The organism is Mesorhizobium sp. WSM3859 (assembly GCF_002295065.1).
Lineage (GTDB): Bacteria > Pseudomonadota > Alphaproteobacteria > Rhizobiales > Rhizobiaceae > Mesorhizobium.
The window spans coordinates 1-57,671 of sequence record NZ_NSGG01000021.1; the positions used below are offsets into that span (position 1 = coordinate 1).

Here is a 57,671-nt window from a genome sequence, read left to right on the forward strand (position 1 = left end):
GGCCTGGACGCCCGCGGTCTCGTCATGCGCCACCGTGGGAGCGCCCTGGACGATACCCGCCGTCGGGCCGTCGTCCTCGATCACGATCTGCTGACCGACGAACGTCGAGGAGCCGCTGGTCGTCACGATGCCGAAGCCGCCGATATCGAAAGTGTTGTTGTCGTTGCCGGCAATGCCATCCACGTTGCTGATGTTTTCGATCAGCACGCGGTTGTGGTTTGCGCCCGTCGTCCACGACACTTTGTCGCCGGTGCTCAGGCCGGTGATGATCAAATCACCATTGGCGTCGATCGAGGCATCTGGAGTAAATTGCGTATTGCCTGTCTTGACGACGAAGTCGGTTAGCGAGAACGAGGTGATGGCGACGTGTGTGTCGCCGGTGAGCCCGTCAATGAAATTCACCCCCGGTTCCGAAGCCGTGTTGAAGGCCGTGATCTTGACGGTGACGGGTCCGACGCCCGGATTGGTCTGGTTGACGGTGAAGGACGCTCCAGTCGCGTTGACGACGTTCTGGAAGTCGATGTTGGCTTCGACATCGGCCTCGTTCTGGTCCAAATTCGGCACCAGGAAGTTCGTGTTTGTGCCGGTGACGTAGGTGATGAACGCGCCCTCGGTGGGGTTGATCGCGTTGCCGTTGACGCCGAACGAAGTGGTGCTGCCGGCCTGGCTGATATTGAGCACGTCCCCGGTCGTGATGTTCCCGCCCTGGGATTGATTCAACGGGTGGTGACCAACCACCACGATCTGGGTGGAGTTTGGATCACCGAAGGTCATGAACAGGTTGCTGCCGGAAGGCGCCCCGGCAAAGCCGAAATTAAGCGTCTCGGTCGCCGCGAGCTTGAGGGTGTTGCCAAGATTGACCGCATCATCCGGGTCGGTGCTGCTGCTGTGGAAAATCGGAACGTAGGTGACGACGTTGAAGGTCACCTGGTCGCTGGTCGCGTTGGCGTTGATCGAGTCCTGCTTGAAGATGACGAAGGCGATCGCGTCGGCACTGCCGTTGCCATCGCTGTCATATTTGCCGATTACGGTGTTGCTTCCATCTGCATAAAGCAGGATGTCCTTGCCCCCGACGGTATTGAGACCGCTGTCGTCGCCGTCGAGGGTGCCGCCACTGCCGTCGGTGAACGTGGTGCCAGCGAGTTGTGATCCGGCGGTGGCGTTGACAGTAACTGAGTTCGCCTTGGTCGCGACGCCAATGCTGGTCGGGAAAGCGTTGCTTAACCCGAGGGTCGTCTCGAGATAGGTTCGGAACGTTGCCGGCAGCGACGAATATGCAACATCGGTGTCGGTGAAGACATCGTCAATGTTGTCGCCTGTTTGCAACCCGTTGGTCTGGTCGTTGACGGCCTGAGCGTTCAGAATGAAGCTGATTGTCATTGCGATTCTCCCTGGTTTCAATGCGGCTGGCGCTGTAATCGGCCCAACGCCCGGCAACCGGCCGCACGGACGCACATCCGCCGGCCGGAGCCGGCGCTGCGCGCCATCGTTAAGAGGAAACTGGAGTTCTTGATTTACTCAGGGGGTAGAGGGTGTTGGGAGGCGCCGCCGCTGATCCTCCGCTCCTTGCCCCGTCAGGCAAGTCTAGGCGGATGCGTCCTATGCGCATCGGTGACCCACCAACGGCGGGCACCAAGGATCGACAATGAGGGCATACTCAACCCCGCCCCTCTACAACAGGCATTTGCTGCCTGTACGCCTCCCGCTCAACTTGAGCACGAAAACTTTACGCTTATTTGTGGAAATTTCAAATCGGACTATTGCCTTTTAACAAAAAGTGTGAACCAGGAAATGGTCCCTTCACGTGAGGGACTTTTGTCCTCCCTCCCGAACTATTTGAAATTTAACGGGAATACGATAGATCCCGCTAAAGGATTTGACTGTGACACCTGCGGCAGCGATGAAATAGGCCCATGAAGAAGACGATCGCCGTGGCACCTATGATGGATTGGACGGACAGGTAAGTAACATCAGATAGTTGCGCGAGACGGTGTGCAAAAATCGCACACGACAGTTCTGCTTCTCTTCCTTTTTCGTTCCGCGAAAGGGCCGCCGACAGCCCTATTCGGACGCTCTTTTGCCGACGAGATTGAGCGCTCTGTTCCGGATGTTCGCTGCGATATCCGCGCCCCCCTTTTGTCCGATCCGCCGCTCCAATTTTCCCGGGGTTTCTGGAAGCTTTTCGAACCTCTGCGCCTCGCCTCAAGCCGAATTGCGGATGCTTATGATAAGGCGAGCCACTATGGTCGGCGTTAGGATAGGACGAGAGGCATCCAGTATGGCGGCTGCTTTGCGCCGCATTACAGTCATTGGATGAGCCCTCCGGGGCGGTAACAGCCGCTTCCGGGCACGGCGGGTGAGGTCAGTCACCACATTTGGCGGCGACCCGCAGATGCTTTTTCGTGTTATGATAGGCTTGCAACGCGCGTAATCTCGACCTCAACAATATGGCAGAGGTCGAAAGCTATTGCCTTGGCACAGGAAGCTTTCGCGCCCAGCACTTGATCGCCTCCGAAACGCTGGGTGTGCTGCTTTCCCTGACTGACCCGGGGCGAGGAGGTTGTCCATGTCCACGAGTAATGTTGACCGCCCGCTGCAGCCGGGCGACCGGGCACCGAATGTTGTGCTCAATGCGATCTCGCGCGAAGGCAAGATCGCGCTCGACGATTTTCGAGGCCGTAGCCCGTTATTGATCGGTCTGTTTCGAGGCCTGCACTGTCCGTTCTGCCGGCGCCATGTCGCGGCGATGGCACGGCTCAAACCGGCCCTGCGCGAGCAGGGCGTCGAATGCCTGGCGGTGGTCAATACGCCCGTCGAGCGGGCGCGGCTCTATTTCCGTTATCATCCGGCTCCCGATCTTCTCGCGGCATCCGACCCGGAGCGGACTTCGCACCGTGCTTTCGGCTTGCGCGAGGTCGGGATGGATAAGGTCATGGCGATACGGATCCATCTCCCGGGCGAATTGCCCGAGCCTATGGACATCATGGCAATGGACGAGTTTCTCAACAAGAAAGAAGGATATGAGATTACGAAAGCCGATCAGCAGACGATTGCTTCCGACCAGGCGCAGCTTGTCGGTCAGTTCCTAATCGACCGGGGGGGCATCGTACGCTGGAACTTCACTGAAGTTCTGGAGGACGGCCTCAATACCTTCAGGGCGCCGAATCTCGAGGAATTGTTGTCAGCGGCTTCCCAAGTTGCAAATTAATAGGCTGCTGAAAACTCGCTCGACGACCAACGTCGTGTGGTGATTCTGTGGATTTAACCATCATCGAGATGCTCAGGCGCGGGAGGCTAAGGTCTGCCCGTGGGCTTAGTTGCGATTTCGATTCAACGGTCTGCGGACCGCCCCGACGCTAGAGTGAGCAAGCCGCAGAGGCGGGGCGACGTCCGCTCCTTGCCGCAATCACGTCGTTACAGACGCGCATACGGCAAGTTTCCACCCAACGTAGTCCTCCAACGGCTTCTTCCGCGTGCAGAGAGGTTAAAAGCACCGGTCGCCTCGATTGCGCCACTACTGGTCACATCGCTAGTGGACATGTCAGAGGCAGCTTTGCGCCTCAAACCCGTCATTCGCCTGGCCCGCTCGAAGCCCTGAAAGCTGCCGGTCAGGCAGTCGCCGCAAGAGCCTCTTTCGTCGTGGTTCGTCGCCGCGCGACGGGAAAGGGCGAGGGCAGAAACAGGTAACAAGCTCGAATTACGGAGCACTCGCACCATTGCGCGCCCGGCGGTGCGCGATCGTCATGGCGCGGCGCTAATCGTGTCGCACGTGGCGGAGTGGTTTAGACGCGAGCGGAGCGGCGGCCATTGGAATTGGATTCGTCCGCTCCGAGCCATCGGTCTGGACTGCGGACCTTATGCACGGATCCAATATCGAGACGTCGAAAGCTTGGTGAGCCTCGGATTGCGAGTTTGGCGCCGTCCCGAGCCGACAGGAGGCGAGCGGCTCCTTGCCATAGTACGCGAGGCAGGCTTTCCGGTCGCATCGGTCCGCGAGGACCCGCGAATTTCGTCCAGGCTGAAGAATTCGCAACTTGGTCATTCGCGGTTAGCCCGCCGCTGGTGTGCCCCCACACCTTGCGGCGAGCTAACGTGGCCGACGTCTTCTCGTGGTAGAATTTGCCTGAGCTGGCGCCGGCCAGGCGAACCGTGGTTCGCCACATATGCAAAATAGCTAAAGCACGAGCGACCGACATGGTGCGATCGCGTAAGCAGCATCGTGGCGCCAACCGTGAATGACGCTTGGCTGTGCCAGCCGCCGGTCTTCCGTCGGCGCAAGCTTGTTTCACCGGTGGGAACGGCTGGGACGATCCATGCTTCGGCGATCGCGGCGATCGCCGTCGAGCATTTGCGAACAACATCTTTAAGTTGGGCCAGATGGCCAAATGGGCCAAACTGGCGGGTTGTGCGGTTCGGAACTGCGGGCCGTCGCTATACCCTCGGCGAGTCAGCCCAAGAGATTCGCGCTCAACCTACGGTTCCAGGTGCCACCCGGGTATATCGTTCTACACCGTTTGGTGGACGCGATGCATCGGCAGCTAGTGTGTCTCCCCGTCAGGCCAGAAGGAGGGCAACCCCGGGAGGAAACTATGTCAGCGAAAGAAGGAGAGTATCGAACAAACAGAGCCGACTATCTGCTTGCCGCGAAGAAAGGTCGAGCGACCGCTCATGATGATCGGTGCTGGCAAGGGAGATGTGCCAAGAGACTGGCGCTTAGCTGCATTGGCTGCAAATCCGTGTAACAGCTTGCCGGAACCGAGGAAGCCAAACCGCCCGGTTCTGTAGCAAACATCCGTCAGGACGGGTTCTCCTCTGGCCGCTATCCTGCGACAGATATTCTTCCGGCCCGCGGCCAGCAGCGCAACGATGACCCGTCGTCGAACCCTCAGGTATGATGCGGCTCAAGCCATCCCGGGCCCGCTGTTCACGTGCGTATCTTGGCGCGGTGATGGGCCATCCCCCAACGGTTGGCTTGGAGCCGCCATGGTGTCCAAAGCACACGTTCTCGGACCATGAAAGCGCGGTCGGTTGATCGTCTATATCTTCGGGCGGAAGGTAGTCGGCTCTAATTCGGCCGCCGTCTGACACCTGATATTCCAGGTTGGCTGGTTGCCTACGAAACTTGGCGGCTGGGATCACTCTTTGCCCAGATTTCCCTCTGCAAAAAGGTCGTTGACCTTGTAAGCGACTTCGGTGCGATTGGTCGCGTTCAGTTTTTTCATGATGTTGCGGATATGAACCTTTACTGTGCTCTCGCGGAGGTTGAGTTCATAGGCTATGATCTTGTTGGCCTTGCCAAGTCGGAGCGCCTTGGCGACCTCGGCCTGCCTGAAGGTGAACAGATCAGTCAAAGGTCGCGTGTCGCGGCCGTATGAATTTATCAGATGCCGAATGGACAGGACGCTGCTCGCCGGGACGAAGAAACCTCCTGCTGCTGCAAGGTTGACCGCCTCGGCACAGGCATCGGTCCCCGCCGAAGTTGGAATATAGCCACGCGCTCCGCATTCGAGTGCCATCAATATCTGCGCAAGATCTTCGGTATCGGCCCGGATAACTAGAGGAACCGACTTGAATTCGGAAGCAATACGCTTAATCTCGACGGCGACACGATTATCGGTGATCTTCCGACTGCCGAGATTGAAGAGGATGGCCGCGAGGGAAGAGGCCGACTGCTTCTTGAGGCGCCATTCTTGGATCGTGCGCATGGCAACTACCGTGCTTCCGATTTCGTGGTCGAAGAGCGCTGCCGCCAAGCACTCGCGGTCTAGTGTCCTTTCGTCCAGGATGAGCAGGCATCCCTTCCTTTCTCTTTCGTGAAGAGCCCCCGACTTACGAGAGGTAGCGACTGATCGATTGGCTGGCGTGTTATGCAGTCGTCCCACGGACTTCATGAGCTTCCCAACGATTCCCGCGCGACCGGCTTTGCGGCGACCACATTTGGCCCGCTCATCATTGTCTTCGGGCTGCTCTTTCATTGCCCCTCTGGGAACAGCCCACACACCTTAGGGCCTTTATATAAGCAAGCGCTAACATAGATTAAGTTTGGTTCAATTTTGTCTCAAAGTGGGACAATGCCTTAACCGGCGGCGGCAGGCTAAGCGGGCGAGCCCGCCTCCAATCAGCCGTTCCGATGCCGGGGGGTAGGCACAACACGCGCCAGCGCTCTCGTCACTCCCCGCCGGCGACGGTTGATCGCCATCGTGCTGTCTCGCCGCGAGGAAACCTGCAATCTATGCCCCGCTACAAATCGTACCTAAGATACTCATCGTCGAATCCAGCCATTTTAACCAGCTTCTTGCGGTCGATGAGTTGCACCTTGCCGGCCTTGAAAGATAGCAGGTCGGCTCTGCGCAGTTCCCGCAGCGTACGATTGACATGCACGGCGGTCATTCCAAGGATGTCAGCCAGATCATGCTGGGTCAGGGGACAGGCGTATCGCCCCTGCGCCGACAAGCCGGCGATGGATAGTCTTTTCTCCAGTTCGAGAAGAAAATGAGCTGTGCGGGTTATCGCATTTCGCCGACCGATATTCACGATATGCTCAGCCATGATACCGTTCAAACGGGCCAGGAAGTAGGCAACCTCCTGCGCCAGTTCGCCTCCGGCAAAGACGGCCTCACTAAGTTCCTTCCTGGAAACATCAAACACTGCCAGGTCGGTTATGGCCGAGAGTGACTCAAAGCGGGGGCCTTCCGTGCGACGAAAACCGATAATTTCGCCCTGAAGGGGAGTGTCAACGATCTGACGTTCCCCGTTGAGCAGATCGCGATAAAGCAGGGCCCAACCCGATTTTATGAGGAAGATCCTATCATCGTCGTCGCCCTGGCGGCATACAACCGAATGGGCCTTGTATATTTTCGCTGAAAGACCAGAAAAGTTGTTTTTTCCCCAACCGTTTTCCAACACTGCCCGATCGGGATGCGACCGTATGAACTGCAAGAGAGTCTGCATAGTAAGCCAAGCTTTTCTGCACCCTTGGTACAACTAATGAGGGACCTTTTGGGTTCCTGCGTGAGTTCTTGGACGAAGTGCGCCCCAGTCCGTTCTCGGCTTTGGGCAGTTGGACGCCTTCCGAGACTTTGACCCATCACGCCTTTCTTTCAGAGACTTCGGTATCTCGCAGATCTTGCCTTAGACAGCGGTACCACAGGAGCTTGCTAGTGGCCGGCCGCGATGATGCCGGCGAGAATGGCGTCCCCACTCCGACCGGTTGTTTGAAGTGGAGAAAACGCTCCGGGGCGGCGCCGCAGGACGGCCAAGTGCAGGGCTTTGGCTTCCTCGATCGGTGTCGCAGCCACAAGCGGCAGTTATCGAGCGAGTTGTTCGTGGACTAGGGGGACAATGATCCAAAAGGAGTGCCCATAAAGGGCTCATTGTAGTGCTGGCGGTCAAGGGTCAAGGTGTCGTCTTGCTCCCTGCCCTATCAGTCTGGGACCGGGTGGCCACAAATGAAAGCCACACGCCATGGCCATCGATGCAAAACGCAATTCCGAATTTGTCGCTCCACACGCATCTGCCAGTGAGGGGCGGGGAGCGAACACGATCCTTCTTATCTTGGGGCTATGCGGGCTCGCTGTCCTCGTAGGCGCAGCGGTGAGGAACTGGGAGGCCGCCGGAGCCGTCTCCACAGCCCTGGAGCAGAGGACCCAGGCTGTGTTCGCAGCCGTGGAGCAGAAGACTGAAACTATCGCCGCAGCCTTGGTGCGGAAGGTCGAGGTCGGGTCTACGGTCGTAGCGCAGGAGGCGGAGGCTATTTCCGCAGCCGCGGCAAGGAAAGCCGAGCCTATCTTTGCAGCGATGGTGGCGAAGGTATTTGCCGTTATCGATAGCTGGCAAGAAAAATCGGCGCAACCCACAATCGAACCACCCCGCGCGGCCGGGCCGGAACCGAATGTATCGGCCGCAGCTTTGGTCGAACAGGGCGTCGTCTCCACCCCCATCACTATTGACGCCCCCCACCCAGCCACTTGCACCGTTCCTCCCGTCCTTGCCGTCCCGAGCACCCCCGCTGCCACCAATTGCAGTGCCGGGGACCTGCATGCGGCCAGAACGGTCCGAGATGTGCCGATCGGAAGGCCGTTTGCTGTCGGCGATCGTCTCAAGATTGTGTTCTACGAGCGGGTGGACGTCGAGGAAGACAAGTGGGGGCGTGCGTCCTCGGCGTCGGCTCTGCGCGGTATTCTGCAGCGTCCGGAACTAAGCGGAGAATATACCGTCCAGGAGGACGGCACGATTTCCTTGCCTTTGCTCGGCCCTATTCAGGTCAATGACCGGTCGACTGAACAGCTACGGGACGACCTGGCGGAAACTTTCCATCGATTGCTGGGTCGCAAGGGGTGGATCAACATCCTGGCTGTGGAGCGTTCCCCCATTTATGTGTTGGGACCGGTCAAGAATCCGGGATCGTTCAAATACATCCCCGGCATGACGGTCCTGCACGCTGTGGCGCTGGCGGGCGGACTCGACCTCGGCGCGACCGAGCCGTGGCAGAAGATCGAGGCCGTGCGTGAAACCCAGAAGCGGAGCGGGGCGATCGATGCGATGCTGAAATTGCTCGCGCGGGCGGCGGTGCTGAAGGCTGAACGCGACGGCACCGAGCCCAAAATTCCGGCGCGGTTGCTGAAACTGGTCGGCGCGACAGAGGCTGCCAGTCTCGTTCAAGAGCAGAGTGACCGACGGGAAGCCACTGCCAGCGCCCGCAGGAACCGCGAGCGCGCGATCCTGAGCGAATTGGAGGTGGCTAGGCAGGACATCGTCGGGTATGGGCACATGGAGTCGCTCGACGAACTCGTCAAGCTGCGCCAGAAACGCGTCAACGCCATGCGCTCGCTCGTGGATCACAATGTTCTCAGTCAGACAATGCTGGATCAAGTTCAAAGCGAGTTGTCCGACGCGGAACAGCGTCAGCGGGACGCCCTTAACCTGTATGCGACGGCCAAGCGACGGCTCGCCTCCCTGCAGTCTGAGGCATTGCGGATCCGGGCCGACATCCGGAACGATCTGGAGACTGAGATCGAGGCCAACGAGAACCAGATCGCGGCCAATGAGAGCGACTTGAAGGTCAGCGAAGGTGTGCTCGACACATTGCCCGTGGCACGGGCCGAGTTTGCGAGGGACCCGAACAAGGTAACCTACCAAATCGTGCGGCAATCGGCGGCCGGGCCCGTCAGCCTCATGTCCGTCGGGATGACCCTCCTGCGGCCGGGGGATCTGGTCAACATCATCGTCGACGGGAGCGAGCCAGGAGAGCAGGCCAGTCCGCCTGTCCCGACCTCGTCGGCGGCAGAGAGATCGCCGGCAGCGTGCGCCGTCAGCCAGATGGAGACTGGCTGCGTTCTGGCGGAGCGGGGGACCCGTTCAAAGTGATGCTCGGCAGGGGATTGGTCACCGCGGGATTGGTCTGGTCGATAAAGTCGTCGGGACGAAGTGGGAAGTGCGAAATCACGGCGAGCTTGATTGGGCCGCCGGCCGTGGCCAGAGTACCCCTTCTGCCCCCTTGCTCACGTCTCCGCCTATCATTTATCTTTTTTCCCGATGGCGAGAACAAGAACTCGGGTTTAAGCCGAGATGAATTGCGATTTCGAACGATTGGCAATGCGTCCTGACAAAGGCTCCGAGCGCGCTCTGCACCCTGTGCCGTGTTCGGCAAAATCACCAATGGCTTCCACACTCGATTGGGCGTCGACCTTTACGCCGATATCCGACATCGAAACCGATCGCCTGGCGCACTCAACGCCTCCTTTGTACGATCGATACCACGCAAAAATCAGCCCAACCCAACATGAGAACTGGAGCAGCGGTTCCGCCATATTTTAACATCTTTAGGTGGGGTGTCTCTCTTTTGATTAAGGGAGGTGTTTCCCCGCACGAGACGCGATGGCGCGTACTGGAAAGGCAGGGGCTCAGCCATGACGGATCGTTATACGAAGTTTGTCCTTACCGTAATCGCCGTGTGTTTGGCCGTGATTGCCGTTCGTGAAGTCGCATCGAGCGGCCAAGTTCATATCGCCGTCGATTGGGTGGACCCAACTGCGTTCCATGAGCCTATAAAAGTCAGGGTGCAGCAATAAACGACGGTCGCCCTGGCGAGCGAGGTCGAGGGCAGGGGGCCAGTCATCGTGATCCCCGCATCGGCGATTATCCCCGATACTAAAGTCGGCTGTCTCGATTTGGAATGAACCGACGGGATGTTGGTTATCCCTGCATGGTCGATCCTTCAGGGGTGTAGCAACAAGCCCGTATCGCTCACCCTCCTTAGCTGCAACGGGCTTTTCATTAGCGATCAATAACCTACGGCATTGCGGATGACCGATTGCGGGCGTATTCTTATGGTTGACCCTGTTACCCCCAACGCAGGGAGCATGGCCCGATCTGTTAAGCCCATCCCCACCCGCCCGACAGGCCGGGCTCCCCTACGCCGCATCGTCCTGCGCGCCCCCTAGCGAGTAAGCGAGCCAAATGCAGTTGGTGAAGTTCCTGCATGCTTTGGAAGCAGTCCGAGGAATTCAAGCGCATCTGCAGTAGGAGTGGTGCCGTTCTAATCGGGCTATGGGCTCCCGTTGCTGGGCGAGGTGCTGCCCAATCGGACATGCCCTCGATCCATGCGGATATCGTCGGCAAGCGTCATTAGGGGCAACGGCGGCGCGCTCCAGACGTTCCGCGAGCGCGATCCAGCCCCGCGATCACGGAATTGGCCTACCCCGTCGCATAGCTAACTTCAGGCCCCGAGCTGCGAGTTGCCAGTATGCATGCATAGCTAGCGGCTCCACGGCTATTCTACCCGACGCGGCTGGCGGCTTGCGAGGTTTTGTCGGGCGGCGGTACCCGAACGGCAATGGCGTCGCGTCCTTCCAGCACCCGCTCCTTCAGTTTGAGCAGCGGCGACTCCATCAGGAACCACGACACGGTCGCAACGCAAAGGCTCAGCACGATGGCGATCAGTGCTTGACCCCAAAGGGGAATGGTTCCCAACCGCTCGACCACTGCGCTCGACTGAAAAATCTTGAGGAAAAACACATGCGTCAGGTAGATGCCATAAGAGATCTTGCCGACGAAGCGAACGAACCTGAAGCCGCTGAACCATGCGAGCGTGCCTGGCAGCTCTGCATCGGCCTTCACCACTAGCCATGCGAAAAAAATTCCGACCGTTAGGTTGAAAGTGAGGTGACGCAGGACGCCGTTGCCTTCGACGTACCAAGCGAAGCACTGGAACGCGAGACACGTCAAGCCAGCCCACCACCAATAGGGACCGGCTCGGAGGCGGCGCCCTTCCTTCGATGCGGCATAGGACAGCGCACCGATCAGCACACCAACCCCGAGGATCTCAAATTTGCCGAAGATCGAGAGTTCGAAGGCAAACCGGTCGATCGGGGTGGTCAGAACCAATATACGCAGCAGGAACCCGGTGCAGACGAAGAATACCGCCACGCGCATGGCATTGCGGCCGGACAGTAGAACCAGCATCGGCAGCAACAGATAGAATTGCTCCTCCACAGCGAGGGACCAGAACACCAGGAGTGGGCCCCCGGTCGCGGCGAGGTAATTGCTTGTGTAGGTGAGATGCCAGAGAATAAAGTCGTGAACGTCGGGCAAGCCCAGCATGAACAGTATCAGCAGGGTCAGGTAGTAGGCCGGCATCAACCGAACCGCCCGGCCCATGTAGAACCGGCGGAGGACTTCGCCCGCAGGCGCTTGCTCAAATCTGAGCAGCAAGTTCCGCGTGATCAGAAAGCCGCTAAGGACGAAGAACAATTGGACCCCCAGCGCTCCCGCTCCGATGGGGAAATGCGCTCTCACCCACGGCCCGCCGAAGTGCTCGATACCAACAAGGCCGATCGCGATGGCCCGCAACCCATCCAGTTGCGGTCGATAACCTTGGACCATGACCAATATCCTCCAGTCTAGAGCGACGAGGCGGTCGGCTCTTCGTGCACAGGGCGCGCGGCCCAATCCAGCTTCATCGCCAAGGCCAAGCTCACGGCCGCACACACGCCCTCGATGCTGACGGCGAGCGTCCAGCCCACGACCAGGCCTTGAAGTCCATCAAGCCTCGCGCCGATGACCACGAAGCACAGCTCGAGCAGGCCGCCAAGCGCGAACCAGCGAGATGCCTTGCGCATGCTGTCACCCAGTCGCGCCAAGGTGCAGGCATGAAATTTGAGCGTTGATCCTAGCAAGCTAAAGCCTAGGAAGCGCAGGCTCGAACCGGCGATCTCCGGATAGGCCGGATTGAAGAGCGCAAGGATCTCCTGCGAATAGGTGAAGACGAAGGTGGCGCAGACCAGCGAGAAGAGCAATGACGTCGTGAGCGAGACAATGATGTTGTGCCTGAATTGTTTCGGGCTTGCTCTGATCACTGGGAACAGGACCGTGGTCATGGTTGCGGGGATCAATGAAGCCAGGGAGACCAGCATCCACAACGACACGAAGGCGGCATTGATGGACGGAGACAGCAGAACCAGCACAAGGTAGGGCATGATGACGCTCGGGGCCTGTACAGTCACGTCGAGCGCGTAGTGGTCGAAGATCTTGCGTCGGAGCGCATGAAGCAGCTGGAAATCGGGGGGACCAACGAGGCGACGCGCACCGCCGCGGGTCAAGAGATCGACGCCGATCCAGGACGCCAGCAGGCCGGCCACCCAGGTCATGAGAATAGTGGCATTGGTGGCGTAGCCGGCGGCGGCCGCGCCGCCGATCAGCATCAGCTTGAACGTTGAGAACAGCACTTGCCGGATCATCCGGCCGGTGCTGCGCAGGCTCCCTACGAACGCCTGATCGCCCACGAAGCTGAGTACGGTCAAGGCGCAGCCGAGGACGAACGCAGCGCTCTCGAACCACCCGTCGATCGGTCTGGTCGAGCTGTTGCGGAAGGCCTCACCTAAGACAAACAACAAGGCCAAGCCGACCGCAAGCGCTACCCCGATGGACGCTGCTGCGGCCACGAGGCCACGCTCCCTGCCGGGATGCCGCACGATTTCGCCTATCAGCAGGGTCCCGAGCCCCGCCTCGCCCAGCAGACCGACGAACCCCATCACGGACAGAAGGGCGGCGGCGTTGCCGATCACCTCCGGCGCAAACAGCCGGGCGGCGAGCCACCAGTAGACGAACCCAAGACCGGCCATTGCTATCGTTCCGATCGCCAGAGCGCCAGAATTCGTGATGAGCGTAGCGCTGTCCTGAAGCGCCCGCCGCACGATGACGATCGCCGTCCCGGCGAGGTCTACCGGCATGATGGCTCTCCTGAATCTTGATGCGCCGGCACCGCGGATCTGCGGGCGGCTGGGCGCACGACATCCCGGTAGACCTGCTCGATCCGGCTAACGACCGCTCCGGCCTTGAGGCGCCCAATCCTGGCAAGGCTTGTCGCCTCGAGGCGGGCCAGCAAGACGCGGTCCTCCAGAAGTGTCTGCATCGCGTGCGCGAGGGCATTAGCGTCACCGGGCGGCACCAAAATCCCTGTTTCGCCATGATCGACGAGATCCGGCATGCCGCCGACGTCAGTTGCGACGATTGCCTTGCCTGACGCCATCGCTTCCATGATGACCGTCGCGCAGGCTTCGGGCCCGACCGATGGCAGCACGCCGAACAGTGAGCGCCGCCATGCATGCATGATGGCAGAATGCGGCCACGGATTAAGGACGCGGACATTCGGCGGAAACTCGGCTGGTGTATCGGCGACCTGGCGTCCGATCAGGACCAAGTGCGGCGCCCGCTCCAGGCCGGCATAGGCTTGCAGGAGAACGTCGATACCCTTAAGGCGCATCATGTCGCCCACGAACAGGATGAACTCATCTCCGGGTAGCTCCCGCAGACAGGGATCCTCCGGGCCAAGGACCCCGACGTCGTCGGGCACGAAGTTTGGAATGACGTCGTAGGCAGCGTGGCCTTGAGTGAGCCCCGCATGGTGCGCCACCGCGTGGCTCACGGCGATGAAGCGGTCCACCAGGCGCCGAGCGGCGAAGCTCGACCCCCAGTTGCCCAACGTGGTCACGGTCGCCTTCACGGCCCCGTAATGCCTTGTCGCGCAGGGCAGGCATTTCGCCGGCGTCGGACCACTGCAGAGACTGGCCCCCAAATGCATGAAGTTCTTTTTGGCGCAGACAAGGCCGTAGTCGTGGAGCGTCACCACCAGACGAGCCCCGCTCAGAACCTTGAGTGGCAGGAAGGACGCGTAGATCCAGTTGTGGGCATGGACGATGTCCGGCTCCTCCTGAGCGACCAGACGCCTCAGGGCCAGCACCAGCTCAGGATCCGGGAAGGGCGGTGCATGGCGGCGCTCGGGATCGGTGTGGAGGCTTGATAGACGCTGGAGCGTGCCACGCAGGCGGTGCACGCGGACCGCTCCGTCCAGCTCTGTTTCGGGTGCTCCTGGATGCATCAGGGTTCCGACGCTGACTTGATGGCCCCGCTGCGCCAAAGCGGCGCCGAGGTTGCGGACGTGACGCTCCTCTCCCCCGATCACCGGAGGATAAAACTGCGACAGCAGCAGGATGCGCATGGTCGAGCCTCGCTTCAGAAGGGCGGCACCAGTGTTGAAACGCTGCGATACAGTCGATTGTCTGCCGGCCGGTAGAGCCGGGCCTCGGCCCTCTGGCGAACCGCCAAGACGGGCACCGGGATTTGCCCCGTCCAAGTGTCGCCTGGCGCGATGGTGAGCGATCGGAAGACGGCGAGCGGTTGCCCGTCGACAATGATTTCCAGGTCGAAGCGCTCGGCTTGGGTCTCGGCGCTCCGGATGCCGACGATGAGCCGGCCCGATTCGCCATCGGCCGATGGCAATATCCAGAACTCGGTGTATCTGAATTCACGGTAGGTCGCTTCATCGCGGACCGCCAGCGCATAGGCCCCGGTTGCCACAAGGACCGCCAGCGCGATAATAGCTCCCTGCCAGAGCCGGACCTTCGCCAGAGCTGGCCAGGCTGGCAAATCGGGAGCGTCACGGCGGTGGGCGGCCACCAGCGCCGCGACGGTCGTCACTGCCCAGAACCACACCGCCCAGCCGGATGGCGTAAGGAAGCCTGCGGCGTTAAGAGCGAAACCTCCGCCGACGCCGGTAGCGAGGCTTGCTCCGACCGCGTAGGCGAGGTGTTCCAACGCGGAGGTAGTCCTTACGCTAAGAGCCCGCAGCATGGCGTGGCCAGGGACGAGGAATACCATGGGCGCGCCCAGCGCAGTGCGGAGGACCAGGTTGTCGGTGACAGCAACGACCACCACCGTCGCCCCCGCCCACAAGCAGCAGACCAGAAGGTCGCGGTTGCTAGGAATTCCCATGCAAACCCCTCATGTCGTAGATCATGATCCATCCGTTGTCGTAGATGCGGGTGACGCCCCGGATCTCATCGAACTTGAGCAACTCTGCGCCCGAGATCGGCGTTTCCGCCTGCGGTTGCCACGGCTCAAAATAGAAGCCGAGCACCGGGGGGGCTGTGGACAGACGCAGATCCACCAACACGAAATCGATGTCGCTCTTCGCCAGGGCGTAAAGCTCGTCGGACCCGAGTTCCTCGCCCTCAAATATGCGCGCGCTATAGATGCCTTCGGCGATCTTGATCCTGGCGTCCTGCCGCCCGTAGTAAGCGAGCAGCAGGCGATTGATGCGGTCGGCGGTGAAGCGGTTGCCGGCACCGAGCCACTCCTTGGTCCAGCGTGCGGTTTCGATCCCCATGGGTTCGATTGATTCCTGATCGGCCGCCACCCTGTAGCGCCCATGGATCGGGTTAAGGGAAGAAGTTGTGACGCCGCCTAGAACGATGACCGTCAGAGCACCGGCTGGTGCGATGCGGCGCCACCCGTGCCGCGCGCGGCCCTGCCAGAAGTGGACGATCCCCACCGCTACGACCAGCCCGACAGCGATGAACACGAACGTTCCCATGCGGTTGCCAATTTCCCATCCGGCGTTGGTCAGCCGGAAGGCCACCGAGACCGGGAATCCGAAGGCCAGAAAGGCAAGGAGTACGATCCGGCTGTCGCGCCAGTTCCGTCTGAGGATGTCCTGGATAGGACGCCAGTCTGCCCGCGCGCCACCCGGCGCTGCCATGGCCAGCGACCGAAAGAAACCCGTCGCCAGTCCCAGTGACAACAGCAGGATCGCGAGCAAGGTGGTCAGCCGCATGCCGACCGGCTGGGTCAGCGCTCCAAGGTGCTCCGACCGTGGGGTGGGCGCGCCCAGGATCTTTCCGATCAATGTCTTGAAGCCCGTTTCGACCGACGGGCCGAGATAACCTGTGAGAGTGTTGCCATGAGCCCGTACCCATAGGAGTGGCAGGGTTATGGCCAGGAGCGCCGTGAATCCCACCACGGTCCTCGCGTGAGTCCTCAGGGGTCCGTGCCGGCGCAGAGCCTCGAGTGCCGCCATCGCTCCGAAATAGATGGCGGCGAAGCCGGCCGAGAGATGATGCGTGACCGCGAGGCTCGCCAACAATAAGGCAATAAGCCCGAGCGCCTTCAGCCTGGGTCGCCCCACGAGATCCCTGGACGCCGCTTCAACCGTGAAAGCCAGCACACACAGCACGATGCCGAGGCTCTCGTACGAGAACATCGACTCGAAGATGACGAAGGTCGAGCAGCCCATATAGGTAAGACAGGCGATGGCCGAGATGCGTGGCGATCCGGAGATGGTTTCGAAGAACAGAAACAGGGCGCCGATGAATGTGCCTTTGAGGATGATTAACAAAAGCGTCCCCGCCACAAACAATGGCAATCCGGTCAAATTGACGATCGCCATCGCCAAGATTTCAAGGCCGGGATAAGTAGGCCCGATCGGCAGAAGGGGGTTGGACAGGAATAGCCGGCGGGCCGTGATCAGGTCATCGGCTGCGATCCCGTGCAAGAATTCGTCGAAAGCAATGAAGCCTGTCGGAGAATAGACCACTTTGCAGTAGAACAGGGCTTCGGCAAGCAGGAAAAGGAGGAAGAGGCGCTCACCCCGCGCCAGCGTCGGCTGAGCGACGCGAAGGGTGATCGGGACGACCAGGAGGATGATACCGCACCAGAAGAACAGCGGCGCCAATTCATAGTCCCGGCGCCCGGCCGCGTGCCCGGCCACCACCAGGAGCAGAGCCGTGGCGACGGTCAGACACAGAACCGCAATCCATCCGGAGTTCGCCTGTTGCGGCGCGGCATCGGCGCTGCCGCCGCTCAGGTCGGGACCAATAAGGGCCCAGCCGAATCGTATTGCGGCCTGGAGCGGGTTGATCTCAGTTCGCGCAATGAAATGAGCCGGCATCATCCGCCTCATGCCTCCGTGGCAGGAGGCAACGACATCACGGCGTCGGACGACAAATTGATCGTAGATCGGCTGCCAAGAACATTACGGTAAACATCGCTCAGTGCTTGCGCGCAGGCCTCCCAGTCCGGTAGCGCTAAGTCTGGGATATTCCGATGGGCTTCCAGTTCCTCGGCTATTGCAGCGGCCAGCTCTTCGGGCCCGGCGTTGCGCGGAATTGCCCGGCATAGGCCGTTGGCGGCCAGCTCCCGCAGCCCGGACGTGTCGCTGACAAGGACCGGGCGGCGCAGCGACAGGGCTTCCATTACGGCGACCGGATGGGCTTCGTAGTCGCTGAACAGCACGAACAGGGCAGCGCTCGCCACAAGGTCTGCCATTTTCTGCCGCTCCGATCCGGGGATGGCCGCGATAGTGACCCGCTTCTCGAGGCCGAGCGTCGCGACGAGGCGCCGCAACTCTCCCTCATACGGACCTTTGCCGACGATGTGCAGTCGCGCGTCTGGCGCCCGGCGGAGCAGTTCGGGCAAGGCCGCAATCGCACGGTGATGGCCCTTATAACGCTCCAGCCTGCCGACCGAGACAATCAGGTGCGGATCGAGGTTGATGCCGGGGCTTGCAGCCGGCATCGCCGCGCCGTTCGGAATTACGACAAATCGTTCCCGCGGCACGCCCATCCTGGCGCTGAAGAAATCGGCCTCGAAGTCGGAGACGCCAATCAGCCGAGCCGCGCGCGCCACCAGCGGTCGCAGCAGCGCGTGCTGGGTGCGGCGCACGGCGTTGCGCAGCCGGGAAGAGTGCCCTCCGCTGTGGAAAGTGAGAACGAATGGCAGATCGCCCCGGATGGCCGCGAGCAGCCCGATCGGCGCCACGAAGGTGTTATAACCTTGGAAGTGGATCAGATCCCAGACCCCTCGACGGATCGCAGGAAAGATGCCGGGTGCTACATAGAGGTCCAACTCCCTCGGCCAGGCCGGCACACGCTGCACGCGCATGCCACGGACTTCCTCCTCAACCGGTAATTCGCCTGAGGGATCGGTGGTCAGCACATCGACCGTGTGACCACCCGCCACCAGCCGAGGGCCGACTTCCTGGATGTGAGTCTCAATGCCACCCATGAAGGGATAGCAGCGAGCGGAAACCATCAGGATTCGCATCGAGCCTATCCAGCACCATAAGCTTTCGCATTCTGCCTGTGCCGTTCGCCCAGCCTCTCGCGCGGGATGGTCTTGAGAAAGCGCCAGCCGTCAGAGATAGGGCACAGATGCCTCACACCGCCGATGCGCGGCAGTAGCCAAGGCAGGTTCTCGGCCTCGTTGAGCCTCAGGACGACAAAGCTCACTCGCGGCAGAGACAGCGACCGCCGCAGCGCAAAGTCGATTGGTTCAGGCGCCGACACGACGCCGAGGCCCGCGACAACGCTGGAGACCGGGGCATTCACGGCAGCACCGCGCGGTCGAGCGATCGGGCCCGGGGCTCGGGTTGTAAGCGCTCCCGGACCGCCGACAGATATCGGGCCAGATGCCGGGCTGGGTGATAAGTCCCGTACACGAACCGACACACCGGACCGAAGCTGTTCGCGGCGGCTGGACCGATGAAATGCAGGCCCGGCACCGAGGTCTCGTAATGGGCCGACAGGTGTGGCGCGCCTTCGACCAACCGCATCTGGCGCAACAGGCTTGGATTCAGGAAAGCGAGCCGGCCCACGTCGATCTTGTATCCGGTTGCGAAAATAACGTGGTCGGCCCGCATCGATTGCCGCGCGCCACTGGTATCCATTACATCGAGTAGCACCTTGCCGTCGCGTGTCTCGACGCTCTGAAAGGTACTACCAAGCCAGACAGGTACTCTCCCGATAACGCGATCCTTCATGAAGGCGCCGCCAAGAGGCCCGAGCGCCCTGATGTTGGCGAGCCTGACCCGCAGATCTTTCGACAGAAGCCGGATCAATTGCGGATATTTGGCGCAGGTCGCCAACGTCCAGCCGTGGCCTATTCCGCTCATCGGGGCGGCAGTGTGCTCGAACAGAGTTCGGACGCGCGGCCGGTCGGCGAAATCCAGCTGCGGTCGGCGCACAACGAGCGAAACCGACACCCCGCGTTCGTAGAGCAGCGCCGCCAGATCTGACGCCGATGATCCGGATCCGACCACGATGATTTCCTTGCCGTCGAGCGGCTCTAGTGAGCCGTACTCTCCACTGTGTGAGCACACATCGACCGGCAGATGTGCGGCCTTTTGCGGCAGGCGCTTGAACGGATGCAAGCCGACCGCCACCACCACTCGGCGCGCATGGACTGTCTCGCCGTCATCGAAAGTGGCGCGAAAGCAGCCGGCGCTGGGCTCCAGGGCCATCAGGATCTTGGACTCCACCGAGGGCACGTAACGCTTCTGAAAGGCCTCGCCGTAGTCGATAAACCGGCTGAGCGGAAGCGGCATCAACTCGTCATGATAGGGCAGCGCACGCTCCGTGCAGAAGCTCTTCAATGTGAATTCAGATTCCGGATCAGACAGGCTCGTCGCCCAGGGATAGGATTTGAGCAACATCCCCGGAGGCATACTGTGCTTCCATGACCCCATGGGGTCCCCGAAAATACGGTGCTCCACACCGCGCGCGCGCAAATGCGCGGCCAGCGACAATCCGTAGGGGCCAGCTCCAATGACCGCCACATCCACTGATGGGAATGATCTCAACATGTGTGCGGACTCCGGGACTTATGAAATGAAGTTGAGACAAAGCAATATTGGGAGAACGAAACGTCGTTGCCCTCTCAGCTGGCAAGTATTGCTAGCGAGGCGCCGTAAGGAAAGCGCTATAGATGGCTAGCGAGTACGATAGATGGTTAGCTCTTTGTGATTATCTCTTCGGGTTGGTTCTTGCCCGAACCGTATGGCAGCCGTACGATCGCCTGCTTTGGCAGCGCCGCCGAATCCTTGCTTAAGAGCCAGGGAGGTCCGGCTGTGGCATTAAACGAGTGCGGGTTGCGGAACCGCCTTCGCACAGTCAGCGCACCGCCTGATCAATGAGGCACCGGGGCGCGTGGTTTGCTCCGAGAGAGCCTCGTCCGTTCGCGGCCGCACAGAGGCCGAAGCTCAATTCACGCCGCTTTGCGCCTCTGATGTACCACGATCTTCAGCGCGACATCCGCTGGCGGTTGCGTTTGGCTGGGTTGATCGCCATCCTGTTCTCGAGGTTCCAAGAGCAGGTACATGGCTCTCACAGGGAAATCGCTGCATCAGCCTCAAGCTGCCACCAACTCTTAGCAGTGCGAACACGAGCGCAAACAAGCACGCGCTGCGCAGTCCATATTTCACTCGTGCCAGTCCGCAACGATGTCTCACGTGACCGTTGCCGGAGTCAGGACGCAAGAGCCCCCTAAGGATTACCCCCTCTGATCTCGCACAGCCCGGCGTCAATCAGGCATAGTGGTGGTTGGCCCATTTCGGTCGCCAGAGTACGGAACCGTGGTGTCAGACATCGATCCCAGCCAAGTATCCCGCTCCTCGGATTGGCGAATTCCCGCGGTAGTAATAGGTGGGGAACTAAACGGGCTCGGGGTGTGCCGCAGCCTCGCCAAGGGCGGAATGCCCGTTTGGGTGGTCGACCGCAAGCGCTGGAACCCGGCGCTGTGGTCGCGCTACGCCCACCCGGTCCTGGCAGACGCCCTGCGTGGTCCCGGCTTCATCGGCTTCCTGCGCGATCTCCAGAGCCGGATCGGCGAGCAGCCGTTCCTGGTCATCACGGATGAGTTGGCACTCCTTACGATCTCGGAGCACCGCACAGAGTTGGAGGGGCTCTACCACTTCCGCCTCCCGGCTCACGATACCGTTCTGATGCTGCACGACAAAGCCAGGTTCCACGAAAGCGCCTGGGAGCATGGCTGGCCGGTGCCGAACGGCGTCGTCGTGCGGGCCCGGGCTGACATTCGCAAGATCACCTCGCTCAGCCTGCCGATGATTCTGAAACCCGCCGACAAGCGCCACTTCCACGAAGGGCATGCTCCACGCCTAATCACAGCGGAGAGCTACGCTGACGCCCTCTCGGCCGCCGGGAAACTATTAGCTCAGGCCGGTGAGGTTCTGGTGCAGGAGACCGTCGAGGGACCGGACCACAACATCTACTTTTGCCTGTTCTACCGGGGACGCAATGGCGAGACGCTCGGCGCGTACACCGGGCAAAAGCTCGCCAGCACGCCGCCAGGAACCGGGAGCACTGCGTTCTGCACGGCCGCAGTAAACGAGGAGTTGGAGCGCACCACGAAAGACTTCCTTGATCAGGTGAATTACTTCGGATTCGGTGGCGTTGAATACAAGCGGGACGTTAGGAGTGGTCGCTTTCTGATCATCGAGCCCACGGTCGGGCGCACAGACTGGCAGGAGGAGGTGGCGACGCTCGCTGGCGTCAATATCCCGCTGACAGCCTATCGGCACGAACTGCACCTGCAGCCGATGCCCGCAGGTCCGGTTGACGGTCGGGTGGTCTGGCAGGATTCATGGATCGAGCGGATACGCTTTGGCGCGAAGCCGATCCCACCTCTGTCCGTCGTGGTGGATGGCTACTGGCGCCGAGACGATCCGCTGCCGGCCCTGGTGCATTATCCTCACAATGTGGCGCACGCTGTGGCTTCTTATCTGCCGCGCTGGCTCGCGGGCCAGCCCCGGAGACTTGATAAGGCGGATTACCGGAAGTGGTCGTCGTCAAAGCTGTGAACCGGGGTCCTCTGTCCTCTTTGAAATAGTCGTGAAGGACAACAATGCGCATTTGCTTGTGTCTCGATCCATCACGGCTGCTGCGTTGGCATCTGTGGCTGGCAGAGGCGCTTGCTGAAGTGCCTGGCAACGATGTTTGCTGCACTTTCGCAGCGTGCTGCCGTCCGCTGCCGCTGATCTGCCGTCTGCTGCTCGACCTCGAACGGCTGGTTTATGGCTTTCGCGGGAACGGCGCCACCGACTCCGTCGAAGGGGCGCTGCGGTCCCTGCCGCCGCCCCCGTCCGACCAAGTAGACGTGGTGATCGATCTGAGCGGGGAGCAGCCGCTCCCCTTGGGACGGCGCGTGCTAACCCCGCTCTTCAACGGCGTATCGGGCGAGATCGGAGTCATGGCGGCCTTGGCGAACGATCAGGACTTTCTCGTCGACCTGCACGACACGGCACGCCCGTCGCAGCCATGGACGGCGCGTCCGGCCAGTGTAGACCGTGAAGTGTTCGCAGCGAGTCTCCATAGCGTCCTCTCCTGCGCTGTGGCGCTGATCCAAAAAGCCTTGCGCGAGGAAACCGGTTCAGCTGCGTCCGGTTTCCCCGGCCCACCCATGGCCTTGCCTTCGCTCGGCGCGCTTTCGGCCATTGCATGGGAGACTGGAGCAGTGGCATCGAAGGCAATCAAGTTCTTGGATATCTTGACCAGAGGCGGCAAGACGTGGGGGATTGGCTGGCGCTTCGACGAGGCGGCGAGCTTGCTCGACAAAGGCGGAGCAGCCTTCAGGGTGCTCACTGGGGATACGGGCAGCTACCTTGCCGACCCGTTCCCATTCCGGCACCAGGGGCAGGATTTCATCTTCGTCGAACAGTACCTTTACTCGAAGAACCGCGGATGCATTGCGGTCGTGCCAGCGGACCGGAGCGGGACCGCCGGCTCACCCCGGATCGTCCTGGAAGAGCCGCACCACCTGTCGTACCCCTTTGTATTCGAGCATGAGGGCCAGGTCTGGATGATCCCCGAATCGGGGGAGGCCAGGAATGTCAGCCTCTACAGGGCGGTCGAATTCCCGTACCGGTGGACGCGGGAGGCCTGCCTGTTCGATGGCGTCGAGGGCTACGACACCACGCCCCTGTACCATGACGGTGGCTTCTGGTTTTTCGTCAGCCCCAGGCTGTGGAAATCCACGTCCTGGGATGCCCTCAGCCTCTACCGCGCCGAGAGCTTGACCGGGTCTTGGACGCCCCATGCCGCAAACCCGGTCCTGATCGATGCCACGCTCAGCCGCCCCGCAGGCGCTGTCGTTCGACACCGCGGACAGACGCTACGTCCCGTCCAGGACTGCGCGCGCGGCTATGGCGGCGCGGTTACGTTCTGCCGGATCGATGCGGTCGGTTTGTCGGAATTTGCCCAGACCCCCGTCGGTCGCATTTGGTCTGGAGCGTTCGGGTGCCACACCTACAACCGGCGGTCCGCACTGGAGGTAATCGATCTGTTCGGTCATATCCGGGGGGTGCCAGAGGTCACGACCTCTTATGGGCGGATGGCTCCCAAAGCGTCGGATAGCCGGCAAGGCGAGGCAGACGAGAATGTGATGAAAAAGCACGCGGCGCAAGCCAGGAGTGCAAGAGCCAATCCCCCCCCGGGATGATCGTGCTGGCCGCCCGCCGAGGTGGAATCGACGAGTAGAACCTGCTGCATTTCGAAGTGCGTGGCGCGCACACGCGTGTGCCAAGGCAAAAACTATAAGATGGCTTTTATCGCCTGACCGTTCGAGCTTGAGCTCTCCGCTCGTTCGGCGAGATCGGGCCAATTGCGCCGGGGCTGTACGTCGGCCAGCCCGTTCGACTTTCGTCAGCCAAGCACCCTCTCGATGGACAGAGGAACGCCACTTGCGCTTGACGATGCTTCAGAGGGGCGCCCGACAAGCACCGCATCCTCGGCACAATGTTCGCGTAGATATGCTCGATTCGCGGCCGATTAGCGTAGAACTTTTCGGCTTTGAGCCCGGCAGCATGGCCATTGGATCACGCAGATCGGATCCTTGATCATTGCCTCGCACACGACTATGCAGCATCAGCCAGCCCTGGGCCGAGACAGGGCGTGCTTTATCGCCTTATCTTCATCTGAGCCCAGACGAGACTCGGGTCAATGTCACGACAAGCCTGACACCTTGCGGCGGTTTCAGTGCTAGGTAGGTATGAAGGCCGAGCCGCTGCGAGGTTCCTCGCAGGCGATGTGTCTCACTGGCCATTGAACCAACACTCACGACGCGCGTCGGCTTGCCTGTTGTAAGTGGTCCGCGCACGTCTCTTCAGCGTACGGTCTGCCAAGTTAGTGCCGAACTACCAATTTTCCAAGCATGTACCATGGCCCGTCGCCCCGTATGGCGAGCGTGATGTCCGGTGTCTCGCTGCCCGGCGGCGCCAACCCGATTTGCACTGGATAGGTTCCAGCAGCGAGCCCCGCCGTTCCGATTGTGACGGTGTCGGTACGGTCGCCTGGAAGAAATCCCTGCATTGAAACCCGGGAGTCCTTGACCAGAGTTCCGATTCTTACAAGCACGTGGCGATCAAAGTACATCGGAGCGTTTCCCGTATTTGACCAATTTAGTTGCACAGCAAAGTTGCTCCCTGAATGTATTGACGTTGGGAACGCGGCTCGCCTCAGAACAACGCGATAGCCGAGCTTTGTCAGCATGTTCCCCACGGCTGGAAGCATTTCGGCAGGAATCGGTTCACTCTTGTTGCTGATCTTCGAGACATGGTTATCGACCGCCCACTGGAGGCTTCGCTGCCATTGCGAGTTGCGCAAAACCCAGTCCGACATAACTCCGCATGGCTCCACAATAACAGGCCCGGACTTCCAAGCATTTGGTACATCCGCTACCATGAGCGGGTAGTTGAGTTGCATCTCACGCCGTCCTCCCCAGCAATCGGCCCTCCAGCCGAGACCTTTGCTAATCGCATAATGAAATGCCTCTTTATCGTTCCACCATATTCCGTCATTGACTACCAGTGGGCCCTTGATATGCGTTCTGAACTCGTCGAAGAGCCATTTCAAAGTTTCTGTCCTTGGATAAGGAGGGGAAGGCTCGGTTTTCCAAAAATGTTGCTCACCCCAGTCGCCAATAATTCCGATGTCAATCGAGTCGATCGCTGGGCTTTGGCCATAACGCTGTCCAAGAGCTGCAATCAGCTTCCCTAGATCCTGTCTGACCACGCTTTCATCCAGATTGGGAAACCAGACCTGGGACCCCTTGAACGCAAACGTAAAGCCAGGAAAGCCGGCATTTCTCAGCCCCACTGGCCCAGAGTCACCTTCCTCGTAGGCCATAATGCGAAACGCAAGCCTTTGTCCCGACGCTTGCGCTTGCGAAAGGGCGCTATCGAGCGGACCGAAATCGAACGTGCCTGGTCGTGCTTCAATGGCGCTCCAGCTGATCCGGAAATACATGGTCGAGGACGGAAACTGGCGGTCTCGCGCTGCGGATTGATAGAAGGTCTCATACCCGACGCCCGGGTTCTTAATGACGTCCGTGCGTTCCGTTGGATAGTATGTCGACATCGTCTGAATCGGAGATGGCCGGGACGGCCTGGTCAGTCTGTTGTGCTTGGCGATGGATGCAATAGGGCCGCCCACTCCGGCAGCCATGGTGATGGCAACCAACACCGGCAAATACGGCAGCCGCCTACGCATAGGTATTTCCCTGACTCCCCATCTGGAAGCGCCTCGCGCTCTTGCCTACGATCCGGACGTTGCACAAGTTGCGCGAGCGCGCACCTTACGCTTCCTGTGAACTCGCCCTGATGTCTGGGACCAACGCAAGGTCACGCTCACTGCCCTGCCCAGTTACATTGAGAGAGCGCATTCTCAACTCGTCTTTCGCATCCGGCTCCGTTTGCTGGAGATAGGCAAGGAGTTTGGCCTCGCGGCGCCCACGCGTGACGGTAGTAAGCACGAGCCCACAAGTAACCGAGAGAACAGCTAGAAACGTCAAAGCGATGGTCAGAGCCCCGGCCGCCAGCCCAGGAAACACCCCCTCGTTCTCGTAGGCAGTGAAGATCGACGTGGCGAGCAGGATGGCAGGCACCAGCAATAAGCCGCCGACGCTTGTAAAGAAGAGCAACGGCCGTTCTGACCTCTGTAAGCCCGCGATAGTCCACAGAATTCGCAGGCCGTCGCGCCACGTATTGAGTTTCGAGGCAGAACCCGCAGGCCGTGCGTAGTATGGTGTGGGGATCTCGGCCACCGGCAGACCGAGTTCAAGAGCGTGGACGGTCAGTTCGGTTTCAATCTCAAACCCTCGCGCGAGCAGCGGAATCGACTTGACGAAGCGCCGTGTAAAGACCCGATATCCCGACAACATGTCGGTAAAGGTGCGGCCAAACACCGACGCAACGAAGCTCGTCAGTAGGAGGTTGCCGAAGCGATGACCAGCCCGATAGGCAGTTGCCTCCACTTCGACCCGCGCCGCCACTACCATGTCCAGGCGATCTTGCACGAGGCGCGCGATCATGTCGCGGGCGCTCAGCGCATCATAGGTCGCATCGCCATCAACCAGGACATAAATATCCGCATCAATGTCCGAAAACATACGCCTCACCACGATGCCTTTGCCCTGGCGCGACTCTCGACGGACTTCGGCGCCCGCGGATCTGGCTAATTCAGCTGTGCCGTCTGTCGAGTTGTTATCGTAGACATAGATACTTGCCCCTGGTAGTGCCGCTTGGAACTGGGCGACGACAGAGGCAACCGTCGCTGCCTCATTGTAGCAAGGGACGAGGACGGCGATGCGGTATTGGGCGAATAAACCCGGTTCGGATTGCCCTTGATAGGCACTGCCGTCAGGCACGAGAAAGTGGACTGCGCCGGTTCCTAGGGACTGCGGCCGTGCGGCTGAGGCCGCTGGCAATGATCCATCGGCGCTTGACCGGATATTTACGGCTGCTGTCAGGGGATGAAGAGCGCTCATAGCGATACCCCAGGTTCCACGGCAGCGAACTTGGATCCAATCGCGATTTTGCGGCCGAGTGTGCTCGCCGGATGGCGCGCCAGAAGGCGGGTCGGATGTTTGGCCCCGAAGGCGAACCGGGCGACAGGGCAAAGGGCGTTCGCAGATGCTGGCGCGATGAAATACAAACCCCGCCATGGACCCTTCATCATCCGTTGAAAGATCGGCATGTTATTTACGCGACGGATTCCAAGAGTCGCGAATTGAGAAAAACTGAGGCGACCGAGGTCGATCCTGTACCCGGTCGCTGAGATGACATGAATCGAGGTTCCCATATCGCATTGCTCGCTGTTGCCGCAGCCTTCCTTCCGTGAATACTGTCACGGCACAGCTCGCCCGGCTAAGCGCTCAATAGTCTTTGGCGGTGGCTCTCTGGAGGTACTACTTCACGTCCAAGCGGAAGGGAGGCTCGATCCTCTGACCTCGAGCGACCTCCAATGGCGGCGTGCAACGCCGGCCCCTCGGCCTGACCCGCCTGCGGCTGATACGACAAGACTGGTCAGAGCTTTATCCCTATCGTCAATGTCGCCAGCCATGGCACCCGATAGACATCGGACTTGAGTTTCTCTCACGGAAATACGTAACCATCTCCCGGCAAAGCCCGTGACCTCAGAATGAATGCCGCTCAAAGCGGCTTGAGGGCCGCTGGCACGGCGCTTCATTGGCGTGCCACCGAGGGTGGCAAGTCAGCGCCAAAGGTTGACCTGATCCAGCCGTTGATCCTCCCGTTCTTGGTTCTTTATGTGTTCTCGGACCACCGCTTCGCCTCGACCGACGGTCGAGACGAAGTGGTCCGGGCCCAAAAATGCTGCATCTCGAAATTCCGACACCGCTCTCCATAAACCCGAGCCAAATGGATGGCGCCTAGTGTGACTTAAACTCTCAACTTCGGCCACGTGACTGAGCTTTTGTGTGCATGGAAGCTCACCAAGGCGAAAGTCGCCGGTGGACTCCCGGGAACGTCAAAGCGCTATTGTCACCCCCGCAAAGCGGGGGCATCTCCGATATTGTTTAAGTTAGATACGACTAGGTCAACTAGAATGTGACAGCTGATCTTCGATCATCCTCCCCATTATGAGTACTACTTCATCGCAAGATTTCCGCGATTGACCGAATAGACGCATAGGCGCTCAATCTGATCTTCAACTTGGCGCGGTGCTGCTGCCGTTGAACCACTTCGGAGCCGAAGAAGCCTTTGCACGCCCATGCGGATTCGAAGAAGAGATCGAAATCATGAAGGACAGTTCGGCTAACACCTCGCTGATCATTTGCGCCCATACCCTGGAGCGGTGGCAGGATCTCTTGGAGTCGGTGGCATCTGTGCGTCGACTGGAACCCCCGCCTGATGAGATAGTCGTCGTCGTCGATCACAATGCGGAGCTCAAAGCGCGCGCCGAAGCTCAGTTCGTTGACCTCCTCGTCATCGAAAACCGAAACCGCAGGGGGCTTTCGGGGGCGCGCAACTCGGGGATTGCAGCGTCACGCGGTTCGTTGATCGCGTTTCTCGACGACGATGCCATCGCGGAACCGCGATGGCTCGCGTATATGAGCAGCCATTGCGATCGGCCTGAAGTGCTTGGTGCAATGGGCCGCATCGAGCCGCTTTGGCTGGGACCTCGGCCGCGCTGGTTCCCGGACGAATTCCTTTGGGTCGTGGGCTGCACGTATCTGGGCCATCCGGATAAGGTTGGTCCCGTGCGAAGCCTGCTCGGCTGCGGCATGTGCCTGCGGCGGGAGGTTTTTGAAAAAGTGGGGGGCTTCAATGCTGCATTGGGCCGAACCCAAAAGAGCCTGCCTATGAGCGGCGAGGAGACCGAACTCTGCATCCGCGCCCGAAAGGCAATCCCAGCTGGCGAGTTCATCTTCGAGCCCCGCGCGGTTGTCCGGCACAGAATTCCAGCGAAGCGGTTGACCCAGAGGTATTTTTGGCTGCGCTGCTATGCCGAGGGCCTCTCGAAAGCCTATATGTCCGCGCTCCTGCGCTCACGACAGGCGCTGTCCGCTGAACGGACCTACGTCTGGCGCGTGCTTTCACGCGGCGTCGTTCGCGGTTTCGGTGACGCCATTTTGCGGGCCGACGCAGAAGGGTTGGGACGCGCCTTTGCGATCACGGCAGGCCTTGCCTGTTCAATCGGCGGGTTCATCATCGGCAAGCTAGAAACTGTTGCGAACCCGATCAACCTGCCATGGCGCCAAAAATCTGCGTTTAGGCCTAGAATAAGGGCTTTGACGCGCTTTCGCTGACGCCCCCGACAGTTGGCGCATGGCCTGCCTTTTCCTGGCCGGCATCTTTTTTCCTCCTTACTGGTCGAGGCCGGGAACGCCGTGGTTGCTGACCGGCGAAAAATGCCACTGAAATCGGAACAGAACGGCCGGATCATCTCGGAACGGTGGCCGAGAGCGGCAGCGATGAGACGGCTCCGGCGGGGTTCCCGCTTAGCATTGTCGCGATTTTCGCTGATATTCAGTGCTGAGCCACGGAACCAGACCGGCCGACCGTGACGGTCGAGGAGCTTGCGTCCCCCGGGAGTAGAAGGTACCAGTCGCTTGACCGCTAGGCTAAGGGGAGCGTCAAGGACAGGTCGGTGCAGTGCACCACAAAGGATCAAACAATGATTCTCAGCACGCATGCGTTGGTCGGGGCGGCGCTCGGTAGCTTGCTGCCCGCGAATCCGGGTACAGCCCTAGCGTTGGGGTTTGCGAGCCATTTCGCCCTCGATGCGATCCCCCATTGGGATTATCCGATCCGTTCCTCTTCGTTGAGCCTCAGGATCGACGCGCCTGTCCAGCTTGATAGAGCGCTGTTGTTGGATGCTATGATCCTCGGTGCCGACGCGCTTGTCGGCGTCCTCGCGGCCGTCCTCTTGTGGGGTCGCCAGAAAACCAGTGGGCGATCCTGCTCGGCGCCAGTGGAGCCATGCTTCCCGACCCGTTGCAGGTCGTGCACGCTCGCTTTCCACGCGGGCCACTGCGGATGTTGCAACGCTTTCATTGTTGGATCCACGCTGATAAGCGGATCAGCAAACCATTCCCTCTGGGTGTGGTTTCACAGCTGACGTTAGTGGCCGTGGTGGTGTGGCTCACCGAAAAAGCCCATGATGGCGTGTTCAACAGCGCCGTCGCCGCCTTCTTCACCACAGTGCAAGGCCGGGGTTGATTCGGACGCGATAGCCTCCTGGCGAAGCTCGCGGCATGGTCGAACCGCGGTAACGGCGCTATTCTGCTGCCCGGTTCAGTTCTCTTGACTGCGCGCTCCGCCCGACTGAAATCGTATCGGTCGTTCGAATGGTCTGGGGCTGATCGCTCCGATTTCGGCGCGAATCTGTGGCCCGACGAAGGGCCCCGGTCACATGGGCGAGTTCCTCGCGACTTGGAGCCGCGCCTGAGGCCGTGCGGCCGCCGCCGGCATACTGCTGTGACTGACTGGAATGAGCTTTCGTTGCGCGATCGTTCTTGACGCCTGGAGGACAAAGGCGGGTGAGTCCAGATCAGGCTCAGCGCGCCGATCGCAGGTTCCGAGCCGGCCGAAACGGCGGGCGCGATCCAGTTTTCAGATGCAGGCGTTCAAAAGAGAGAGTTGATAAGGTTAATTCGGCCTCATTCTCGCCGCAAAAGGTGTTAGTGTCCGGCAAGTTGCATAAATCTGTTACAATCCGATGGTTGTATATGTACAAAGCTACACGCGGACGAAAGTGAAGCCGGAAAATTTCGCGTTTAACTTGATGGCATTGGAATAATAAAACAAAAAAACAATAAGATGAGGGATACGGTATGGTAATTCTATTCGGAAACTTGGCGGAACGTCCGAATGACAAATCGCGTCCTTACCGATCAGGCCGCGGCGCGAACGGTCCAAGGCCTTGCTCACGTCGGCAACGAAAGTTTCCAAGTCTCCACTGCCTTTAAATCAGTTCGCGCTCGTAGCTGCGAGCATGCGTTATCTGGCGCGCCTTGGCGATGTGCAGCAGTGGCATTGTCTGCGTCAATCTCAATGAGGATTACGGAATGGCCCTTTCGGCACCTGCAGGTTATAGCTCGAGCGATCAAGTCTTCGAGGAAAGCTTCTCAGGGACTGCACTCGACAGCCATTGGCATACCTACATCACCAGCAATGCCGCTAACGGTTGGGCCTGGAACAGCAACGGATCGGGCGGGAGCACTGCCGGGGGCCCGTACAACGCCGACTACGATATGCCGGGCCAGGTGTCCGTGAGCAATGGGCTGTTGGATCTCGCGGCGATCAAGCAACCGATCACGGCCCCCAATCAGGGTTCGATAACGACTTTTCCGATCACGTCCGGCGCGGTCAGCAGCTACGGCAATTTTGAATTTGATGGCGGCCACCTTCAGATCAGCATGAAGGCGCCCAGCGGCGACGGAGCATGGCCAGCCCTCTGGCTAATGCCAGGGCAGGGTGCAGGCAGCAGCGGCGACAATTTCGAAATCGATATGCAGGAAGGCGGATTTACTGGTTCAGGGCCTGCAAACCAGGCATTCTCGTACCACCTTCACACGCCATCCGGCACATTTGGCGGTGTCGTCAATACCGGCATCGACCTCACGGCGGGGTTCCATACATACGCTATCGACTGGGAGCCCGGTCAGTCGATCACCTGGTATCTCGATGGGAATCAGATCGCGCGGGTGACAAGCTCACAGGCCCCGATTCCTAACGAACCGATGGAACTGATCATGAACAATGGGGTCGCGAATTCGAACGCGATCGGGTGGCATACGGCCCTGGATAGTTCCACCCCTTCATCGATGCAGATGCAGATCGACGAGATCCAACTCTATCAAAAGGCGGGCAGCGGCGACACCGTAACAGGCGCAAACGTCATCAATAATACGGGGACCACCTCTTCAGGCACGACCACCCCCACCAGCGATGGTGTTTTCTATGGTACTGGCGGCGCCGACGTGATCCATGGAACCGCCGGCGCCGATACGATGGTCGGCTATGCCGGCAACGACACCTACTATGTTGACAATGCGGGCGACAAGGTGACCGAGGCGGTAGGTGGCGGCATTGACAAGGTTCTCGCTTCGGTGAGCTATGCGCTTTCAGCCGGTTCGGAGGTCGAGCTTCTAGCCACCACGAACCCTTCCGCAATCAACCTGACAGGCAACGAGTTCGCCCAGACCATTCAGGGCAATGCCGGCGCCAATATCATTAACGGTGGCGGCGGCAATGATGTGCTCACCGGTTTTGGCGGTAGGGACACCTTCGTTTTCAGCACCGCGCTTGGCACCGGGAACGTCGCCAAGATCACTGACTTCACGGTTTCGAAAGACAAAATTCAACTCGACCACACCGTGTTTTCGGAACTCCATTCGGGCAAACTGGCAGCCGCTGCGTTCTCCAATGGCACGGCTGCGCATGATACTTCCGACCATATCATCTACGACAGCTCGACCGGTGGCCTCTACTACGACAATGACGGTCACGGAGGCGCATCCCAGATTCAGTTCGCCACCCTTTCTCCGGGCCTGTCGCTTTCGTCATCCTCGTTCTTTGTAGCCTGAAACTGCTCTATGGATAACTAGGTCCAACCAGAGCCTGCTGTCGCCCACCAGACGGGTGGATCAACTGCACCTCCAGGCCTGTTTCATCATCCGTCGAGTGCAGATGCAGCGTTGAAAGGATCGTTGGCGCGCCGCCGTGGTTCAGCTTCAACGTGTCCGCGAGGTCGTAAACTCGTGGGCCTGAGAAGGTTGAGTCGGACCGATGTCGCCAATCGGTCGAGCCTCGACCGGCAGCACGACCCCAGCGTCTGAGACCGGCGGTTCGTACACGGCAGCCGTGGCAGAGCGGCTCAGCCGCTGTCCGGCGCGATCGCGTTGCTGAGCGCCGCCAATTTGAAGGGCGTGGCCGACCATCTTACAGCCCAACCAACCTGGCTAGCCCGCATAGACGCCGTCGGGCCAGGTGGACGCCCACAGGCCGATCAATTGACCACAAATTGCGACTACGTCGGAAATCCCGCAACTAACAATCGTGGCGACTGCCGACGCGGCTCCTTGAGTAAAGGACCGCCATCTCCGATCGTTTGTTCCGTGTGCCGAAACGACCCCTGTCTCGAAAGCTCGAGTGCGATCTTCTACCCCCATCGGTGATCTGCGCATCATGGCCCGCCCTGCTCTGGATTGACACCGACGATCTACGCCTAATGAGGTATTTGGAATTCGGCCCTCGTGGCGTAAGCTAATACAGTCAAATACGCTCTTTGACCATAGGAGAGTACCTCGAAAGTGCTACAGGTTGTTGATTTGTGTCATTCCGGCGTTGGAGGAGACTACCGATGGCGAGGCAATCCTGTTTGACGTTACTTGTCGGGCCGAGCGGACTGCTCCGAGAAAGCCTAATCCGGATCTTGGATCCTTCAAACTTCCGCATTTCTTTATCGGCGGAGTCTGTCCGCGATCTTGTTCTAAAACCGCTGCCGAAACACCGATCTCTATTGCTCATAATCGATGTCGATGGCGATGGGGACAGTTCTGAATTGGAAAAAATCTCTGAATTTAAGGCAATTTATCCCGACAGTCACGTAGTGATTCTGGCAGACCGCTGTCAATCCGGCGACGTAGTGGCTGCTTTCCGTGCAGGAGCAAATGCTTATCTGACAAAACATACTGCTTATGATACTTTTGTAAAGTCCCTTGAATTGGTTGATCTTGGGCAATCCGTATTCCCTGCTGATGCCTTGTCGTTAATATCGTGTGAAAAGTTGAACTCTGAAGATAAGTCAAAGCAAGAGACAAGTGAACACGACGGTAACAGTCTGGAAGTGGGAGCGGTGGAGCTTTCGATGCTGTCACCTCGCGAAATTTGTGTTCTTGGTTGCTTGATTGAGGGCAAGTCTAACAAAATCATCGCGCGCAAGTTTCACATCGCCGACGCCACAGTGAAGGTGCACGTGAAGACGATTCTTCGAAAAATTCGGGTCCGCAACCGGACACAAGCTGCAGTTTGGGCCATGAACAACGGGTTGCTTGCAACTTTGTCTGGCCACGCCTGGGCAGGCAACCAAGATATGGCGCACCACCCTCACGATATGCTGGACCCAGTTGTTGAGGAACATACGGGCCGCCAATTCGAGGATCCGCATCCTCTTTGATCCAGCACTCATCTTGAGCAAGAACGTCAGCCAGAAGGGGTTTGGGGGCGACACCCCTCTGGCAGAGCCGAGGCGAACGGCAAATGCGTAACGTCATTTCTGCTAATATGAAGCGTCTCGTAAAATCGCTCGCGTGACCAACCTGGGAGGATGCGATCATGAAGATTTCATCACGATCTAATGGCCGATCAATGCTCATTGTGTTCGGCCGCACGCAGCCCTTGTGTCTGGAGGCGCGGTCTTCGCTGCGGAGGGCCAGGAGGGCGTAAAGACGCCCCCCGTTCTGACGACTGATAGCAAGGACCTGAAGTGAGCAGGACATTGGCGACTTGCCGCCTGGCGCCAAGGTCGCCGTTCTGGCGCAATCCGGTAACTGGAGTGTTGCCCGCGTGAAGTTCCCGCCCCATTACGTCGTGCCTCCGCACAGCCATCCTAATGCCGAGGCCGTGTGGCTGATCAGCGGTCAGGTCGGGTTCGGCTTCGGGGATAAGCTCGACAAGACCGGACCGTGGCTCAAGCCGGGAGCTTTTTTCGTGTTACAACCTGGCGGCATGCATTACGTGTGGACCGGAGACGACGGCGGCGTCATTGACGTTCAGGTCAGTGCCCCCGGTGGCATCACATTCGCCAACCCGGCTGACGCTCCGAGCTGCGCGGATAGCGATGATGGGGCAGGGCGCTCGTGAGGCAAAGGTCGGTGTTTCTCGGCATGGAGCAATTCGGGGGATACCGGACCTCGTTCGGCATCATATGTTAACGGCGTCCAAATTGGAGGCAGAGGCTTGCCTTGCAAAAGCGGCCCGACAGTTCCGCGTTGGGGTGCGTTGGTAGGAACCGCCGGGCCTAACCGACTCGGCACGGGAGAGTCGGCTATAAGCGAAGGCCAAATTATCGTTCTGCATGATGATAACTTTTGATGTCTTTCCACCGGTTTCACCGACCCGGATAAATCCAAAGGCCAGATGCCCCGCCCCGAATCCGCGAGCAGCCCGGCCGGCAGCAGTGCGGAGCCGCAAGCCCGGCCCCTTGACCGGTGGCGCAATTCGGACATGCACCGGCTGAAGGTATTTTATCAGCGGTCTCTAATATCTCCGCCATGTGAACGGATGACGCGTATCAGCCCGGGACATCAGGTCCGGCATCGATTTTGCTTCACCATCTTGGGGGCGGAGCGAGACGATGGTACTTTCACGAGACCTGTTCGAATCTGACATAACTTTTCATTGCCCGGAGTGCGAAACCGCGGTGGTCCGGAAAGGATCGTGGATCAAGAGTGCCAAGGTCTTCATCTGCGACACGTGCAACGCACAAACCCGTCTTACATACGGACTCAAACTCGCGATCTCTGATGCGCATCTGCGTCCCAGTGCACAAGCTCGCGTGCCAATGCAAAGAAAGCCAGGCCGGCAATAAGGCAATGCGCGACGAGTTGCGCCTTGTCGCGGGACTCCCATCTTGGCAAACATATATTCACGATGCCTCGCGGACTGCAGAGCCGCAGCAGCCTCGCTCAGTTGTGCTCACCCTTTGAGCTATCCAACCCGCTAGCTGACTGTGGGGTGCGTATGTGGATTGGGACGGATTATCATGTAGTTAACGGGGTTCGTGTGCAAATCCTGCGCGCGCATGTTCTACTTTTCTTCCGTTTTCTTTTGCACGAGAGGCCGCTATAGGGCTCGCGAGAGGAGCGGCGCGTTTCTCCGTCAGGTGGCAGGATGTCGGCCACGGGGGGTCGCCCCCAGCCTTTAAATTAGTTCTACATTCCACCATTCGCCTGGGGTTCCTGCAAGCTTTTCGAACTTTCTTGGTCGCGCCTCAGCCAGAATTGCTTATGCTCATCGGTAAATCAGACCACTGAAATCGGTTTTAGGAAATATTGAAGGACGCGTGACCTCGCAGGTCGTCAACGTCAGCCTGAAACGCATTTAGTTCTACGTGTTGAATAGCAGCTATGCGCTCGCCTGGACCATTCCGTTGGCCTCGCGCTCTTGGTATCCCAAACATCCGTTTGGCAGCCGCCGCTCGCGTGTTCTAAGCTCTCTTCGTGCACGCAAAGCTGTTCTGCACGACGGACTACCGGGAACCAATCGGCCAATTCCGCGTTTTTAGCCTTGCGGTGGATTGTATACGTCGCCACCCGGGGTGGGGATTTCATCTAGCATCAGTTCCTTCACAAAACCGCTGGGCTGGGAGTGGCACTGTGAGCGTGCAGGCATCAAGAGCGCAACTCGACCGTCGTCAAATTCTCAATTCGTTAAAGGCCTTTAGGCGAGGCGACTTTTCCGTCCGAATCGACAACGTCTATGAAGGTATCGATTCCGATATTGCCGATGCCTTCAACCAGATCGTCGAACTGAACGATCAGGTCACGAAGGAATTTGAGCGACTGAGCAGGGTCGTCGGCAAGGACGGAAGGATCGGCGAGCGGGGCCACGTCCGCAATGCCACCGGTAGCTGGGAATCAAGTGTCAGGTCGGTCAACGACCTCATCGAAGACATGGTCCAACCGACCGCGGAAGTGGCTCGCGTCATTGGCGCGGTCGCAAAAGGCGATCTGTCCCAAACGATGATGGTCGAAATCGACGGCCGACCGCTGCGCGGCGAGTTCCTGCGCATAGGCAAAATCGTCAACACAATGGTGGGACAGCTGGCCTCTTTTGCCTCCGAGGTGACCCGCGTCGCGCGAGAGGTTGGCACGGAGGGAAAGCTTGGCGGACAGGCACGGGTGAAGGGCGTTGCCGGCACATGGAAGGATCTGACCGACAACGTCAACGCCATGGCCACCAACCTCACGGGTCAGGTGCGCAACATCGCCGAAGTGACCACCGCGGTCGCTTCAGGCGACTTGTCGAAGAAAATCACCGTCGACGTGAAGGGCGAAATCCTCGAGCTCAAGAACACCATCAACACGATGGTCGACCAGCTTAATTCCTTCGCATCGGAAGTGACGCGCGTGGCGCGCGAGGTCGGCACCGAAGGCAAGCTCGGAGGCCAGGCCCGTGTCGAAGGCGTCGGCGGCACCTGGAAGGACCTGACGGACAACGTCAACTCCATGGCGGAAAACCTGACCGGCCAGGTCCGCAACATCGCCGAAGTAACTACGGCAGTGGCTCTGGGGGATCTCTCGAAGAAGATCACCGTCGACGTGAAGGGCGAAATCCTCGAGCTCAAGAACACCATCAACACGATGGTCGATCAGTTGAACTCCTTCGCTTCGGAGGTCACGCGTGTCGCGCGCGAAGTCGGCACTGAGGGCAAGCTCGGCGGTCAGGCCCAAGTGCGTGGCGTTGCCGGCACGTGGAAAGATCTGACCGACAACGTCAACTCGATGGCCGAGAACTTGACCGGTCAGGTGCGCAATATCGCCGAAGTCACGACTGCGGTTGCCTCTGGCGATCTGTCGAAAAAGATCACTGTCGCCGTTCAGGGCGAGATTCTCGAGCTCAAGGACACCATCAACACGATGGTCGACCAGCTGAATTCGTTCGCCTCGGAAGTGACGCGCGTGGCGCGCGAGGTCGGCACGGAAGGCAAGCTCGGTGGCCAGGCCGAGGTGAAAGGCGTCGCCGGCACCTGGAAGGACCTGACTGACAACGTCAACCTGATGGCGGCCAACCTGACGGGCCAGGTTCGAAACATCGCAGAGGTGACGACGGCCGTCGCCCGAGGCGACCTTTCCAAAAAGATCACCGTCGACGTCAAGGGCGAAATCCTCGAGCTCAAGGACACCGTCAATACGATGGTCGACCAGCTGAATTCCTTTGCCTCCGAGGTGACGCGCGTGGCTCGCGAGGTCGGATCGGAAGGCAAGCTTGGCGGCCAGGCCCACGTGGAAGGCGTTGGCGGCACATGGAAAGACCTGACCGACAACGTCAACGCCATGGCCGGAAATCTGACCGTGCAATTGCGCGACGTTTCCAAGGTGGCAACCGCGATCGCCACCGGCGACCTGACGCAGAAGATCACCGTCGATGCATTGGGAGAAATCCTGCAGATCAAGGACGTGATCAACACGATGGTTGATCAGCTGAACTCCTTTGCCTCGGAAGTGACGCGCGTGGCGCGCGAGGTCGGTTCGGACGGCAAGCTCGGTGGCCAGGCGCAGGTTCGAGGCGTGGCCGGCACCTGGAAGGACTTGACCGACAATGTGAACGCCATGGCTGCCAACCTGACCGGCCAGGTGCGCAACATCGCGGATGTGACGACAGCCGTGGCGCTTGGCGACCTTTCCAAGAAGATCACCGTCGACGTGAAGGGCGAAATCCTCGAACTCAAGTCGACCATCAACACCATGGTCGACCAGTTGAATTCCTTCGCAGGCGAGGTGACGCGTGTGGCGCGCGAAGTCGGCACCGAAGGAAAGCTCGGCGGTCAGGCTCAGGTGCGAGGGGTGGCCGGAACCTGGAAGGATCTCACCGACAATGTGAACTCGATGGCCGAGAACCTTACGGGCCAGGTGCGCAACATCGCCGAAGTGACGACGGCGGTCGCGCGAGGCGACCTCTCCAAGAAGATCACCGTCGACGTGAAGGGCGAAATCCTCGAGCTCAAGTCGACCATCAACACCATGGTCGACCAGTTGAACTCTTTCGCAGGCGAGGTGACGCGTGTCGCGCGCGAGGTCGGCACGGAAGGCAAGCTCGGCGGTCAGGCCGAGGTGCGAGGCGTAGCAGGCACCTGGAAGGATCTGACCGACAACGTCAACCTGATGGCGACCAATCTGACAAACCAGGTGCGTGGCATCGCCGACGTCGTGACGGCAGTGGCTCAGGGCAATCTCAAGCGCAAGCTGACGGTCGATGCGAAGGGTGAAATCGCCTCCCTCGCGGACACCATTAACGGCATGATCGAGACCCTCGCCACCTTCGCCGACCAGGTGACCAACGTCGCGCGCGAAGTGGGCATCGAGGGCAAGCTCGGAGGGCAGGCGCGGGTGCCTGGTGCAGCCGGTCTCTGGCGCGACCTGACGGACAACGTCAACCAGCTGGCCGCCAATCTGACGACCCAGGTGCGCGCCATCGCAGAAGTCTCGACCGCCGTGACAAAGGGCGATCTGACCCGCTCGATCAGTGTCGAGGCCTCGGGCGAAGTCGCGGCGCTCAAAGACAACATCAATGAGATGATCCGCAACCTCAAGGACCAGACGCTGAAGAACGCAGAGCAGGACTGGCTGAAGACCAATCTCGCTCGCTTCTCCCGGATGCTCCAGGGCGAGCGCGACCTCGCCACGGTTTCGCGATTGATCATGTCCGAACTCGCCCCGCTGGTGAACGCGCAATACGGCGTGTTCTATGTGACCAACCGCGACGAAGATGAGTCCTATCTGGAGCTGGCGGCGTCATACGGCGCCGAGAGTAGGGCAGCTATCAAGCAACGGCTCGATCTTCGGGAAGGGCTCGTCGGCCAAAGTGCTGCCGACAAGCGTGCCATCATGCTAGACAATGTCCCGCCGGACTTTCTGCGCGTGACGTCCGGGCTGGGCAGCTCCTCGCCGGCCAACGTCATCATTCTGCCAGCTCTGTTCGAAGACGAAGTCAAGGCCGTCATCGAACTCGCATCATTCGGCGAGTTCCGCGACACGCACCGATCATTTCTCAATCAGCTGATGGAGTCCGTCGGCATCGTTCTCAACACCATTGCGGCGACGATGCGGACTGAGGGCCTGCTCAAGCAATCGCAGTTGCTGACGTCCGAATTGCAGGCCCGCCAGACGGAACTGACCAAAAAGCAGGAAGAACTGCACGCCACGAACGACGAACTTCAGGAAAAGGCTCAGCTTCTGGAGAACGAGAAGAAGCAGGTCGAAAACAAGAATCTCGAAATCGAGATGGCACGGCGGGCCCTTGAGGAGAAAGCTGAGCAGCTTGCGCTCACTTCAAAGTACAAGTCCGAATTCCTTGCCAACATGAGCCATGAGCTCAGAACGCCGCTCAATTCGCTGCTGATCCTTTCCAACCTGCTTGCCACCAACCAGCAAGGCAACCTCAACGACAAGCAGGTGGAGTTTGCGCGCACCATAAATTCGGCCGGCACAGACCTTCTCAGTCTCATCAACGATATCCTCGATTTGTCGAAGATCGAGTCGGGTACGGTCTCGATCGACATCAATGACATGCCGGTCGCGCATCTGCGCCAGCATATGGAACGCACGTTCCGCCAGCTCGCCGCCGACAAGGGACTTGGCTTTGCCATAAAGGTCGATCCAGCTCTTCCCGAGACCGTGCGTACCGACGAAAAACGCCTGCAGCAGATCGTCCTCAACCTGCTGTCAAATGCCTTCAAGTTCACGTCCGGAGGTCAAGTCAGCCTGAATTTCCGGCTCGAGAAAACTGGACGCCGCAACGGCGCCAGACAGCCCGCCAGGGCCCTGGCCATCGCGGTGACCGACACCGGCATCGGCATTCCGGAAGACAAACAGAAACTGATTTTCGAGGCTTTCCAGCAGGCAGACGGTACGACCAGTCGCAAGTACGGAGGAACCGGTCTGGGGCTCTCGATCAGCCGTGAGATCGCCCGTCTGCTTGGCGGTGAACTCAGGGTTGAAAGCACTCCGGGCAAAGGTTCGACCTTCACGCTCGTCATTCCGATCGACGGTCCAAGGACTACGGCTGCGACGCAGCCGGAATTGCTTCCGGCCACGGAAGCGATTGCCACGACGGCAGCGCCCACCGGCCTGCCGTCTGCGGAATTGATGGACGACCGCGACGCCATTTCGCCGGAAGACAGGGTGGTTTTGATCGTTGAGGATGATCCGACCTTCGGCGGCCTGCTGCTGGGTCTGGCACGATCGGCTGGGCTGAAAGGTGTCCTGTCGACTGCGGGGTCCGGAACCTTGGCCTTGGCCCGCAAGCTGGTTCCGGACGCGATCACGCTGGATCTCGGGCTGGCGGACATCGATGGATGGGTGCTCTTTGACCTGCTGCGCCATGATCCGAAGACCACCGGCATTCCGATCCATGTGATCTCGGGCGCGGAAGACATCGAGGGCCTGGTCACCAAGGGCGCATCGAGCATTTCCACCAAGCCCGTGTCGTCCGACGAACTGATGAAGGTGTTTCAGGATATTCATTCGAGAAAGCTTCGTATCCAGCGCCGGGTGCTTGTGGCAGACGCCGATCCGGAGCGTCGCCTTTCGCTGGTCGAAACCATCCGGGATGGGGTCACCTCGGTCACTGCAATCGGTCGCGCTGCGACTGGAGATGACATTGATCTGGCCTCGTACGATGCCGTGGTTCTCGGTCTTGGACGGTCTGCCAAGGACAACGCCCAGGCGCTCGATGAGCTTACCAACCAGCTCTCAGACGAGCTGCCGCCGCTTCTGTTCTTTGCCCCTCATTCCGACGCCATCGAACAGGTGCTGGCGCTCAATCCGGCCTGGATCGATGTCCCGCGGGCCGAGAATTTTGCTCAGTTGGCTCTCCATATATCGGCGACACTACCAGGAGGATTGCACGAGGACATTGGGGCAGGACCGGGCCAAGCTGACAACAGGTCAAACATCGCTGGCGCAAAAGTGCTGATCGTCGATGACGATATCCGAAACATCTACTCGCTGACGAGCGTTCTGGAGACCTACGACATCGAAGTTCTCCATGCGGAGCGGGGCCGCGACGGGATTGCGTTGCTGGAGGAGAACTCCGACGTCGATGCAGCCTTGATCGACATCATGATGCCGGAGATGGACGGCTACGAGACCATGAGAAGAATCCGCAATACGCCCGCCATAGCCCACATTCCGCTGATATCGGTGACGGCAAAGGCAATGAAAGGCGATCGGCAGAAGTGCCTGGAAGCCGGCGCGTCCGACTATATCGCAAAGCCTGTCGATCTCGACCTTCTCATGGCGTTGCTCCGGGTCTGGATCGGTCGTTCCAGAGCGAGGGTCGAGACCTCGCAAAATCTGCTCATGTCCGTGAACTGACAGGTGCTCGATGCAAAGGCCGTCGCCTATCCGTTCGAAAAAAATAGAAATCGTGCAGCCGACCGACGGCCCTGCCAAAGCACGCATCCTCGCCGTCGATGATGACGAACGAAATCTGTTGGCGATTGACGAACTCCTCTCTCCGCTGGCGGAGGTCGTCACTGTGCCATCCGGTGAAGAGGCGCTGCGCTGCCTGTTGAAGGAGGATTTCGCCGTCATCCTGCTGGACGTTCTGATGCCGGGTCTCGACGGTTATGAAACAGCCGCGCTGATCCGCCAACGCGAGCAGTCCAAGCGAACGCCTCTCATCTTCCTCACGGCCATCAACAAGGAGGACGCTCATATGCTGCGCGGTTACGACGCCGGCGCGGTAGACTATGTGTTCAAGCCATTCGACCCGGTCATGCTGCGATCCAAAGTGGCCGTATTTGTCGAGCTCCACGAGAAGACGCTTGAAATCCAGCGAAATGCCATCGCCGAGCAGGCGCTGCTGGCGAAGGCCCTGCAGGCCGAAAAACAAAAGCTTGAAGCCGAGCGATCGCTCCGCACCGCGGAGGAGCGACAGGAAGCCATTCTTGGATCATTGCCCGTCTGCTTTCACGCGCGGGCCGCCGAGCCGCCTTTTGCAGCTCGTTTTGTCACTAAAGGTGTCGAACGTCTGACGGGATTTCCTCCCGAGCGACTGACATCCGATCCACGTTTTGGCCTGAGCCGGGTGCACCCGGACGATCTGCCCAAAGTGCGGGAAACATTGCTGGCGGCAAAAGCGACAGGCTCCTACACATGCGAGTTCCGCTGGCAGTGCGCCGACGGCAAATATCGCATCTTTCTGGACCAGGGCGTCGTATCGAAAGCTGCCGACGGGCGCCGTCCCGAAATCCTTGGCACCTTGCTCGACATAACGGATCGCCGTGAGCTCGAAAATCAGCTCCTCAAATCTCAGCGCCTTGACGCGATCGGAAGACTCACGGGAGGGCTGGCCCACGACTTCAACAACCTGCTCGCTGCGGTTCTAAGCGGGCTAGGTCTGCTCGAGCGGCATGCCACGCTCGACAATCAGGGAAAGCAGATCGTTGAACTGACCCGCCGCTCCGCCAAACAAGGCGCTGAGCTCGTCACGCGCATGCTCGCCTTTTCACGTCGACAGAACCTTAAGCCTGCCGCGGTCCGTCTGGCAGCGCTGGGGGACACGATGAACGGGCTGGTGGCACCCGTACTGGGCGGCTTGATCCGCTTTGAATGGATGGTCGACAACTCTGTTTGGCCCGCTCATGTCGACGTCGGCCAACTGGAGCTGGCTTTGATGAACCTGGTTTTCAATGCGCGCGATGCCATGGCGTCGGGGGGAACCATTACAGTGCACGCACAGAACCGGACGATCACATCGGCATCGGAAGATTTGACAGCGGGAGACTACGTCGTCCTTACGGTCAAGGACACCGGCGCAGGCATCCCCCGGGATGTTCTGGCAAAGGTCGTCGAACCCTTTTTCACCACAAAACCGCTCGGCAAGGGGACCGGCTTGGGTCTCAGTACCGTCTACGGCTTCATGAAGCAATCCGGTGGTTCACTCCGCATTATCAGCGCCGTCGGCCGCGGGACATCGATGGAGCTTTGGCTGCCTCGTTCGGCAGAGTTGCCGGCAGATAATGCGGCCGACTCCGACGCGGAGCCGGTGATGGGCGAGGCTGAAAAGGCACTTCCGTCCTTGCTTTTGATCGACGACAGCAGCAGCCTGCGGCAACTGACAGCAGAATCTCTTCGGCAACGCGGCTTCGCAGTCACCTGTGCTGCAGGTGGTGCCGAAGCGCTGGCAATTATCGAACGGACACCCCACGACTTCGATGTCATTGTCACGGATTTCGCCATGCCTCTCGTGTCCGGGGTCGAGGTAATTCGTTTTGCGCGCAACCTGCGCTCGAATTGGCCAGCGGTGATGATAACTGGATATGCCGACGCCGACGCTATCGCAAACCGTCCCCCGGATGTTCCATTGGTCAACAAGCCTTTTCGCGAAAAGGACCTCATAGAGAACATCTTGCGGGTGAACGCTGCTCAAGCGATCGGTTGACAGCAAGCCAACTGGATAGGCTATTGCCTGTCCCGCGAGCAGAGACTTCAGCTAGGTCTCTGCATTCCGGAATTGAAGTGATACGACGCCTTGGATGCCGTTCGTGGGGCAGTCCATGCGTTGAACTTCATTCCCCGTTGATGCCTATGCTTGCCAACAAGCCGCCAGAGCGCGACGGCTGGCTGCACGAGGTAAGGCACATCGCCGAAGGCAATGCATTCGGTTTGGACCTATGGACCCGGTACTTAGCTCTGCCTTTCCGAAAGCCGGAAATCCGCTGTCGGCCCACTGCCGTCAGTGTACGGTTCGACAATTAGAGATCGACTGGGGTTCTTAGAAGCTTTTCGAACTTTCTGCGCCTCGCCTCAGCCCGAATTGCGGGTGCTTGTGGATAAGGCGGGCCATTATGTTGGCGCCTATGTCGCGCAACACGGTCCTTCAGGTCGTAGTCGCGGTGATCACAATCCCGGTTCTCGCGGTGCTTCACAAAACGCTCGGGTGGCTGCTCGACATGACGTCGACTGATTTCATTGCCGGCATGCTGGTGGGGCCGCCGCCGTGTTTTTGGTCTGGTACTTGGCCGAACGCGAAGAGCGGATCAATTCAAGGTCAAGGTTCGAGGAAAAGAGCACGCGACACGCTCTTGTAGGCGCTTCGCCGCCTGGTAGCGCATCATCACCTTGTTGGCCCACGTGCCGGGCCGCTGGCTGCGGCCGGCGGGCTTTTTGTTGGCGCTCAATGCCCCCGAGGGATGTAGAGGGCCTGTCCCGAAGGCACTTTTGAACTGGAGAGTGAAGAGGAGCCGATCCCGGTCATCCGTCACGTTCATAATCCAAGGCGCCATATGCTCCCAGAATGACTGCTTGCTGTCGTTTATCATCTCACCGGCTGCGCGCACTGCTTCCAACCGCGCGGCGTCCAAATCCGGGAGATCGACCCCTTCAGGGTGGGAATGAAAGTCCCATTATCGACGTGGAAGTAATAGGTCGTGATGCTGCTTGCCCTTGTTCGACAACCCGAACTGTCTCGGGAGCAGTTTGTTCACGCTGGTTACAGCTAGACGCGTGGCGAAACCTTCACCTCCACCAAGAGTTTCCCAATCGAGTCACGGAGTTGTGCATGGGTGGCGACGGCAGAGATGACAAGAAGGAACCGGTCGATCTGCTGGTTCGTCGGCTGGTCAAAGAGGCGGACGTTTCGGAGATGCAAGCCCGCGAACTGGTCGAACTGATTGGCACCGACTGGTCGTCACTCCTTCGTGAAGCCCGCTTTCTTAAAGGAAGGCACTGATCGTCGCGGAACATTCCAGATAAGCGAACGTTCATGGTGGCGCGTTTTAGGTGTGGTCAATTTTGAAATTTGGGTAGGGCGGAAGGGCTTCAGGCTTGGGCTTTAGGAGATGGACCCGCAGCTAGCGAATTCCCGGAAGCAGTATTTTATGTCGCTCCGGCTAATCGAAAAGGCAGAGCGCTCCGTCAGGCGCACGGTGAAAGGCCTGAAGACGGGATTCATCGCGATTATTCGCTCAGCCTCGTTGCTGCAAAAGCCGGTGCGGACTCCTTTGGTTCTGCCATCGGACCGAAGGGAAATAGACCGAGAGGGGAGCCGGGGAGACTAAAGCATCTGGTTGGGCTGCTGAGCTAGCCGGATGGCCTTCGCACACTCGTCAGCTTCGATCACCGCCATGTCCAGCAGATACTTCAGAAGCGCCTCGCCCGATGCGTCCAACCTGCGGCGCACTTCCTTCAGCATCGATTGGGCGAACTGCAGGTTCTGGAGTCTCGTGGGCTGATGCATCTCGGCCTCCCATATAAGGCTGGACCGAGAGTATTAGCCGAAGCTTGTGCGAGAGTTAATTCAGCCGCGGCGCCTGGTCGGCGACAAAGGGCGCAAGGCCGTTGGCGAAAAACACCCGCTGAATCTGCACAAGACGCAGCGGGTGTTTTAGTCTGGCACTTCGACTGGCGCGAAAGGGACTCAAAACGCCCAGCCGGGAACAACAATGAGATAGCGGGCTATAGGTTTCATGGTGGGGACCTATGCGCTGTAACGTGCGACCGAGGTCGCACGGAATGGACTCGTTTCTGACTTTTTCTGGGTGTATCTTCTTACCGTAATTGGGTAGAGGCACGCGGATGCCTGGGAGCGGTCATGATGCTTTCGCCCCGTCCGGGGAGACAAGCATGTCGGTATACGGTGTGGCGGATTCCGCCCAACTTGCAACTCTCACGAAAGCCCTGAACGACTATTGTGCCAAGCACCGGGTTGTAGGGAAGGATGGGCGCGAGCGCATAGCGCTTAAAGTCCTGGGGCTTTTCGGACGAGGCTTGATTGATCCTGACCAGCTATCGGCAGAGCTTGAACGGGTTGCCTGGTGATCCAAGAGATGCATCCACGGGGAACAGAACAGCGGCTTGTCGATAGCGCGCGCCGCTTGATTGGCCGCACCCGAGCGGAAGTGGAAGATGCAAGATTGAAGGTCGAGCAATCGCGGCTTGCCCTTGAACAGTCCCGCAAGCGCCTCCAGCACTCACACCTTCTGGAGACACAGAAAAGCCCCAGCGCGGAGGGTGACCGGCGCTAGGGCTTCAGGCATGTAACTAACCTAATACCTCTTTTGGACATGGTGTGATCGCGTAAGCCCTTCCTAGCCCTATAGCCTCACTCGCCATCGTCGGCGTGCGTTGCACTAGCGCTTGCGCACAGCGTCCCGGCTGACCGTTATACCAAGATCCCGGCCGCTGACGGTGACAGTGTGCTCATCAACCCGCATGACCTCGCCTATAAGCTCGATCTTCTGCCCGCTGCTTATGTTGAGGGTGGTGTCCACGATCGAGTGCGGTTGGTGATACGACGGGATCAGTACGCTCACCCGATCCTCAGTGACGCGCTTCCGCACTGTCGCGGTGATCACGACTTCGTCGCCGACCTTGATGCTGCCCTTCGCCATACCCCTAAATGCTCGAGCGGCGGATTGGTTCGCAAGCACAAGCTAATGTAACATCCGCCTGAATGTCAGGCTGTCTTATCAGCCGCTCCCCTCAAATAGATGATGGCGGCGCACCGTAGGAGTTATAGGATCAGCTTCGCGCGGGTTCCCCGAGGCGAAAAGATGCAGTCTCCGGTAGAAAAGAACAAAAGCCTACTTCGGCTGTTGCCGGGCGACGCGGAACGGCAGGCGAGGCTACAGAAAATGGTCGGGCTCCGAAGCCTTCGATCCCACTGCTCTTGCCTCCGGCTCGACCCAGATGCCGAGTTTCATGATGTGATCGACTGTTCTGCTCTGTTTGAACTGCCGAAGGTCTCGGGGACGTTACGCGATGGGAGGCCGGCGACGGGCACGCTCGCTTGAAGGATTTTCGCGACGAGTCGGCTTGAAGCCGGCAGGTGTCAGGAATTAACCCTCGTTGGTGCGGCGACCCGCTCACGAGGATCGCCACGATGTCTGACAAATTGCCATTCACAGAAAGCACGCTCGGAAGCTTGCGGCAGGCACAGGCCTATCGGTTTATTGCCTCACATGCACGCGCAGGGCGGTGCTCGATGTCGCCGCGCTGGTCAAACGGTTCGGCCCGGACCAGCCCTGCCTTCATTGGGATCTGCTGAAAATCATCTGCTGCCACGAGTGCCGCGCTGGCGGCCGCGACGATCGGAACCTGCAGTTCACAAACCACGCGGTTACGCCGGAGCACCGGAAGGGCTGGACACCTTGCCCGTAAGGCGAAAGGGGCCTGCTCCCGTCGCCGCTGGTACATCCGCAGTCGGCGACGGAGGCCGGGAGCGGCCCGGCAGGCTGACGGGTACGGCCAGCAAGCGCCGGGCCTAGCCGGCGGAGGCTCGGAAGAGGAAAGAGACGGCACCGGCTCGTGCAAATATACGCGTCTGCCGAGATGATCGGTACGCATTCGTTGGCAGTAGGCCAGAATCGCATCGGCTGCGCTGGCGAGCATGGTTGCGGCACGTACCCACCGAAGGTGGGAGTAGCACACAGCCTGTCTCATCTCGGGACCGAATTGCTGGCATAAATTTTGCGTCGGTCCGAATTGCTGGCAACGGGATCTTCTTCACATGCGATTGTCTACTCAGCCTGCGCGAAAGCCAAGATCATCACCGAAATGCATATACTCAGCACCGCTCCGGATCGACGATGTGCAGATCGACGAGAACGGCGATGTGACCGTCTCGATAGTTGCTGACGACATCTACTCGAAGAATGCGTTACAGCGCTACCAGATCACGCTGACCGAAGCCGAAATCGGCATTCTCTCCCGCGACGTCAAACGGCGCTTGCGAGCATGACACTTGCCGATAAGCCGACTTATGGATGATCAGCGTCATCCGTGATTGTGACCTTTGTCCGTAGAGGGAACAAGTCGTGCCATGGCGTGTTCGGCAACCATGGAACGGTCGCCTCAACATGTGCGAATGACGGCCTTGCTCGACAAACTGCGGGAACAGGAAGAGCGGCATGCCGAACTGTTGCGCCAAACCCAGGAAGTCATCGCCAAGAGCGCTCGATTGGTCCGTGCGTCCAAAACCCTCCTTTCAAGGCCGACCCTGCATGATGCGCCTAATGAAGGCGGACATCATCGACAAGCTATGGTGGGCGGCAGCTAGTGAAGCGTGCTCTTCGGAGGCTTAGCTTTCAGCCCCCTCAATCTGATTTCGTTCTGCAGCTCTAGCGCAAGCCGGACGATTGGATCGGAAATCGAGACCACGTCGTCGGTCGGACCTTGTAACAGCTGCTTCGGCGTCGCCGAACGTGCAGATCCCTGGAGGTCCGATTTCGACAGCAATTGCGATAGGTGTTTTCGCTGGAACGCGTGAACTTCTTCCAATAGGTCCAGAAACTTCAAAGCGTCCGCAGTCGGGAGATTTTTGGAACGCAGTCGAACTATCCGTTCGTGCTGACGAACGATATGCCGCTCGCCATCCAGAACGTGGCGTCGCGCCATGCTGATGTGCTCGTGGAGAAGCATCGCCAACAACGCAAAGAGGTGAATGTGGTTCCTGCGGCAAGAGGGCGATCGAGGCGAGGGCGGCTTAGACCCCGGCGAGCCAACGCCGCCTGGTTCTCTAAGCCTGCTGAACTCGCCGGTGGACGTTTGGCTACAGAACCGGGCGGTTTGGCTTCCTCGGTTCCGGCAAGCTGTTACACGGATTTGCAGCCAATGCGGCTAAGCGCCAGTCTCTTTGGCACATCTCCCTTGCCAGTAGTTCATTGCGATCATCATGAGCGGTCGCTCGACCTTTCTTCGCGGCAAGCAGATAGTCGGCTCTGTTCGTTCGAAAGTCTTCTTTGTTCGCAGACATCGTTTCCTCCCGGATTTCCGCAGGCATTGCCCTCCTTCTGGCCTGACGGGGAGACACACTAGCTGCCGATATATCGCGCGAGTCCACCAATTGGAGGATTGTGTAGAACGATATATCCGGGCAGCGGGCTGCCGACCTCTAGGCGGTGTAGACAGCGGCGCGACCGCAGCCTGCGTGGTCTTAACATTTGTAGGCGCGCTTCGCCGCCTGGTGAGCGCATGATCACATTCTTGGCCCACGTGCCGGGCCGAGACCCCACTTCACCCGCTGGCTCCGGCCGGCGGGCTTTTTGTCGCCTTGCGCGACTAAACTGGGCAGCCGGCAGCGTGAGCACCGATAAGAAATCGAGACGCCTCTGGATCGCCATTAGCATCCTCATTGCTGGGCTTGTGCTCATCCTGCTAGTTGGCCTCGCATACGCCGTGCTGATCCAACATCCTGCCGGATAAGAAGCTTTCATTTAAGCGTAATGCCGGGCGAAATTTCGGCCGCTACATCAAATGCGCGTGGTCCCACCGATTGCCGGTTCGGTTCAGACCTTGCATGCGAGCTCCCGCCTTGATGCTGGCGGCACGGCAACCCGCGGAGATCAGGAAGGTTTCAGGTCATCAGTCCTATGGCGGCTTCAGGGCGAGGGCAACTAGGCAGCCAGGTTCAGTGTTCGGCCGGCCGTGTAGGCAACAGTTCGTACGAATTCCTATTTTGGTGTGCGCCGAGTTGAACTCGGCTTGGTGTCGGCTTCGGCGGTGCGGCGTTGAGATTCGCGGGCCAAACGCGCCTCCCTCAGCCGGGCAGTCTTCGCTGCGCGCTCTTCCCGCTCCGTATGCATGATCTCGTCAGCCGCACGCCTTGCTCGTTCGTCCCGATCATTGTTCGCTCGACTACTCATCTTACTTCCGCTCCAACACTCACCAACAACGCTCGGCCAGACCGCTCGTTCCTCCGGCCGGATGTGCTGAACAAGGCCGCGCAGCGGAAGCGCCCGCCTTCGTGGTTTTGGTCAGGCGGTGACGCGGCCGAGTGTCGGGGTGCCTCGGATCACGCGAATGTTTCAATGGCCAGATTCACCTTGGTTAGGGCGAAGGATGATCAAACCTGCACCAATGGGGTGCCCATCTTGGCAGGCAAGTGGGTAAGCGCGGACCACGGTCGTTGAGTTTTGAGTACGACTGTGGCTCGAGCCTTCGGGCCGGGAGAGTGTGCAAGGAGGATGCTTTGACGCTCGGAGCAAATCGTCCGGAGAGCGGAGGCGCGCCCACCTATAGCTGCTCCGCCATGGCGGGCAATTGAGCTGCTCGAATGTAGCGGAGCGATAGGTCATAACCGGGTGCGCTCAACTGTCGGACAACAGCCAAGGACGAGCCGCTAAATCCAACTCAAAATGTGGGGTGAAATGAGGGTTTTGAAGACGATGATTATGAAATTTGCAGGTGATTAAATGCCGTAGCAGCAGGCGGATTATAATCTCTCACGATTAATTTCGCGAGCGAATCGGAGGCTGTGCGGAAACTCGGCCACGGCAAAGAGGATGGGAACAATGTGGGCATTCTGCAGTTTGGCGTTCATCCATGCTGAAGGTCGGTTATTTGGCCGCGAGTGCGTGCCGGCCATGAGCCGGAGACCGCGCGTGCAAAATGGTGACAAACAAGACGAACAAGGCGAAGGTCAGCGGCCGCTCAGTGACAGCGACCTATTGCGGCTCATCTTTGACAGCGCGACCGACTTTGCGATCTTCACCACTGATCCCAACGGGATCACCACAAGCTGGAACGTGGGTGCCGAACGCGTGCTTGGCTATGCCGATGACGAGATCATCGGGAAGTCTGCCGATGTAGCCTTTCCTCCGGAGGAGGGCGGAGTTAGCGCCGCCGCAGAGGAGCGCCGGATCGCACTCGCCGAAGGGCGAGCCGAGGACGAGCGCTGGCAGATGAAGAAGGACGGCACGCGGTTCTGGGCGTCGGGGCTGCTGATGCCGCTCGCGGACAGAACCCAAGGTTTCGTCAAAATACTACGCAACCGGACCGCCCAGCACCGTGCCGAAAAACAGCTTCAGCAGAGCGAAGAGTTATTCCGCGTCCTCGCAACCAATGTCCCGCAGCTAGTCTTCCGCTCGAAGGCAAACGGTGACCGGACCTGGGGTAGTCCACAGTGGAGTGTCTTCACGGGCTTTTCCTTTGCAGAGAGCGTCGGCTTCGGCTGGCTCGATGCCGTCTATCCTGAGGATCACGACGCGACGATGATGGCCTGGGCTGAGGCGCCGACCAAAGGCGAATACTATTGCGAGCACCGCATCCGCCGATCGGTCGATGGCGAGCACCGCTGGCACCAGACCCGTGCCGTGCCGTTGGACTACGCCAGCGGCACGGCACCCGAATGGGTCGGCACCTCAACCGACATCCACGACCTACGCACGCTGAAGGACCAGCAGAAGGTGCTTTTGGCCGAGCTTCAGCACCGTACGCGCAACCTCATCGCGGTTGTCCAATCACTCGCACGGCAGACGATGAGGTCAAGCGCGTCGTTGGACGAGTTTGCCGAGGATTACGAGAGCCGGTTACGCGCGCTTTCGCGCGTGCAAGGATTGCTCGCGCGCGCCGACCATCAGCCAATCGACCTGCGCGAACTGATCGAAGGCGAGCTCCACGCGCACGGCGATGGAAGCGTGGACGGGGGCAACGTCACGATCGAGGGGCCGGCGACGTCGTTGCCGGCGATCTCAGCGCAATCCGTTGCGCTAGCGCTGCACGAGCTCGCGACGAACGCGGTGAAGTACGGCGCTCTTCACCAGCCGTCGGGCCGGCTCGCCGTTAGCTGGAACATAGAGCACGACGGGTCGAAGGCACGCGCGAGACTTGAATGGCTCGAGAGCGGCGTCACGATGCCGGAGGGCGGCCCCACGCGGAAGGGCTACGGCAGTGAATTGCTCGAGCGGGCGCTTCCCTACGAACTCGGCGCTAAAACTAAGATCGAGTTCGGATCGGACGGGGTGCGCTACGAGATCGTCGTGCCGGTGACCAAGGATGAGAAGCAACATGGATGAGCCGCAGCCCGATGCCCTGCGGGGCCGCTGTCTTCTTGTGGTCGAGGACGAGTACACGATCGCTGCCGACCTCGCCAGGGCGCTGGAAGGCAGAGGCGCGAACGTAATCGGCCCGGTGGGCTCAATCGAGGATGCGCTGGAGCTGCTCGGGGCGGAGGACCGGATCGACGGCGCCGTGCTCGACATCAACCTGCGCGGCGAACGCGCCTACCCTATCGCAGACGCGCTGCGCGAACGTGAAGTGCCCTTCATCTTTGCCACGGGTTACGATGCCTGGTCCATCCCTGAAGCGTACGCCGAAGTGCCGCGCGTCGAGAAGCCGGTAGACACCCGAGCGCTCGCACGCCTTCTATCGCTAAGCTAGTCGTCGCGGTGCCTGTTCCACAGGCGGCCCTTCGTCTGTCGGGGTCGGCCAGCTGCGTGGCGGCATTCGACTTTCACCGTGTAAAGGCGTACGGTCCCCTCCCAGGGACCAGATGGTTACCCCTGAAACCCTGCTTGAAATACTGAAGCGCCACGTTCTGCTGGGAGAGCGTCACATAGAGCGCCAGCACGCTATTATTCAGCACCTCACAGAGCTAGGCGCTCCGATCAAGCAGGCACTGGAATTGCTCGATTTGTTCGAAGAGATGCAGGCGTTACACGTCGCCCATCTGAGGCGGCTGGAAAGGGCGTCTTAGTCCTGCAACTTAGATGAATGTGGGAACGCCACGCTCTGCCGTATGCGGAGCAGTCCGCGTCATTGGAGCCATCATGAGGGTTTTGGGCGCCAGCCCGGATCATGGCCCGCGCTATCGCCAGCTCTGTTTCGACCCTTGCATTTTCCTTCTGCGTCAGGCGATCAGCCGCCGCAGCACGCGCTTGGCGAACAGTCCGGCCGTTTAAATTGTCGTTGTAAACGAGCGCCTTGCGTGGAAGGTGATTCAACCCTATATGTCAATTATCGATGTTTGCTGTTGAATTTGTTTTTGCGCTCCGGCGCCCGACGATATCCTCTCAAATTCGATCAATGTGACGTTTGGTATGTCGCCAGACGCAGATTTCTATGCCGATTTGAAAGGAAATCGCCATGAATACTGGAACCGTAAAGTTCTTCAACACGACCAAGGGCTTCGGCTTTATCGCTCCTGAAACGGGCGGCGCGGACGTGTTTGTCCATATCTCGGCTGTAGAGCGCGCCGGTATGCGTACAATCGTTGAAGGCCAGAAACTGAACTTCGATGTCGTGCAGGACCGCCGTAACGGTAAGAGCGCGGCCGAGAATCTTCAGGCCGCTTAAAGGAATCGCTCCTGGCCTTGACCACGGATGTACTGGCAATGGCCGTTGATGGTTTTCGAAAGGTCGGGCTCGCCCGGCCTTTTTTGTTTTAAGGATGATCTACAAATGTATAGTGCAATTGCAGAAGCGGCGTTCAAGCCCAAGCCGACCGTAAGGGAAAGCAAGGGCGATGCGACCACACAAGCTGCCCGAGACATATTGGACAAAGAGACCGCAGATCGCGAGTCGAAGACACAGCGGCTCAAGCTGGCGCGCCTCGCCAAAGAAGCTGCAGAGCCTGTCGCTTCGCCAAAACTGAAACGCGCTTTGGCGAGAGGCGTCCGTCGCCGGGCTTAACCAGATAACATCGGGCGAGAGCCTGGTGAGGGACGTAACGTGTGGGAAGGTGACCGCGCGAGCAAATTTCAATCACCAGCACCCCCGGCGGAAAACGATGGACCATAAGTATTCGAACGCGCGAGGTCATTTCTTCGCGGCGGTAAGGGCGCTGGCTGCTTCGTCAGACAGCATTCAAGCCCGGCTGATCGACGCGAACGAGAGCATCCTGAACGTGACCCTTGACGAGTTTGAAGGCGATCGGGAGCTCAAGATCAAGTTTGCACGCATTCTCGACCTCCTTGCCGTTGACGACGATGACATCGTCTCCACTGTAGTCGAAACAGCGGCGCACATGACAGATTTTGAAGCTGTAAAAGTTGCGGACCTAATCTGTGACTTTTGCTTCGAGCTGATTTGAACTGGCCCCGGCGATTGTCGCCCGCTCGGCTTCTGCGTATTGGTGCCATAGCTCCGCGATATCCAAGGAGACTGGCCTGCCAAGGCAGCAAGCTAATCGACCGCAGTGTCATGCGATTGTGAGCCGCGCCCTTGAGTATTAGGATGATCCCGATAACCGCGGAGCCCCCATGGTGAACCTGGAAGACCTCTACCGGATCCTGAGGACCGGTCATGTGCAGTCGCAGGGGGTCGTGGACACGGTCCCAACACCTCTGGTGGTGCTGGACGGCGCCCTGTGCATCCAGAACGCCAATCGGGCGTTCCTCCGAACCTTCAAAGTGAACCGCGACGACACCATCGGGAAGCATATTTACGACCTTGGTGATGGTCAGTGGGATGTTCCCGAATTGCGTCGTCTGCTCACCGACGTGATCCCGAAGAGCACCGCCGTCGTCGACTATAAGGTGGAGCACGATTTCCCCGGCATCGGAAAACGGACCATGCTGGTTACCGCGCGCACCATCAACCAGGACGATAACGGCACCACCATGTTGCTGTCGCTCGCCGATGCTACCGACAGGACCCGCAGAGAGGCCGAGTTTGAAATTCTCTTCGGCGAGCTTCGGCACCGGATGAAGAACCTCCTCGGACTGGTGCGGGCTCTCGCTAACCAGACCAAGGCCGAAGGCGTCTCGGCCGAGGCTTATCGAGAGGCTTTTCTAGGTCGGCTTACAGCCATTGTGGACGCCAACGACCAAGGGTTCGTCGGCGGCGGCGATGGAGACCTCGCCGAGCTAATAGCGCGTACGCTCGAACCGTTTGCAGCAAGCCCGAACGCCATAAAAATCGACAACGGTCCGCCTGTTAAGCTGGATAGCAAGAAATTGATGTCGCTCGCGCTCGCACTGCACGAGCTTGCAACGAACGCCCTCAAATACGGAGCACTGTCCAAAGCAGGCGGACAAATTCATGTCCTTTGGGAGGTAGAGCAGGCCGAGACCCCGCGCCTCCGGGTCACTTGGACCGAAAGTGGGGGCCCTCGGGTGAGCCCTCCTACGTCTAGGGGCTTTGGAAGCCAGTTGATCCAGTTGGCAATAGCATACGATCTGAATGGCAAGGTGGAACCTACTTATGCGGCCACCGGTTTAATGGTGGAGATGGTCATTCCGCTCACGACTTGAGTCCGCCAGATTGAACGCCGAGTGCAAAAGACGGTCCTCATCGTGGAAGATGAATTTCTGATCGCGATGGACCTCAAATCCATGCTCGAACGGCGGGGATGGCGTGTCATCGGGCCGGTCGCGAGTGTGCCGGCGGCAGCCCTGCTGTTGGAACGTGAATGGCCTTCCGTCGCCTTGCTCGACGTGAATTTGGGCAACGAATTGGCCACTCCGGTATCGCCGTGCCGCGAACCATTGTCGCCAGGTCTGTCCCGGAAGTGGCGCGGGCAGGCGGCGATCTTCTCGAAAGCTCGGAAAAAGTGGTCGCCAAATTGTTGTCGACGGTGGTTTCACACAAGTCCGATGTCGGCGGCGTGGTCCTAGACATCGCGACCGCCGAGAAGGCCGCGGAGGCCGCGCGGTCGATCGAGACACGCTTGAGCGCGCAGGCGGCGGGGTCGAAGCCGGACGGCTACACGGTGCAAACTATGGTCGCGCGCAAGCATGCGCAGGAACTCATTTTGGGCATGAGCATGAATCCCATGTTCGGGCCGGTCATTTTGTTTGGCGCCGGCGGTACGGCTGTCGAGGTTGTGAACGACACCGCGATCGCCCTGCCGCCGCTTGACGACGTGCTGGCCGCAGACGCGATCGACGCGACCAGAATAGGGCGCCTGCTTGCCGGCTATCGCGATCGCAGGCCAGCCGACCGAGCCGCGATCATCGCCGCGCTCAACGGTCTGTCGCAAATGATCGTCGACTTTCCCTGCCTGGTGTCCCTCGACGTCAACCCGCTGCTGGCGGACGTAGAGGGTGTGATTGCGCTCGACGCCCGCATCGAAATCGACCCTCGCCGGGTGGATGAAGCGGCGCCAAATCCGACTCTTGTGATGAGACCCTATCCGTCGGGATGGAGTCGCGATTTTCTCTCCGACAGCCTCTCTTTCCACATCCGGCCGATCATGCCGGCGGATGTGGCGCTCTATCCCGCGTTCCTGGCCAGGATTCGCCCGATGATCTGCGGCTACGGTTCCTGTCCCTTAGGAAGAACTTTCCCGATCAGATGCTGAAGCGGCTCACCCAGTTCGACTACGATCGAGACATCGCCTTCGTCGCGCTGGAAAAGGACACGGGCTGGCCGGAATCCGCCGGCTTTCCTGCGACCCCGATCACAGGGCCGGCGAATATGCCTTGCTCGTTCGGTCGGATCTTCAGGGCCATGGCCTCGGATGGGACTTGTTGAAACAGCTGATCTGTTATGCGAAGGCTGACGGCATCGGTCGTATCGAAGGCATAATCCTCACGAAAATAGCAAGATGCTCTCAATGTGCCGGGAGTTCGGCTTATCGATTGCGCACCATGCTAGCGAGCCGGGACTGTCCGTGGCGACGCTAAAGGTCAGCTAAAGCGGCGATAATGTCTATCATCCTGTCTTTCTCAAGCCGACTGCGGTTGAAGCCGTGCCTTCAGTCAAGGCCACCGTCTCGGCGGTGATTTCGGCCACCTTGCGGTCCGCCTCGATCTTGTGCCAGGTCAACGCACCGGCGTCGCGCTGCAATTGCCGCGACAGGATGTCGACGGTGGCATCCGACGGGCCGCCCTTGCGTTCGCTGACGCGACGCCAAAGCACAGACGGATCTGCCGCCAGCCAAAATCCGGCAAAAGGAACGTCTGCCTCGCTCGCGGCGCGCTCGATCCTGTCGCGATCCTCCGACCGGTCGAATACAGCGTCGGCGACGACAGAACCGCCTTCGGCAAGGATCAGCTCCGAACGCCAGGCGATCTGGCGATACACGCGTTCCGACACGCCGGGCCGGTAGGCCTTGTCCGGCAGCCTGGTTTCGGCAGGCACGCCATGCATTGCGGACGCGATCGCTCTCGACGATTCGGGCGCCGGGCGGTGCTCCGATCCGCGGCGCAAGCGCTTCTGCGACCGTCGTCTTGCCCGAGCCGCTCAGACCGCCGATCGCGACGAGCCGAGGCGGCGTTTCGACGAGCAAAGCCTGCGCGAGCCGGAGATAGGATCGCGCTTCGGCGACCAGCTCTGTCGAATCCTGGCTGCCTTCCTCGACCTGCGTCGCCGTCACGTGAGCGCGGACCGCCGCCCGAACCGCCATGAAGAAG

Annotated in this window: 38 protein-coding genes and 2 pseudogenes (1 of these 40 running past the window's edge); 24 read left to right on the top strand and 16 right to left on the bottom strand. The window is 59.7% G+C overall.

Annotated features, from left to right (window positions below):
* Positions 1 to 1,380, bottom strand: a 1,380-nt coding sequence (locus CK230_RS29705; protein WP_210201500.1) for a hypothetical protein, incomplete at its 3' end; no start/stop codon positions are given.
* Between the two features lie 1,186 nt (positions 1,381 to 2,566).
* On the opposite strand from CK230_RS29705, the gene CK230_RS29710 reads away from it, so the two are divergent.
* Complete coding sequence (locus tag CK230_RS29710; protein ID WP_095820349.1) at positions 2,567 to 3,208, top strand: peroxiredoxin-like family protein; 642 nt, start codon at positions 2,567 to 2,569, stop codon at positions 3,206 to 3,208.
* A 1,927-nt stretch (positions 3,209 to 5,135) separates the two neighbouring features.
* Here CK230_RS29710 and CK230_RS29715 read toward each other — a convergent pair.
* A complete protein-coding gene (locus CK230_RS29715; RefSeq protein ID WP_245430095.1) occupies positions 5,136 to 5,975 on the bottom strand; it encodes a response regulator transcription factor in 840 nt (279 codons plus the stop codon).
* A gap of 265 nt (positions 5,976 to 6,240) precedes the next feature.
* Positions 6,241 to 6,939: a Crp/Fnr family transcriptional regulator gene (locus tag CK230_RS29720; protein WP_245430096.1), complete on the bottom strand. Its 699-nt coding sequence runs from the start codon at positions 6,937 to 6,939 to the stop codon at positions 6,241 to 6,243.
* A gap of 525 nt (positions 6,940 to 7,464) precedes the next feature.
* Between CK230_RS29720 and CK230_RS29725 the strand changes: the two genes are divergently transcribed.
* Positions 7,465 to 9,366, top strand: coding sequence for a polysaccharide biosynthesis/export family protein (locus CK230_RS29725; protein ID WP_095820351.1), 1,902 nt, complete (start codon positions 7,465 to 7,467; stop codon positions 9,364 to 9,366).
* Positions 9,367 to 10,776: 1,410 nt separating this feature from the next.
* Here the strand turns inward: CK230_RS29725 and CK230_RS29730 are convergent.
* From CK230_RS29730 to CK230_RS29765, 7 genes are all read right to left on the bottom strand, one after another.
* The gene (locus CK230_RS29730; RefSeq protein ID WP_095820352.1) at positions 10,777 to 11,883 is read right to left on the bottom strand and encodes an acyltransferase; all 1,107 of its coding nucleotides are present in this window, start codon (positions 11,881 to 11,883) and stop codon (positions 10,777 to 10,779) included.
* Between the two features lie 17 nt (positions 11,884 to 11,900).
* A complete protein-coding gene (locus CK230_RS29735) occupies positions 11,901 to 13,229 on the bottom strand; it encodes a hypothetical protein (RefSeq protein ID WP_095820353.1) in 1,329 nt (442 codons plus the stop codon).
* Positions 13,220 to 14,497 carry a glycosyltransferase family 4 protein gene (locus tag CK230_RS29740; RefSeq protein ID WP_095820354.1) on the bottom strand — a complete coding sequence of 426 codons (1,278 nt, stop codon included), beginning with the start codon at positions 14,495 to 14,497 and terminating at the stop codon, positions 13,220 to 13,222. Before CK230_RS29740 ends, CK230_RS29735 begins: the two co-directional genes overlap by 10 nt.
* 14 nt (positions 14,498 to 14,511) lie before the next feature.
* On the bottom strand, positions 14,512 to 15,270 hold the full coding sequence (locus CK230_RS29745; RefSeq protein ID WP_095820355.1) for a DUF1616 domain-containing protein: 759 nt from the start codon (positions 15,268 to 15,270) through the stop codon (positions 14,512 to 14,514).
* On the bottom strand, positions 15,257 to 17,224 hold the full coding sequence (locus CK230_RS29750; protein WP_176480279.1) for a hypothetical protein: 1,968 nt from the start codon (positions 17,222 to 17,224) through the stop codon (positions 15,257 to 15,259). Before CK230_RS29750 ends, CK230_RS29745 begins: the two co-directional genes overlap by 14 nt.
* An 8-nt stretch (positions 17,225 to 17,232) precedes the next feature.
* Positions 17,233 to 18,378 (bottom strand): glycosyltransferase family 4 protein, encoded by a 1,146-nt coding sequence (locus CK230_RS29755; RefSeq protein ID WP_095820357.1) that lies wholly within the window; start codon positions 18,376 to 18,378, stop codon positions 17,233 to 17,235.
* Between the two features lie 280 nt (positions 18,379 to 18,658).
* Positions 18,659 to 19,915 carry an NAD(P)-binding domain-containing protein gene (locus CK230_RS29765; RefSeq protein WP_095820359.1) on the bottom strand — a complete coding sequence of 419 codons (1,257 nt, stop codon included), beginning with the start codon at positions 19,913 to 19,915 and terminating at the stop codon, positions 18,659 to 18,661.
* Positions 19,916 to 20,815: 900 nt separating this feature from the next.
* On the opposite strand from CK230_RS29765, the gene CK230_RS29770 reads away from it, so the two are divergent.
* A complete protein-coding gene (locus tag CK230_RS29770; RefSeq protein ID WP_141246142.1) occupies positions 20,816 to 21,928 on the top strand; it encodes a carboxylate--amine ligase in 1,113 nt (370 codons plus the stop codon).
* Positions 21,929 to 21,972: 44 nt separating this feature from the next.
* The gene (locus tag CK230_RS29775; protein ID WP_095820361.1) at positions 21,973 to 23,565 is read left to right on the top strand and encodes a hypothetical protein; all 1,593 of its coding nucleotides are present in this window, start codon (positions 21,973 to 21,975) and stop codon (positions 23,563 to 23,565) included.
* A 683-nt stretch (positions 23,566 to 24,248) separates the two neighbouring features.
* Here the strand turns inward: CK230_RS29775 and CK230_RS29780 are convergent.
* The 3 genes and pseudogenes from CK230_RS29780 to CK230_RS29790 form a co-directional block, all read right to left on the bottom strand.
* Positions 24,249 to 25,613 carry a DUF4832 domain-containing protein gene (locus CK230_RS29780; protein WP_095820362.1) on the bottom strand — a complete coding sequence of 455 codons (1,365 nt, stop codon included), beginning with the start codon at positions 25,611 to 25,613 and terminating at the stop codon, positions 24,249 to 24,251.
* 85 nt (positions 25,614 to 25,698) lie between these two features.
* The gene (locus CK230_RS29785; protein WP_095820363.1) at positions 25,699 to 26,889 is read right to left on the bottom strand and encodes a glycosyltransferase family 2 protein; all 1,191 of its coding nucleotides are present in this window, start codon (positions 26,887 to 26,889) and stop codon (positions 25,699 to 25,701) included.
* Between the two features lie 725 nt (positions 26,890 to 27,614).
* Positions 27,615 to 27,790: pseudogene (locus tag CK230_RS29790) on the bottom strand (IS200/IS605 family transposase); the annotation flags it as partial.
* Between the two features lie 305 nt (positions 27,791 to 28,095).
* Here CK230_RS29790 and CK230_RS29795 point away from each other — a divergent pair.
* The 8 genes from CK230_RS29795 to CK230_RS33370 all read left to right on the top strand — a co-directional run bounded on the left by CK230_RS29795 (position 28,096) and on the right by CK230_RS33370 (position 45,328).
* On the top strand, positions 28,096 to 29,172 hold the full coding sequence (locus CK230_RS29795; protein ID WP_141246143.1) for a glycosyltransferase: 1,077 nt from the start codon (positions 28,096 to 28,098) through the stop codon (positions 29,170 to 29,172).
* 673 nt (positions 29,173 to 29,845) lie between these two features.
* The gene (locus CK230_RS29800; protein WP_141246144.1) at positions 29,846 to 30,085 is read left to right on the top strand and encodes a hypothetical protein; all 240 of its coding nucleotides are present in this window, start codon (positions 29,846 to 29,848) and stop codon (positions 30,083 to 30,085) included.
* A gap of 848 nt (positions 30,086 to 30,933) precedes the next feature.
* Positions 30,934 to 32,454, top strand: coding sequence for a family 16 glycosylhydrolase (locus CK230_RS33875; protein WP_245430097.1), 1,521 nt, complete (start codon positions 30,934 to 30,936; stop codon positions 32,452 to 32,454).
* Positions 32,455 to 33,230: 776 nt separating this feature from the next.
* Positions 33,231 to 34,046 (top strand): response regulator transcription factor, encoded by an 816-nt coding sequence (locus CK230_RS29810; protein ID WP_095820367.1) that lies wholly within the window; start codon positions 33,231 to 33,233, stop codon positions 34,044 to 34,046.
* Positions 34,047 to 34,375: 329 nt separating this feature from the next.
* Entirely contained in the window at positions 34,376 to 34,732 is a 357-nt protein-coding gene (locus tag CK230_RS29815) for a cupin domain-containing protein (RefSeq protein ID WP_095820368.1), read from the top strand.
* Between the two features lie 1,520 nt (positions 34,733 to 36,252).
* A complete protein-coding gene (locus CK230_RS29820) occupies positions 36,253 to 41,967 on the top strand; it encodes a HAMP domain-containing protein (protein WP_095820405.1) in 5,715 nt (1,904 codons plus the stop codon).
* A gap of 52 nt (positions 41,968 to 42,019) precedes the next feature.
* The gene (locus CK230_RS29825; protein WP_245430098.1) at positions 42,020 to 44,038 is read left to right on the top strand and encodes a response regulator; all 2,019 of its coding nucleotides are present in this window, start codon (positions 42,020 to 42,022) and stop codon (positions 44,036 to 44,038) included.
* Positions 44,039 to 45,157: 1,119 nt separating this feature from the next.
* Positions 45,158 to 45,328, top strand: coding sequence for a hypothetical protein (locus tag CK230_RS33370; RefSeq protein ID WP_176480277.1), 171 nt, complete (start codon positions 45,158 to 45,160; stop codon positions 45,326 to 45,328).
* A 324-nt stretch (positions 45,329 to 45,652) separates the two neighbouring features.
* Here CK230_RS33370 and CK230_RS29845 read toward each other — a convergent pair whose 3' ends face one another.
* Positions 45,653 to 45,835 carry a hypothetical protein gene (locus CK230_RS29845; RefSeq protein ID WP_095820373.1) on the bottom strand — a complete coding sequence of 61 codons (183 nt, stop codon included), beginning with the start codon at positions 45,833 to 45,835 and terminating at the stop codon, positions 45,653 to 45,655.
* Positions 45,836 to 46,221: 386 nt separating this feature from the next.
* On the opposite strand from CK230_RS29845, the gene CK230_RS29850 reads away from it, so the two are divergent.
* On the top strand, positions 46,222 to 46,416 hold the full coding sequence (locus CK230_RS29850) for a hypothetical protein (RefSeq protein ID WP_141246145.1): 195 nt from the start codon (positions 46,222 to 46,224) through the stop codon (positions 46,414 to 46,416).
* 311 nt (positions 46,417 to 46,727) lie between these two features.
* On the opposite strand, the gene CK230_RS29855 is transcribed toward CK230_RS29850, so the two are convergent.
* Positions 46,728 to 46,988, bottom strand: a complete 261-nt coding sequence (locus tag CK230_RS29855) for a hypothetical protein (RefSeq protein WP_095820375.1) — start codon at positions 46,986 to 46,988, stop codon at positions 46,728 to 46,730.
* Positions 46,989 to 48,187: 1,199 nt separating this feature from the next.
* Between CK230_RS29855 and CK230_RS33375 the strand changes: the two genes are divergently transcribed.
* The 11 genes from CK230_RS33375 to CK230_RS34120 all read left to right on the top strand — a co-directional run bounded on the left by CK230_RS33375 (position 48,188) and on the right by CK230_RS34120 (position 56,942).
* The gene (locus CK230_RS33375) at positions 48,188 to 48,337 is read left to right on the top strand and encodes a hypothetical protein (protein WP_176480280.1); all 150 of its coding nucleotides are present in this window, start codon (positions 48,188 to 48,190) and stop codon (positions 48,335 to 48,337) included.
* 135 nt (positions 48,338 to 48,472) lie between these two features.
* Positions 48,473 to 48,655, top strand: a complete 183-nt coding sequence (locus CK230_RS32885; protein WP_210201501.1) for a hypothetical protein — start codon at positions 48,473 to 48,475, stop codon at positions 48,653 to 48,655.
* Positions 48,656 to 50,978: 2,323 nt separating this feature from the next.
* A complete protein-coding gene (locus CK230_RS29885; RefSeq protein ID WP_176480281.1) occupies positions 50,979 to 52,391 on the top strand; it encodes a PAS domain S-box protein in 1,413 nt (470 codons plus the stop codon).
* Positions 52,384 to 52,755: a response regulator gene (locus tag CK230_RS29890; RefSeq protein ID WP_095820380.1), complete on the top strand. Its 372-nt coding sequence runs from the start codon at positions 52,384 to 52,386 to the stop codon at positions 52,753 to 52,755. The genes CK230_RS29885 and CK230_RS29890 overlap by 8 nt, the downstream gene beginning before the upstream one ends.
* A gap of 112 nt (positions 52,756 to 52,867) precedes the next feature.
* Positions 52,868 to 53,071 (top strand): hypothetical protein, encoded by a 204-nt coding sequence (locus CK230_RS29895; protein ID WP_095820381.1) that lies wholly within the window; start codon positions 52,868 to 52,870, stop codon positions 53,069 to 53,071.
* Between the two features lie 389 nt (positions 53,072 to 53,460).
* Positions 53,461 to 53,670: a cold-shock protein gene (locus CK230_RS29900; RefSeq protein ID WP_095820382.1), complete on the top strand. Its 210-nt coding sequence runs from the start codon at positions 53,461 to 53,463 to the stop codon at positions 53,668 to 53,670.
* Between the two features lie 48 nt (positions 53,671 to 53,718).
* Complete coding sequence (locus tag CK230_RS29905; protein WP_245430104.1) at positions 53,719 to 54,006, top strand: hypothetical protein; 288 nt, start codon at positions 53,719 to 53,721, stop codon at positions 54,004 to 54,006.
* A 97-nt stretch (positions 54,007 to 54,103) separates the two neighbouring features.
* On the top strand, positions 54,104 to 54,406 hold the full coding sequence (locus CK230_RS29910; protein WP_095820383.1) for a hypothetical protein: 303 nt from the start codon (positions 54,104 to 54,106) through the stop codon (positions 54,404 to 54,406).
* Positions 54,407 to 54,575: 169 nt separating this feature from the next.
* A complete protein-coding gene (locus tag CK230_RS29915; protein ID WP_348629174.1) occupies positions 54,576 to 55,568 on the top strand; it encodes an HWE histidine kinase domain-containing protein in 993 nt (330 codons plus the stop codon).
* A gap of 158 nt (positions 55,569 to 55,726) precedes the next feature.
* Positions 55,727 to 56,617 carry an acetate--CoA ligase family protein gene (locus CK230_RS29925; RefSeq protein ID WP_245430099.1) on the top strand — a complete coding sequence of 297 codons (891 nt, stop codon included), beginning with the start codon at positions 55,727 to 55,729 and terminating at the stop codon, positions 56,615 to 56,617.
* Between the two features lie 121 nt (positions 56,618 to 56,738).
* Complete coding sequence (locus CK230_RS34120) at positions 56,739 to 56,942, top strand: hypothetical protein (RefSeq protein WP_348629175.1); 204 nt, start codon at positions 56,739 to 56,741, stop codon at positions 56,940 to 56,942.
* A 28-nt stretch (positions 56,943 to 56,970) separates the two neighbouring features.
* Here the strand turns inward: CK230_RS34120 and CK230_RS29930 are convergent.
* A pseudogene (locus CK230_RS29930) lies at positions 56,971 to 57,671 on the bottom strand (AAA family ATPase); its annotated part runs 566 nt beyond the window's last position; the annotation flags it as partial.

Excerpts from the sequence above, each read along its gene's own strand:
- CK230_RS29710 (WP_095820349.1), top strand. The coding sequence starts at position 2,567 with ATGTCCACGAGTAATGTTGACCGCCCGCTGCAGCCGGGCGACCGGGCA.
- CK230_RS29715 (WP_245430095.1), bottom strand. The coding sequence starts at position 5,975 with ATGAAAGAGCAGCCCGAAGACAATGATGAGCGGGCCAAATGTGGTCGC.
- CK230_RS29725 (WP_095820351.1), top strand. The coding sequence starts at position 7,465 with ATGGCCATCGATGCAAAACGCAATTCCGAATTTGTCGCTCCACACGCA.
- CK230_RS29730 (WP_095820352.1), bottom strand. The coding sequence starts at position 11,883 with ATGGTCCAAGGTTATCGACCGCAACTGGATGGGTTGCGGGCCATCGCG.
- CK230_RS29735 (WP_095820353.1), bottom strand. The coding sequence starts at position 13,229 with ATGCCGGTAGACCTCGCCGGGACGGCGATCGTCATCGTGCGGCGGGCG.
- CK230_RS29740 (WP_095820354.1), bottom strand. The coding sequence starts at position 14,497 with ATGCGCATCCTGCTGCTGTCGCAGTTTTATCCTCCGGTGATCGGGGGA.
- CK230_RS29745 (WP_095820355.1), bottom strand. The coding sequence starts at position 15,270 with ATGGGAATTCCTAGCAACCGCGACCTTCTGGTCTGCTGCTTGTGGGCG.
- CK230_RS29750 (WP_176480279.1), bottom strand. The coding sequence starts at position 17,224 with ATGCCGGCTCATTTCATTGCGCGAACTGAGATCAACCCGCTCCAGGCC.
- CK230_RS29755 (WP_095820357.1), bottom strand. The coding sequence starts at position 18,378 with ATGCGAATCCTGATGGTTTCCGCTCGCTGCTATCCCTTCATGGGTGGC.
- CK230_RS29765 (WP_095820359.1), bottom strand. The coding sequence starts at position 19,915 with ATGTTGAGATCATTCCCATCAGTGGATGTGGCGGTCATTGGAGCTGGC.
- CK230_RS29775 (WP_095820361.1), top strand. The coding sequence starts at position 21,973 with ATGCGCATTTGCTTGTGTCTCGATCCATCACGGCTGCTGCGTTGGCAT.
- CK230_RS29780 (WP_095820362.1), bottom strand. The coding sequence starts at position 25,613 with ATGCGTAGGCGGCTGCCGTATTTGCCGGTGTTGGTTGCCATCACCATG.
- CK230_RS29785 (WP_095820363.1), bottom strand. The coding sequence starts at position 26,889 with ATGAGCGCTCTTCATCCCCTGACAGCAGCCGTAAATATCCGGTCAAGC.
- CK230_RS29800 (WP_141246144.1), top strand. The coding sequence starts at position 29,846 with ATGCTTCCCGACCCGTTGCAGGTCGTGCACGCTCGCTTTCCACGCGGG.
- CK230_RS33875 (WP_245430097.1), top strand. The coding sequence starts at position 30,934 with ATGGCCCTTTCGGCACCTGCAGGTTATAGCTCGAGCGATCAAGTCTTC.
- CK230_RS29810 (WP_095820367.1), top strand. The coding sequence starts at position 33,231 with ATGGCGAGGCAATCCTGTTTGACGTTACTTGTCGGGCCGAGCGGACTG.
- CK230_RS33370 (WP_176480277.1), top strand. The coding sequence starts at position 45,158 with ATGGGTGGCGACGGCAGAGATGACAAGAAGGAACCGGTCGATCTGCTG.
- CK230_RS29845 (WP_095820373.1), bottom strand. The coding sequence starts at position 45,835 with ATGCATCAGCCCACGAGACTCCAGAACCTGCAGTTCGCCCAATCGATG.
- CK230_RS29850 (WP_141246145.1), top strand. The coding sequence starts at position 46,222 with ATGTCGGTATACGGTGTGGCGGATTCCGCCCAACTTGCAACTCTCACG.
- CK230_RS29855 (WP_095820375.1), bottom strand. The coding sequence starts at position 46,988 with ATGGCGAAGGGCAGCATCAAGGTCGGCGACGAAGTCGTGATCACCGCG.
- CK230_RS29890 (WP_095820380.1), top strand. The coding sequence starts at position 52,384 with ATGGATGAGCCGCAGCCCGATGCCCTGCGGGGCCGCTGTCTTCTTGTG.
- CK230_RS29895 (WP_095820381.1), top strand. The coding sequence starts at position 52,868 with ATGGTTACCCCTGAAACCCTGCTTGAAATACTGAAGCGCCACGTTCTG.
- CK230_RS29900 (WP_095820382.1), top strand. The coding sequence starts at position 53,461 with ATGAATACTGGAACCGTAAAGTTCTTCAACACGACCAAGGGCTTCGGC.
- CK230_RS29905 (WP_245430104.1), top strand. The coding sequence starts at position 53,719 with ATGGTTTTCGAAAGGTCGGGCTCGCCCGGCCTTTTTTGTTTTAAGGAT.
- CK230_RS29910 (WP_095820383.1), top strand. The coding sequence starts at position 54,104 with ATGGACCATAAGTATTCGAACGCGCGAGGTCATTTCTTCGCGGCGGTA.
- CK230_RS29915 (WP_348629174.1), top strand. The coding sequence starts at position 54,576 with ATGGTGAACCTGGAAGACCTCTACCGGATCCTGAGGACCGGTCATGTG.
- CK230_RS29925 (WP_245430099.1), top strand. The coding sequence starts at position 55,727 with ATGGCCTTCCGTCGCCTTGCTCGACGTGAATTTGGGCAACGAATTGGC.